This window comes from Gracilibacillus sp. Marseille-QA3620, from assembly GCF_054950035.1.
The window spans coordinates 2,514,728-2,572,398 of the sequence record NZ_CM143102.1; the positions used below are offsets into that span (position 1 = coordinate 2,514,728).

Annotated in this window: 59 protein-coding genes, 1 other RNA gene and 1 riboswitch (2 of these 61 running past the window's edge); of the genes, 6 read left to right on the top strand and 54 right to left on the bottom strand. The window is 43.6% G+C overall.

The window, feature by feature from the left end; genetic code table 11:
* From ACY8DX_RS12685 to ACY8DX_RS12715, 7 genes are all read right to left on the bottom strand, one after another.
* On the bottom strand, nt 1-197 hold the start of the coding sequence (locus ACY8DX_RS12685) for a sensor histidine kinase (RefSeq protein WP_462405323.1). It extends 943 nt beyond the left edge of the window; only the first 197 of its 1,140 coding nucleotides appear in the window; its start codon is at nt 195-197; its stop codon lies beyond the left edge, outside the window.
* A 66-nt stretch (nt 198-263) separates the two neighbouring features.
* Complete coding sequence (gene desA / locus ACY8DX_RS12690; RefSeq protein WP_049670613.1) at nt 264-1,283, bottom strand: Delta(5) desaturase DesA; 1,020 nt, start codon at nt 1,281-1,283, stop codon at nt 264-266.
* A gap of 738 nt (nt 1,284-2,021) precedes the next feature.
* Nucleotides 2,022-4,085 (bottom strand): beta-galactosidase, encoded by a 2,064-nt coding sequence (locus ACY8DX_RS12695; protein WP_462405324.1) that lies wholly within the window; start codon nt 4,083-4,085, stop codon nt 2,022-2,024.
* Between the two features lie 25 nt (nt 4,086-4,110).
* On the bottom strand, nt 4,111-4,950 hold the full coding sequence (locus tag ACY8DX_RS12700) for a galactooligosaccharide ABC transporter permease GanQ (RefSeq protein WP_462405325.1): 840 nt from the start codon (nt 4,948-4,950) through the stop codon (nt 4,111-4,113).
* A gap of 3 nt (nt 4,951-4,953) precedes the next feature.
* A complete protein-coding gene (locus ACY8DX_RS12705; RefSeq protein ID WP_462405326.1) occupies nt 4,954-6,252 on the bottom strand; it encodes an ABC transporter permease subunit in 1,299 nt (432 codons plus the stop codon).
* A gap of 74 nt (nt 6,253-6,326) precedes the next feature.
* A complete protein-coding gene (locus ACY8DX_RS12710; RefSeq protein ID WP_462405327.1) occupies nt 6,327-7,601 on the bottom strand; it encodes a galactooligosaccharide ABC transporter substrate-binding protein GanS in 1,275 nt (424 codons plus the stop codon).
* A gap of 162 nt (nt 7,602-7,763) precedes the next feature.
* Nucleotides 7,764-8,840 carry a LacI family DNA-binding transcriptional regulator gene (locus tag ACY8DX_RS12715; protein ID WP_462405328.1) on the bottom strand — a complete coding sequence of 359 codons (1,077 nt, stop codon included), beginning with the start codon at nt 8,838-8,840 and terminating at the stop codon, nt 7,764-7,766.
* A 152-nt stretch (nt 8,841-8,992) separates the two neighbouring features.
* Between ACY8DX_RS12715 and ACY8DX_RS12720 the strand changes: the two genes are divergently transcribed.
* Nucleotides 8,993-9,172 (top strand): DUF8096 family protein, encoded by a 180-nt coding sequence (locus ACY8DX_RS12720; RefSeq protein WP_049670612.1) that lies wholly within the window; start codon nt 8,993-8,995, stop codon nt 9,170-9,172.
* A gap of 132 nt (nt 9,173-9,304) precedes the next feature.
* Here ACY8DX_RS12720 and ACY8DX_RS12725 read toward each other — a convergent pair whose 3' ends face one another.
* The 8 genes from ACY8DX_RS12725 to ACY8DX_RS12760 all read right to left on the bottom strand — a co-directional run bounded on the left by ACY8DX_RS12725 (nt 9,305) and on the right by ACY8DX_RS12760 (nt 18,829).
* A complete protein-coding gene (locus tag ACY8DX_RS12725) occupies nt 9,305-10,666 on the bottom strand; it encodes an IS1182 family transposase (protein WP_462406939.1) in 1,362 nt (453 codons plus the stop codon).
* A gap of 326 nt (nt 10,667-10,992) precedes the next feature.
* Nucleotides 10,993-12,306: a nucleobase:cation symporter-2 family protein gene (locus ACY8DX_RS12730; RefSeq protein ID WP_049670611.1), complete on the bottom strand. Its 1,314-nt coding sequence runs from the start codon at nt 12,304-12,306 to the stop codon at nt 10,993-10,995.
* On the bottom strand, nt 12,296-12,892 hold the full coding sequence (locus ACY8DX_RS12735; RefSeq protein WP_049670610.1) for a xanthine phosphoribosyltransferase: 597 nt from the start codon (nt 12,890-12,892) through the stop codon (nt 12,296-12,298). The genes ACY8DX_RS12730 and ACY8DX_RS12735 overlap by 11 nt, the downstream gene beginning before the upstream one ends.
* A gap of 151 nt (nt 12,893-13,043) precedes the next feature.
* Nucleotides 13,044-13,161: riboswitch (purine riboswitch) on the bottom strand.
* Between the two features lie 85 nt (nt 13,162-13,246).
* Nucleotides 13,247-13,432 carry a hypothetical protein gene (locus ACY8DX_RS12740; protein ID WP_462405329.1) on the bottom strand — a complete coding sequence of 62 codons (186 nt, stop codon included), beginning with the start codon at nt 13,430-13,432 and terminating at the stop codon, nt 13,247-13,249.
* 29 nt (nt 13,433-13,461) lie between these two features.
* Nucleotides 13,462-14,916 (bottom strand): carboxypeptidase M32, encoded by a 1,455-nt coding sequence (locus ACY8DX_RS12745; protein ID WP_049672849.1) that lies wholly within the window; start codon nt 14,914-14,916, stop codon nt 13,462-13,464.
* 155 nt (nt 14,917-15,071) lie between these two features.
* Complete coding sequence (locus ACY8DX_RS12750) at nt 15,072-15,497, bottom strand: hypothetical protein (protein ID WP_462405330.1); 426 nt, start codon at nt 15,495-15,497, stop codon at nt 15,072-15,074.
* 432 nt (nt 15,498-15,929) lie between these two features.
* Complete coding sequence (locus ACY8DX_RS12755) at nt 15,930-17,084, bottom strand: THUMP domain-containing class I SAM-dependent RNA methyltransferase (RefSeq protein ID WP_439802307.1); 1,155 nt, start codon at nt 17,082-17,084, stop codon at nt 15,930-15,932.
* A gap of 98 nt (nt 17,085-17,182) precedes the next feature.
* Complete coding sequence (locus ACY8DX_RS12760) at nt 17,183-18,829, bottom strand: ABC transporter substrate-binding protein (RefSeq protein ID WP_462405331.1); 1,647 nt, start codon at nt 18,827-18,829, stop codon at nt 17,183-17,185.
* Nucleotides 18,830-18,932: 103 nt separating this feature from the next.
* Here ACY8DX_RS12760 and ACY8DX_RS12765 point away from each other — a divergent pair, with 103 nt between their 5' ends.
* The gene (locus ACY8DX_RS12765) at nt 18,933-20,186 is read left to right on the top strand and encodes an MDR family MFS transporter (RefSeq protein WP_462405332.1); all 1,254 of its coding nucleotides are present in this window, start codon (nt 18,933-18,935) and stop codon (nt 20,184-20,186) included.
* A gap of 110 nt (nt 20,187-20,296) precedes the next feature.
* Here the strand turns inward: ACY8DX_RS12765 and rnpB are convergent.
* The 7 genes from rnpB to ACY8DX_RS12800 all read right to left on the bottom strand — a co-directional run bounded on the left by rnpB (nt 20,297) and on the right by ACY8DX_RS12800 (nt 26,643).
* Nucleotides 20,297-20,674, bottom strand: an RNA gene (rnpB, locus tag ACY8DX_RS12770) — RNase P RNA component class B.
* A gap of 65 nt (nt 20,675-20,739) precedes the next feature.
* The gene (gene gpsB / locus ACY8DX_RS12775) at nt 20,740-21,051 is read right to left on the bottom strand and encodes a cell division regulator GpsB (RefSeq protein ID WP_049670604.1); all 312 of its coding nucleotides are present in this window, start codon (nt 21,049-21,051) and stop codon (nt 20,740-20,742) included.
* Nucleotides 21,052-21,123: 72 nt separating this feature from the next.
* On the bottom strand, nt 21,124-21,678 hold the full coding sequence (locus tag ACY8DX_RS12780; RefSeq protein ID WP_462405333.1) for an SLOG family protein: 555 nt from the start codon (nt 21,676-21,678) through the stop codon (nt 21,124-21,126).
* Nucleotides 21,679-21,750: 72 nt separating this feature from the next.
* Complete coding sequence (locus ACY8DX_RS12785; protein ID WP_197089917.1) at nt 21,751-22,122, bottom strand: CotD family spore coat protein; 372 nt, start codon at nt 22,120-22,122, stop codon at nt 21,751-21,753.
* A gap of 85 nt (nt 22,123-22,207) precedes the next feature.
* Nucleotides 22,208-23,482, bottom strand: a complete 1,275-nt coding sequence (locus tag ACY8DX_RS12790; protein ID WP_462405334.1) for a ribonuclease H-like domain-containing protein — start codon at nt 23,480-23,482, stop codon at nt 22,208-22,210.
* Nucleotides 23,472-25,739: a DEAD/DEAH box helicase gene (locus ACY8DX_RS12795; RefSeq protein WP_462406940.1), complete on the bottom strand. Its 2,268-nt coding sequence runs from the start codon at nt 25,737-25,739 to the stop codon at nt 23,472-23,474. Before ACY8DX_RS12795 ends, ACY8DX_RS12790 begins: the two co-directional genes overlap by 11 nt.
* A gap of 121 nt (nt 25,740-25,860) precedes the next feature.
* The gene (locus ACY8DX_RS12800; protein WP_462405335.1) at nt 25,861-26,643 is read right to left on the bottom strand and encodes an alpha/beta fold hydrolase; all 783 of its coding nucleotides are present in this window, start codon (nt 26,641-26,643) and stop codon (nt 25,861-25,863) included.
* 165 nt (nt 26,644-26,808) lie between these two features.
* On the opposite strand from ACY8DX_RS12800, the gene ACY8DX_RS12805 reads away from it, so the two are divergent.
* Complete coding sequence (locus ACY8DX_RS12805; protein WP_462405336.1) at nt 26,809-27,258, top strand: Hsp20/alpha crystallin family protein; 450 nt, start codon at nt 26,809-26,811, stop codon at nt 27,256-27,258.
* A 45-nt stretch (nt 27,259-27,303) separates the two neighbouring features.
* Here the strand turns inward: ACY8DX_RS12805 and ACY8DX_RS12810 are convergent, their stop codons facing one another.
* From ACY8DX_RS12810 to ACY8DX_RS12820, 3 genes are all read right to left on the bottom strand, one after another.
* A complete protein-coding gene (locus ACY8DX_RS12810) occupies nt 27,304-27,996 on the bottom strand; it encodes a YppG family protein (RefSeq protein WP_053103731.1) in 693 nt (230 codons plus the stop codon).
* 242 nt (nt 27,997-28,238) lie between these two features.
* A complete protein-coding gene (locus ACY8DX_RS12815) occupies nt 28,239-28,592 on the bottom strand; it encodes a YppE family protein (protein WP_462405337.1) in 354 nt (117 codons plus the stop codon).
* 53 nt (nt 28,593-28,645) lie between these two features.
* Nucleotides 28,646-28,924 carry a hypothetical protein gene (locus ACY8DX_RS12820; protein ID WP_462405338.1) on the bottom strand — a complete coding sequence of 93 codons (279 nt, stop codon included), beginning with the start codon at nt 28,922-28,924 and terminating at the stop codon, nt 28,646-28,648.
* Nucleotides 28,925-29,514: 590 nt separating this feature from the next.
* Here ACY8DX_RS12820 and recU point away from each other — a divergent pair.
* Together recU and ACY8DX_RS12830 are read left to right on the top strand one after the other, a co-directional pair.
* Entirely contained in the window at nt 29,515-30,138 is a 624-nt protein-coding gene (recU, locus tag ACY8DX_RS12825; protein ID WP_462405339.1) for a Holliday junction resolvase RecU, read from the top strand.
* Nucleotides 30,139-30,156: 18 nt separating this feature from the next.
* Complete coding sequence (locus ACY8DX_RS12830) at nt 30,157-32,931, top strand: transglycosylase domain-containing protein (RefSeq protein ID WP_462405340.1); 2,775 nt, start codon at nt 30,157-30,159, stop codon at nt 32,929-32,931.
* 97 nt (nt 32,932-33,028) lie between these two features.
* On the opposite strand, the gene ACY8DX_RS12835 is transcribed toward ACY8DX_RS12830, so the two are convergent.
* From ACY8DX_RS12835 to ACY8DX_RS12930, 20 genes are all read right to left on the bottom strand, one after another.
* Nucleotides 33,029-33,505 (bottom strand): YpoC family protein, encoded by a 477-nt coding sequence (locus tag ACY8DX_RS12835; protein WP_462405341.1) that lies wholly within the window; start codon nt 33,503-33,505, stop codon nt 33,029-33,031.
* Nucleotides 33,502-34,158: an endonuclease III gene (nth, locus tag ACY8DX_RS12840; RefSeq protein WP_049670595.1), complete on the bottom strand. Its 657-nt coding sequence runs from the start codon at nt 34,156-34,158 to the stop codon at nt 33,502-33,504. The genes ACY8DX_RS12835 and nth overlap by 4 nt, the downstream gene beginning before the upstream one ends.
* A gap of 63 nt (nt 34,159-34,221) precedes the next feature.
* Nucleotides 34,222-34,908: a DnaD domain-containing protein gene (locus ACY8DX_RS12845; RefSeq protein WP_049670594.1), complete on the bottom strand. Its 687-nt coding sequence runs from the start codon at nt 34,906-34,908 to the stop codon at nt 34,222-34,224.
* 99 nt (nt 34,909-35,007) lie between these two features.
* Nucleotides 35,008-36,300, bottom strand: a complete 1,293-nt coding sequence (gene asnS / locus ACY8DX_RS12850; protein ID WP_049670592.1) for an asparagine--tRNA ligase — start codon at nt 36,298-36,300, stop codon at nt 35,008-35,010.
* Between the two features lie 180 nt (nt 36,301-36,480).
* Nucleotides 36,481-37,671 (bottom strand): pyridoxal phosphate-dependent aminotransferase, encoded by a 1,191-nt coding sequence (locus tag ACY8DX_RS12855; protein WP_462405342.1) that lies wholly within the window; start codon nt 37,669-37,671, stop codon nt 36,481-36,483.
* An 18-nt stretch (nt 37,672-37,689) separates the two neighbouring features.
* Nucleotides 37,690-38,166 (bottom strand): cell wall elongation regulator TseB-like domain-containing protein, encoded by a 477-nt coding sequence (locus ACY8DX_RS12860; protein WP_462405343.1) that lies wholly within the window; start codon nt 38,164-38,166, stop codon nt 37,690-37,692.
* 39 nt (nt 38,167-38,205) lie between these two features.
* Nucleotides 38,206-38,376, bottom strand: a complete 171-nt coding sequence (locus tag ACY8DX_RS12865) for a YpmA family protein (RefSeq protein WP_082197068.1) — start codon at nt 38,374-38,376, stop codon at nt 38,206-38,208.
* A 114-nt stretch (nt 38,377-38,490) separates the two neighbouring features.
* A complete protein-coding gene (locus ACY8DX_RS12870) occupies nt 38,491-41,106 on the bottom strand; it encodes an exonuclease domain-containing protein (protein WP_049670589.1) in 2,616 nt (871 codons plus the stop codon).
* Between the two features lie 324 nt (nt 41,107-41,430).
* Entirely contained in the window at nt 41,431-42,009 is a 579-nt protein-coding gene (locus tag ACY8DX_RS12875; protein ID WP_462405344.1) for a GNAT family N-acetyltransferase, read from the bottom strand.
* Entirely contained in the window at nt 42,010-42,657 is a 648-nt protein-coding gene (locus tag ACY8DX_RS12880) for an alpha/beta hydrolase (RefSeq protein WP_049670587.1), read from the bottom strand.
* Between the two features lie 113 nt (nt 42,658-42,770).
* The gene (panD, locus tag ACY8DX_RS12885) at nt 42,771-43,154 is read right to left on the bottom strand and encodes an aspartate 1-decarboxylase (RefSeq protein WP_049670586.1); all 384 of its coding nucleotides are present in this window, start codon (nt 43,152-43,154) and stop codon (nt 42,771-42,773) included.
* Nucleotides 43,155-43,158: 4 nt separating this feature from the next.
* Nucleotides 43,159-44,016 (bottom strand): pantoate--beta-alanine ligase, encoded by an 858-nt coding sequence (panC, locus tag ACY8DX_RS12890; protein ID WP_049670585.1) that lies wholly within the window; start codon nt 44,014-44,016, stop codon nt 43,159-43,161.
* A gap of 3 nt (nt 44,017-44,019) precedes the next feature.
* Complete coding sequence (gene panB / locus ACY8DX_RS12895; protein WP_462405345.1) at nt 44,020-44,856, bottom strand: 3-methyl-2-oxobutanoate hydroxymethyltransferase; 837 nt, start codon at nt 44,854-44,856, stop codon at nt 44,020-44,022.
* Nucleotides 44,857-45,102: 246 nt separating this feature from the next.
* On the bottom strand, nt 45,103-46,101 hold the full coding sequence (locus tag ACY8DX_RS12900) for a biotin--[acetyl-CoA-carboxylase] ligase (protein WP_462405346.1): 999 nt from the start codon (nt 46,099-46,101) through the stop codon (nt 45,103-45,105).
* The gene (locus ACY8DX_RS12905) at nt 46,074-47,261 is read right to left on the bottom strand and encodes a CCA tRNA nucleotidyltransferase (RefSeq protein WP_049670582.1); all 1,188 of its coding nucleotides are present in this window, start codon (nt 47,259-47,261) and stop codon (nt 46,074-46,076) included. Before ACY8DX_RS12905 ends, ACY8DX_RS12900 begins: the two co-directional genes overlap by 28 nt.
* A complete protein-coding gene (bshA, locus tag ACY8DX_RS12910; RefSeq protein WP_049670581.1) occupies nt 47,258-48,400 on the bottom strand; it encodes an N-acetyl-alpha-D-glucosaminyl L-malate synthase BshA in 1,143 nt (380 codons plus the stop codon). The genes ACY8DX_RS12905 and bshA overlap by 4 nt, the downstream gene beginning before the upstream one ends.
* Nucleotides 48,397-49,104, bottom strand: coding sequence for a bacillithiol biosynthesis deacetylase BshB1 (bshB1, locus tag ACY8DX_RS12915; protein ID WP_462405347.1), 708 nt, complete (start codon nt 49,102-49,104; stop codon nt 48,397-48,399). Before bshB1 ends, bshA begins: the two co-directional genes overlap by 4 nt.
* A gap of 10 nt (nt 49,105-49,114) precedes the next feature.
* Nucleotides 49,115-49,519 carry a methylglyoxal synthase gene (gene mgsA / locus ACY8DX_RS12920; RefSeq protein WP_049670579.1) on the bottom strand — a complete coding sequence of 135 codons (405 nt, stop codon included), beginning with the start codon at nt 49,517-49,519 and terminating at the stop codon, nt 49,115-49,117.
* A gap of 15 nt (nt 49,520-49,534) precedes the next feature.
* Nucleotides 49,535-50,344, bottom strand: a complete 810-nt coding sequence (dapB, locus tag ACY8DX_RS12925) for a 4-hydroxy-tetrahydrodipicolinate reductase (RefSeq protein WP_462405348.1) — start codon at nt 50,342-50,344, stop codon at nt 49,535-49,537.
* On the bottom strand, nt 50,328-50,669 hold the full coding sequence (locus ACY8DX_RS12930) for a nucleotide pyrophosphohydrolase (protein ID WP_049670577.1): 342 nt from the start codon (nt 50,667-50,669) through the stop codon (nt 50,328-50,330). The genes dapB and ACY8DX_RS12930 overlap by 17 nt, the downstream gene beginning before the upstream one ends.
* Nucleotides 50,670-50,832: 163 nt before the next feature.
* Between ACY8DX_RS12930 and ACY8DX_RS12935 the strand changes: the two genes are divergently transcribed.
* A complete protein-coding gene (locus ACY8DX_RS12935; protein ID WP_049670576.1) occupies nt 50,833-51,705 on the top strand; it encodes a YitT family protein in 873 nt (290 codons plus the stop codon).
* A 38-nt stretch (nt 51,706-51,743) separates the two neighbouring features.
* Here ACY8DX_RS12935 and ACY8DX_RS12940 read toward each other — a convergent pair whose 3' ends face one another.
* The 9 genes from ACY8DX_RS12940 to ACY8DX_RS12980 all read right to left on the bottom strand — a co-directional run.
* Nucleotides 51,744-52,421: a zinc metallopeptidase gene (locus tag ACY8DX_RS12940; protein ID WP_049670575.1), complete on the bottom strand. Its 678-nt coding sequence runs from the start codon at nt 52,419-52,421 to the stop codon at nt 51,744-51,746.
* Nucleotides 52,422-52,508: 87 nt separating this feature from the next.
* A complete protein-coding gene (locus ACY8DX_RS12945; protein WP_439802302.1) occupies nt 52,509-53,306 on the bottom strand; it encodes a sporulation protein YpjB in 798 nt (265 codons plus the stop codon).
* A 69-nt stretch (nt 53,307-53,375) separates the two neighbouring features.
* A complete protein-coding gene (lhaT, locus tag ACY8DX_RS12950; RefSeq protein ID WP_049670573.1) occupies nt 53,376-53,978 on the bottom strand; it encodes a lipoprotein heptaprenylglyceryl N-acetyltransferase LhaT in 603 nt (200 codons plus the stop codon).
* Nucleotides 53,979-54,209: 231 nt separating this feature from the next.
* The gene (locus ACY8DX_RS12955) at nt 54,210-55,007 is read right to left on the bottom strand and encodes a menaquinol-cytochrome c reductase cytochrome b/c subunit (RefSeq protein ID WP_049670572.1); all 798 of its coding nucleotides are present in this window, start codon (nt 55,005-55,007) and stop codon (nt 54,210-54,212) included.
* A gap of 47 nt (nt 55,008-55,054) precedes the next feature.
* Complete coding sequence (gene qcrB / locus ACY8DX_RS12960; RefSeq protein WP_049670571.1) at nt 55,055-55,729, bottom strand: menaquinol-cytochrome c reductase cytochrome b subunit; 675 nt, start codon at nt 55,727-55,729, stop codon at nt 55,055-55,057.
* A 13-nt stretch (nt 55,730-55,742) separates the two neighbouring features.
* Entirely contained in the window at nt 55,743-56,246 is a 504-nt protein-coding gene (locus ACY8DX_RS12965) for a QcrA and Rieske domain-containing protein (RefSeq protein WP_049670570.1), read from the bottom strand.
* Nucleotides 56,247-56,397: 151 nt separating this feature from the next.
* The gene (locus ACY8DX_RS12970) at nt 56,398-56,853 is read right to left on the bottom strand and encodes a DUF2487 family protein (protein ID WP_462405349.1); all 456 of its coding nucleotides are present in this window, start codon (nt 56,851-56,853) and stop codon (nt 56,398-56,400) included.
* A gap of 122 nt (nt 56,854-56,975) precedes the next feature.
* Nucleotides 56,976-57,536, bottom strand: a complete 561-nt coding sequence (locus tag ACY8DX_RS12975) for a ReoY family proteolytic degradation factor (protein WP_049670568.1) — start codon at nt 57,534-57,536, stop codon at nt 56,976-56,978.
* A 27-nt stretch (nt 57,537-57,563) separates the two neighbouring features.
* Nucleotides 57,564-57,671, bottom strand: partial view of a tetratricopeptide repeat protein gene (locus ACY8DX_RS12980; RefSeq protein WP_049670567.1) — the end only. It continues 1,197 nt past the right edge of the window; 108 of the gene's 1,305 nt are visible here — the last part of the coding sequence; the start codon falls outside the window, past its right edge; the stop codon is at nt 57,564-57,566.

Here is a 57,671-nt window from a genome sequence, read left to right on the forward strand (position 1 = left end):
TACTTCATCCATCCAGTTGTTTTATAGGCAACCCTGAACAAGGAAAGAAAAAGCAGCGTTACGACAATACCCGTCATTTTATATTGATTCGATGCATCCGATTGCAAAATGAAATAGAACGGCAGTATGCAAAGAATGGCCCATACATATGGGGAAAGCCCGCTTGTTTTCAAGAAGGCAATATAATTTTTGATCATGTGAAAACCTCTTTTAAAGTGCGTCTCCCTTTTCCTTATCGTACCATTTCCATGCGGAAATGGCAGTTATATGACTTCACTTTTTAAAGAAATTTTAGCCTTTCCTTCACGGAAGGTGACGAACTTTTTCTTCTGTTCATCCCATAAGCGGAATCGGAGCGATTTCAAGCTTGTCATTAACGTAATGGTCGGTACATGCTGCAATGGCTTCGTATCCATATGAGCATCGGCGAGCTTGTAATTTGGGACCCTTGGGCTTAAATGATGCACATGGTGGTAGCCAATATTCCCTGTCATCCATTGAAGAAGCTTTGGAAGCTGGTAATAGGAGCTTCCTTCAACGGCCGCTTTCACGTATTCCCAATCCTCATTCTCTTCAAAATAGGAATCCTCAAAGGTATGCTGGACATAGAATAGCCAAATGCCTGCAACACCCGAGAGATAAAAAATGATTCCTTGGATCATCAAGAAGGCTTGCCAGCCTACTAAATAACACATTAACGCCCAAATAGCTGCAATGGCCGCATTCGTGAAATACGTATTCCTTCGTTCCTTCTTTCCGGCATTTTTGCGATTAAAGCGATTGCTGATTAAAAAGGCATAAATGGGTCCAATTCCAAACATGACTAGTGGATTCCGGTACAAGCGATATTGGATGCGAGTCCACTTGGACGCTTGATAATATTCCTCCACCGTCAGCATCCACATATCCCCGACTCCGCGCTTATCCAGGTTGCCGCTGCCGGCATGATGGACATTATGGCTGTGCTGCCATTGTTTAAATGGGAATAAGGTCATAATTCCGCTGATATTCCCAAGAATCACATTCGCTTTTCTGCTTTTAAAGAAGGAATTATGGCAACAATCGTGGAAGATAATAAAGATTCTCACCAAAAAACCTGCAGCCACCACGGCAGGCGGAATCATTAGCCATACCGAAACAGATAAACCTAGGTAAGCTATATACCATAAGAGGATAAAAGGTACGAACGTATTCACTATTTGTTTAACGCTCTTCTTCGTTTCCGACTTTTCATACGGATTCATCGATTTTCGCAGTCGAAGCTGCTCTTCTTTCATTTTCATATCGTCCCATCCCTTATTCTTTATTGATTGTTCTTTTCATACATTATAGAAAAAGGAACAGAGATTTGGCAGACATAGCTGTCATAGCGCCTATATGACATTTGTCATGTACAGGCCTGTTCTCAACACGTCAAACCCTTCTGTGGCGGGGATTATGCACAACTAAGCAATACACTTTTTTTCAAAAAAATTACACTTTTGGGCAAGCTTACGGAGGAAAAATTGAACCTTCAAAAATATGTGAATGGGGGATGATGAGTGGTTGAACCAACAAAGCAATTACATGAATTCACAAAAATTCGCGATGAACACATCACTGATTAGAACAAAGCATTGTCCCCAGGCACTTACTTCATTGGATTGAATATCTAATGAAGATTATGTTGTTTTCTTTTAGGAAGTAAATGACAAACCAATCATTCTTACCAAACAAGAAGTAATACCCGGAATGGAGCAATCAATCAGCCATTTTTCAGGAGCTAATAAGCGGTTTGATAACAGAGTTATTCGTCTTCAAAATAACGAAAAGGCCGTTGTATTATATGATCAGTTAATAAGAATGAGGAAGTAGCAGCAAGACTATTAATATTCGAAAACTGCTATTCATTAGTTTGGGACGGCTTTTTCACCATCATAAAAGATGATAACTTCTTATGAGGGATGGTAGGAGCATTCACACATCAATACATCAAAAAACTCCGCACAAAGGCGGAGCTATATGATTCAACTATTATTCTATCATTTCCTTAATACCGCACAGCCGTATTGCGGCAGCACGATTTCTCCTCTTATCGCTTCTCCTGTTTCTAAGTCTGTAAAGACAGCTTCCTTGTCTTTAAAGGTAATCTTCTGTTCTTCCTCTGTGAAGTTCATGACAAAGTAGAAGGTTTCAGATTCAGAGACACGAGCTTGGATGGAGACACCTGTTTCATGATTCGCCTCAAGCACTGGAGATAGGCCTAGCTCAACGGCTAATTTTCCATAGAAATCAGTGTGGAAGGCTCGTTCATTACGAGAAGCGATGAAATATGATTTACCTGCTCCAAACGAATTGACCGCTAAGGCAGGAGCTCCTGCATAGAAGTCATCCATATAGGATGCTTCTTCGACTGCCGTCTCTAACGTGATTTGGGCACAATAATCATGCGCCTTATATTGTCGTCCGTTAAAGCTCACATGATGGATTTCAGATGGATAGAGCGTATCCGTTTCTGTGATCGTTAACCCAAGTACATCCTTCAACGGACCTGGGAATCCTCCTAGGAACGTCAGATCATTCTCGTTGACCATACCGGTCATATAGGTTGTGACGAAATGACCCCCGTCTTTCACGTACTCCGTGATTTTCTCCGCGAAACCAGGCTGAATAAGATACATCATTGGCGCAATCACCAGTTTATAAGAGGATAAATCCATATCCGGCGTGCATACGTCAACTGGGATATTACGGTCCCAAAAGGCTCGATAATGCTGCTGGAGCGTTTGCGGATATTTCTTATCCTTATTATTGAACCCTTGCGCATCATTAAGGGCCCAGTTATTCTCCCAATCATAGATAATAGCTGCCTCTGCCGGGCGGTTCGTGCCAACAATCGGCTGCATGTGTTGAAGCATTTCACCGACACTTGCGACCTCCTTGAAGACACGATTATTCTCGCTTCCATCATGGTCAATGACCGCTCCATGAAGCTTTTCCGAGGAGCCTCTTGATTTACGCCACTGGAAATAGAGGACGGAATCCGCTCCATGAGAGATGAATTGCATAGATGATAGCCTATGCATACCCGGTCGCTTCGCCTTGTTGACCTCATGCCAATTGACTAAGCTTGGCGTGCATTCCATTATCAAGAACGGCTGCTGCTTAATGCTACGGTATAAATCATTGATAAAGCCGACTTTCATCGCCAGTTCATCTGTCGATTCCCAATCATTATGCCAGGCCGGATAACAATCAAAGCTGATGACATCAAGATGTTTGGAGAACTCCCCGTAATTTAAGCTTTGGAATGGAATTAAATCAAACGTATCCGCCATGTAATTGGTTGTAATCGGTACAGCCGGCGTTATTTCTCTTAACGGCCTGATTTCATTTTGATAGAAATTGATTGTCTGGTCCGTTACGAAACGGCGCCAATCAAGGTTCAAACCATGGACAGTATTCTCCCCATTCTTAGACGGAGATTCAATTTGTTCCCAGTCAGTGAAGGTATGGCTCCAGAACGGACCCCACCAGGCATCATTCAATGCCTTCAAATCACCGTTGTACTTCTCTTTCAGCCAGCCCCTGAATGCTGTCAGGCATTTATCACAATGGCATTCTCCACCATATTCATTGGAAATATGCCACATCAATAATCCTTTACGATCTTGGTAGCGCTCCGCAAGACGTTTATTGATTTGAGCGGTCTTATCCCTGTACACAGGCGAAGTGAAGCAATGATTATGACGACCTCCATGCAGCTGTTTCACCCGCTCCCCAGATACACGCAGTACTTCCGGATATTTTTGGGACATCCAAGCAGGTCTTGCACCGCTTGGAGTAGCAAGGATGATATTCCCGCCCATCGCTTCAATGCGGTCGAAAATGTCATCAAGCCATTCAAACCGGTAAACACCCTCCTCCGGCTCTAATGCGCTCCAGGCGAAAATTCCCAATGAGAATGTATTTGCTTTTGCCATCTTCATGAGTCGGAAATCTTCATGAATAATTTCGGGATAATCAAGCCACTGATCCGGATTATAGTCTCCCCCGTGAAGCATTTCCCTTGCTTGGGTGATATATGTTTTATTCGTAAGTTCCATCAGATTCCTCTCTCTTTCCTCATTATTAACCTTTCGTACCACCAGCAGTTAAACCAGATACGAATTGCTTTTGCAGCAAGATAAAGACGATTGCAACTGGAATGGAAATTAGAATGGCCCCTGCCGCAAATGTCGTGTAGCTTGCTCCCATTTTGTCGCTTACCAATTTATACAGACCAATTGGCAGGGTGTAGTATTCAGGCGAACGGAGAATCGTACTTGATAAGATAAAGTCTCCGAGAGGCCCCGTAAATCCATTAATCGCCACCACAGAAATCATTGGCCGGGAAAGCGGCATGATAATCTGCCAGAAAACACGTGTATGACTTGCCCCGTCAATGCGCGCACTCTCATCCAGGTCATAAGGAATACTATCCATATAGCCTTTCATCAAGTATGTATTCATCGGGATTAGCCCTCCTACATAAATGAAGATCAGGAACCAATGACTGTTGATTAGCCCAAGCAATTGAGCCAGAACGAAGATGGCAATCAGTGCCGAGAACTGCGGAATCATTTGTAGCAGCAAGAATAAAGTCAGACCGTTCTTTCTGCCCTTAAAGCGGAATCTTGAGAAGGCATACGCTGTATAGCTGACACTTAAGACCGAGATGATCATTGTGATAATGCTGATTTTCATGGAATTCATGAACCATTGCGTGTACATGATTCCGCTTGACGGGTCAAACAGCGCTCGATAATGGTCCAAGGTCGGGTTTTTCGGGATTATCGTCGTACTAATCAAGCTATTCCCCGGGTTAAAGCTTGCCCCAATTGTCCATAGCAGCGGATAAACAATGATGATTGTGACAAATATACACAAAATATAGGCCAGGATTAATGTTTTGTTCATTTTACGCTTCATCTTTTAGGCCTCCTCTTTAAACGAACTGCTTCGTCTAAACTGCCAAAGGGCAATCAGAATGACAAAGATGGATAGAAGTATGGTCAACGCCGCCGCTAAGGCATATTGGCTTGATTGCATCGTCAATTTATAAATCCATGAAACTAGAATATCCGTACCGCCGGCTGTGGAACCTGGCAAGGCCGGTCCACCGCCGTTGAATAGGTAGATGATATTAAAGTTATTGAAGTTAAATGTATATTGTGTAATGATGATCGGCGAAATAGAAAACAGCAATAATGGCAGAGTAATCTTCCTAAACTTCTGCATCGTTGTTGCCCCGTCAACGGTAGCCGCTTCATATAAATCTTCCGGTATCGATTGCAGGACACCTGTCGTGACAATAAAGATATATGGGAAACCAAGCCATCCCTGCATAAGGAGCAAGGCAACCTTAGACCACATGGCATCGGTCATCCATGGAATCGGCGATATGCCGAAGAATGAAAGAATCGTATTATTGATCGCACCAAAGCTGTCATTGAACAACCCAGCAAAGATTAAGATGGTAACGAACCCTGGCACAGCCCATGGAAGAATGAAAACCGTCCGGAAAAATCCTTTAAATTTCAATTTCTTCTGGTTAACGACAACCGCAAGCAATATCCCGATGAATACTTGCAGGGTAGATGCCACAATTGTCCAGACGATTGTCCAGCCCATAACATCAAAGAAGGTTGAGCGCCAAATATCCACGGTAAAGATTTGCTTGAACGTATCGAGACCTACCCAATCAAACAAATTTGCCGGTGGAGAATGGTAGAGATTATAGTTCGTGAAGGCAAGTGCAAAACTAAATAGTATCGGGAATATCACGGCAAAAATCAAGATGAAGAGGGACGGCCCGCTGACAAGATACGGATAACCCTGCTCAACTAAGTTACGGTAATGCCCTCTTAACGAATCAAGTGGCAGGTTTTCATCTCGTTTTTTGCCGTTTATGTAGGCATCTCGGATATTCCAGTAATAAATGGAGATCCCAAACAGTGCGACAATCACGGCAATGATTCCTTCCGCTAAAAGGAACACGGAATTATCTCTTGGAACCTCTGTTCCTAGGGTCAACAAGCCCCAAAATCCCATATTGAAGAGGTCTTTAAACGCAAGAAGGAAGGAAATAGTGATAACGAAGAAGAAGATTCCTTTTACTATTTGCTTATTATAAATTTGGCCTGCACCCGGAATAATGGAGAGGATTGCCGCTCTTTTTCGATGAATAGTCGAGACAGCTGCAGCCTCACCGCTATTTTGGTCATTTTTCATGCTAAACACTCCTTAATCGGTATGAAAGGAAATACAATCACCTTTCAATTGCATTCCCTTCATACCAACAGGTCTTATTGGTTTGCTGAATGGTTCGCTTCAATTTGCCCTTCGATTGTTTCAACTGCGTTATCTAAAGCTTTTTTCGGTTCAGCTTTTCCAGTTGCTACGGTTTGAAGAGCCGCATCAATTGGTGTCCAAACTTCAGCCATTTCCGCGATGTTCGGGGTTACTTCGGAATATTTTGATTGCTCAGCTACGGCTTTCGCCGCTTCATTTTCCACGATAGCCGGATCATCAGCCAAGGAAGCTACAGCTGGGATTTCTTGCGTTTTTTCATAACGGGTTTTAGAATTTTCTTCATTAGAGATAAACTTCACGAATTTTTCGGCCAGCTCAGGGCTGTCAGAATAAGAGGAAACATTGTAGCTCTTTACTCCAAGGAATGCACTCATATGCTCTCCATTAGCCAATGTCGGCAATTCAACAACACCGTAATTAATGCCGGCTGATTTGTATGGTTCTAAGTTCCATGGACCTGAAATAACCGCTGCTGCTTTTCCTTCTGTGAATAGGGAGTCAAGGACATTGATTCCTTGTTCACCAATAATACCGGATGGAAATAAGCCGTCAGCATAGAATTTTCGAATCTCTGTCACGGCTTTGACAGCGCCTTCATTATTAAGACCAAGATTAGTAGTTTCATAGTTTCCGTTTTCATCTTGAGCAAATATGTAGCCGCCATAAGGAACAATCAAGCTTTGTGCATAATAGATTTGATCCCATAGAGCGAGCAAACCGTAGTTGCCGCCTTTTGTCACTAATTTTGAATAGTCGTACCATTCATCAATGGCTGTTGGGAGTTCATCCTCTGAGATAAGGTCTTTATTATAGTAAAGAACCGTTGTTTCAACTGCTTTCGGCAATCCGTATACTTTTCCATCTACAAGTTGAGAGCTCATCGCTGATTCTGTGTAAAGCTCTTGCTCTTCCTTAGATAAATCTAATTCCTTCAATAATCCTTCTGTAACAGCTGTTCCAATTTGATCTCCCGGGATTGTGATAACATCCGCACCTGTGCCAGCGGCCCCATCCAAGCGCAATGCTTCTATTTGGTCAGCATAAGCCATCTCTTTAACGGTTACTTTGACATCGTACTCTTCTTCGAATTTCTTTACCGCATCTTCAATCCCCTGTGTTTTGCTAACATCTTCCCAAACGAGGAGCTCTTTCTTTTCTTCAGATGTACCCGAGCCCGAGCTTGAGTCTGAGTCAGGACCGCAGGCAGCAAGTGCAACGGATAGGCCCAGAATGGTCGCTGAAATACCCATGATCTTTTTAGTAAACATGTTTGTAACCCCCTATCAAAAATGGAAGCGAAAACGCTTTCTAAAACAAAAATAACACAGAGCATTTGTTTAGTAAACAAATATAGTTAAAAATTTAATTATTTTCAGAATACACACAAAATAAAAAATAGCCTGCAAGCATAATAACTTGCAGGCATATGATTAAATTCCATCTTGCAGCAATGTACTTTTTCGGAAGACAGGATGAGAGGACATTAATACCTTAAGCGGCATTTCCCTCCCACTCGCCATCTTTTCATTTAACATCTCAAACGCGATGTTCACCAGCTCTTCCCCGCAAATATGATAGGTTGTAAGCGGTGGCGAAACATAACTGGCAATCTGTATATTATTTATGCTGAAAACACTCACCCGGTTTGGCACTTTCACGTCCCGCTCATTCAATGCCTGGAGCGCGCCGATTGCAAGTGCATCCGTAGCAATGAAAAAGGCGGTAGGCAAATCATCGCCAAGCTGTTCAATCGCTTCGAGCATCCCATTATACCCTTCCTTAAGCGCGGCGTTCTTACGAATGAATATATAGGCCTCGTTTAACATTCCGTGCTCCTCCATCTCTTGACGGAAGGCTTTTTCCCTTGGGTCCTTTTTGAAGATGCCGCTGTCTTTATCCACATCGTACATCCCGAGCATCCCTATCTTGGTATGCCCTTCCTTAACAAAGAATTGGATGATTTTGCGCGTGAATTTCTCCACATCAGGCAGGACGGAATCAAAGACATCATCATTAGGCGACGTATCAATGAAAACTACGTTCGGCGTGAGCTTCTGCAGATGATCAAGCTCGCTTCTCGTGAATGCCCCGATCGCAATAGCCCCTTCTATATCAGCTGGCACGGCCTCTATCCCTTCCTCTGGCGTCACTCGGACAAGTTCAATCTGCCGCTTCTCCACCTGATTTTCCACAGCAAGACGCATCGTCTTGAAATACACATCCTCAAGCTCGGTAATTTCAGTTATCCAATATAAAAAGGCAATCTTCGTCATGAGCGGCTTTGACACCTTTTTCTTATAATTCATGTTTTTAGCCGTATGAATGATTCTATTCCTCGTTTCATCCGAAACTGATAACTTTGGATTATTGCTCAATACCCCTGATACGGTCGCAGGAGATACCCCCACTCTCTTTGCAATTTCGCGAATTGTTGCCAATTCCCCCACTCCCTTATGGCTTTTTTTGTATGTATACGTAAATAGTAGACAATTTTCACTGTATTTCAAACTGTTTTCCCCTATTATAGCATTAAAACAATCAGGATACACCCTTTATAGTAAACATGTTTACTAAATTTTATACCGATTACATTTTTCATAAGTGTAAGGTTTTTTTGATATAATAGATGGAGACCAAACAAGCATGAGGGTGATTGACAGTGGAAGAACAAGAACAACAGCAGCAATATGATCTCGATAAAATCTATACATATAAGGAGCTTCCGGATAAAATAGCCGGTCGATGCGATAATTGCGGAAATACGCATTTTAAAAGCTCCGTGAAGGATATGGTATTTCTTCGGGAATGCCGCAAGTGCGGGATGAAGAAGTCGATATAAGCACAAAAAGATGGTTCCTATGAGGAACCATCTCAGACTGTCGACAAAATGGACTGAGAATTCTTTTATTCTCAGTCCATTTTTTGATTTTTTGCTATTTCCCCCCAAGACAGACCTCTCCTGCTCTTTTTTTTAGGCCATTTTTGGCGTTTTCCACAGCCAATTGGCCATCTTCTTCAGGTTCATGGCAGCAAAAGTAAGCATCGCCTGCATGGACAATTTTTCAATTCCCCTAAGGGTTGTCCACCGCATTCCATGCTTTTCCTTTGCATCGGCAAAGACTCGTTCGATTGTCTCTTTGCGCCTTGCATAGATGATTTTATTCTCTTCTGTATGACGAAGGTGGTCAGCTTCCTCCATGTGTTCCTCCCATACATGGCGTTGAATCACCTTCTGATGATTTTTGCTTTGAGTGCAACGGGATAGAAATGGACAGTCCTTACAGTGCAGGGGATTGGATACATACTGACGGTAACCTTCTTTTGTTGTCGTACGATAAGGTAACTCTTGTCCTCTCGGACAAAGATAGCAGTCGTAATATTCATCGTAGATAAACTCGGTCTTTTTCAAGAAGCCATCTTTCGTTTTAGGCCTTGTATAAGGGAAAGCAGGGCGAATTTCCTTTTCCAGCAGGTATTGGGCAATGGCCGGGGTCTTATATCCAGCATCAGCGGCTACAGCGCTTGGTCTTCCGGTGTTCTCCATAACCTTTTCCATCAACGGTTCAAACATGGTACTGTCATGAATATTCCCTGGTGTCACGATGGTCCCCAGGACAAATCCATTGCGGTCGGAGGCTGCGTGAAACGAATAGGCAAACTGCTTGGTTCGCTCATCTTTGACATAGTACCCACTATCCGGATCGGTCGTACTCTCTTTGATTTCTTTCCTCTCTTCTTTTTCGAATTTATCTGGAGGAAACGGCTTCTTTCCATGTTCTTCGCGGTCACGATTGATTTCTAGATTCAATCGTTCCTGATAGGCTTTCGTTTCTTTGCGAACAACCTTTTTCTCAAACTTACGTTTGTTAGCGCTTGCCTTCACATGGGTAGAATCAATAAATACATGTTCTGGTTTGATGAGCTTTTTGTTCGCTGCCTGATGCAGAATTTCACAGAAAATCTGTTCAAATAAATCGGTGTCCTTAAAACGACGCTCGTAGTTTTTACCGAAGGTAGAAAAGTGAGGAACCTTATCATGAAAACCAAATCCCAGAAACCAGCGATACGCCAGGTTGGTTTCAATCTCTTCAATTGTTTTACGCATGGAACGAATACCGAACATGTACTGGATAAAGGTCATTTTAATGAGAACAACAGGATCAATACTGGGGCGACCTCGTTCAGCCGAATAAGCATCCTCGACTAATGAGTAAATGAAGGAGAAATCAATGGTGGCTTCGACTTTCCGAACCAAATGGTTCTCAGGTACGAGTTGATCTAATGTAATCATTTCTAATTGTTCGCGGTTTTTAGGGGTATATTTGGTTAACATGTCATCACCTTCGATAAGAATCGTTAACTCATTATACCAAAATGAGGAAAAATCTGTTTTGTATGTGCTAATTATTATGAAGCGCAGACATCTATTTTTGGCAGAATGGGCGAGACTCCTGTGGGAGAAGGAGGCAGGCTGATGACAGCTCTTGCCGAAGGCGAGCTGGCTCAGCGCTTCCCCCACGGAAAGCGAGTCCATTCTGCCGAAAATAGCTTTCACGTCCATATGGGATGCAAGAGTATAAAAAAACTGTAGACCAAACCCTTAATGGATTTTGTCTACAGTCTGAGATGGTTCCTATGAGGAACCATCTTTTTTACGTTTTACGAAGCCATTTCTTCTTTCCGTTGAATCATTTGGCCTTCCTTCGCTTTCTTGCCAAATACATTAAAGATGAGGTTAAGAGCGATTGCTGTCAGGCCGCCTGCGACAATCCCGTTCTCTGTAAGAATGCGTAAGCCTGAAGGCAGGTTTTGGAACATTTCAGGTACGACTGAAACACCAAGGCCAAGGCCGCATGCACAAGCGATAATCAAGAGATTCTCCTGGGAATGAAGATCAACCTTACTTAGCATTTTGATGCCCGCTGATAATACCATACCGAACATCGCCACCATCGCACCGCCAAGAACGGCACTTGGAATGACCGTTGTCAATGCAGCAATTTTCGGGCTGAAGCCAAGGATGACCAAGAACGCACCGGCTGTGTAAATGACATTTTTAGAGCGAACGCCGGACATTTGAATTAAACCAACGTTTTGGGAGTAGGTCGTATAAGGCAGCGAGTTGAAGATACCTCCTAGAACAATTGCCAGCCCTTCTGCTCTGTAGCCTTTTGCGAAATCCTTCTCCTCTAATTTCTCTTCACAAATATCTGAAAGAGCCAGATATACCCCTGTTGATTCAACAAGGCTGACCATTGCGACCAGAATCATCGTTAAGACGGGGATTAATTCAAAGGACGGCATCCCGAAATAGAATGGCTGTGGCGTTAATAATACGTCCGCATCGAGAATTGCTTGAATATCCACCTTGCCCATGAATGCCGCGGCAACGGAGCCTGCAATCAAACCAAGCAAAATAGAGATTGCTCTTATAAAACCAGTAGAAAATTTATATAAAATAACAATGAACAGCAATGTACCAAAAGCGAGCAATATGTTAGAAATTGAACCAAAATCACTTGCCCCTTGTCCCCCAGCCATATTATTCATGGCAGTAGGAATCAAGGTCATACCAATGATTGTGACAACAGATCCGGTTACCACCGGCGGGAAGAAAGCTAATAGTTTACTGAAATACTTACTAATTAAGATAACAAATAATCCAGATGCCAAAATTGCTCCGTAAATGGCTGGAATACCATAATCCCCGCCAATCGCAATCATAGGCCCTACTGCTGTAAATGTACAACCTAGAACAACCGGGAGGCCAATTCCAAAGAATCGATTCTTCCATACTTGCAGCAATGTGGCAATTCCGCACATTAAGATATCAATAGACACAAGGTGAGTGAGCTGTTCAGGTGTCAGTCCGATGCCGCCACCGACAATCAAAGGAACAATAACCGCACCTGCGTACATCGCGAGCACGTGCTGCAAGCCAAGTGACGCTGTTTGCCATTTATTAGCCTTCATGGATGAGTTCCTCCTCTTTCTTGAAGGTTACCATTCCACCTTCAAGCGATTCAATTCTAGCGAGCGATTCAACGCGATAGCCTTTCTTACGAAGATTTGCTCCTCCGTCCTGGAATTCCTTCTCAATGACGATGCCAATCCCGGCAATCTTCGCACCAGCCTGCTTAACAAGGTCAACAAGACCGAGAGCCGCCTGACCTTTTGCCAAAAAGTCATCAATAATAAGTACGGTATCTTCTTTATTCAGGAATTTACGCCCGATGCAAATTTGATTCTCTTCTTGCTTAGTGAAGGAATAGACGGATGCTGTATACAAATCATCCTGCAAGGTTAGTGACTTCTTCTTACGCGCGAACAGAACTGGAATCTGTAATTCAAGTCCTGCCATTACGGAAGGAGCAATACCGGAGGATTCAATCGTCACGATTTTTGTAATTCCCATTCCCTTAAATCGTTTAGCGAACTCTTTCCCAATCTCGCTCATTAATTGCGGATCCAATTGATGGTTTAAAAACGTATCCACCTTAAGGACGTCATCTGATAGCACTTGGCCTTCTGTCATGATTTTTTCTTTTAGTTTTTCCAAAGTCGTCTTCCTCCAATTTCCCTTTAGGCAATCGCATATCATCATATACAAAAAGGACCCATGAACTGCTGCGTACCTAAAAGTGGGTAACACAACAATTCACAGGTCCTATAAACATATGGGACTGTCAATCTATAGGCAAATCAAATCAATGCCAGCTGTTCCCACTCATAGTCAGATTATTTTGGCGCCCTATGCGCACTGGTAATCCGGTAGATACTTGCAGGCCATATCCCTGCGATTATATGAGTGCAATGTCGTTTTTTGAATATGAATTGAATTATAGCAATCTTTTACCGGAATGGGAAGTATTTTTCGCCAGATAATTCACAGGAAAAATCATGCAAATCCTTTTCACATAAATACGGTAATGACTAATATAGTAAGCAAAACAACTATCAATGCTGCCGCGTTCAGGATGATTGAACGAATCTGTGCACGCTCTGGCATATATCCAGCATAAGCTGCGTTAAGTAAATAATAGCCTGTCATGATCATGAACAGCATGACGAAAACCAGAAAATATCTTACTTCAAACAAACTCAACAGTCCTCCCATTGAACGTTTGTTTACAGTTCATAAATCGTTTCGTATTTTTGCTTAAGATACTCCACCAAATATTGAGGGTTTAAATCTTCGCCTGTCGCCAGCTGAATGATTTCCTTTGGCGTTTTTCTTTTCCCGAATTGGTGCACATGTTTTGTCAGCCAGCCCTTGATTGGTTCGAGATTTCCTTGTTCAAGAAGTTCGTCAAACTCCGGAATTTCCTTCAGCATAGCCGCCTTCAGCTGTGCAGCATACATATATCCAAGCGCATAGGATGGGAAGTAACCGAACATCCCCCCTGCCCAATGCACATCCTGGAGAATCCCTTCCCCGTCATGCTCAGGTCTGATACCTAAGTATTCCTCGTATTTATCATTCCAAAGCTTAGGAAGCTCTTCGACAGATACTTCGCCATTAAAGATCATTTTCTCAAGCTCATAGCGAATCATAATATGCAAGGCATAGGTAAGTTCGTCGGCTTCCACACGAATTAACGACGGTTTTGATTCATTAATCGCTTCATAGAATGTGTCTAAATCAATCTTGTCAAATTGCTCTGGTGAGGCTTGTGTCAATTGATTGTAATGACTTAACCAGAAATGTTTGTTGCGGCCGATAAAGTTTTCGAAGAAGAGGGACTGGGATTCATGGATACCCATCGATGTCCCTGTGCATAGAGGTGTACCCTCTAACGCTTTATCAATATTCTGTTCATACACAGCATGCCCGCATTCATGAATCGTTCCGAACACCGCTACCCGGAAATCGGATTCATCATACTTCGTTGTAATCCGGACATCATTCGCATTCAGAGCAGTCGCAAATGGATGCACAGTTGTGTCCAGCCTGCCAGCCTCAAGGTCATAGCCTAATTCTTTAATGGCTTTCATACAGAATTCACGTTGATTGTCCTTATCGAAATGCTTATAAATAAAGTCTGTGTTGAGCTTTTTCTTCGATTCAGCTATTCTCTTCACTAACGGGACAATTTCAGCCTTTAGGGCACCAAATACCTCATCAAGCACCTCGACCGTCATGCCCGGCTCATACATATCAAGCAGGGCATCATATGGCCGCTCCTCTTTGCCCCAATAGCGAATGAAAGTCTTGTTTGTTTCGATCAATTGCTCTAAATATGGACGGAAAAGTTGATAATCTGCCTTGTCCTTTGCTTCCTCCCAGATACTTTCCGCCTTTGACTGCAGCTGAACGTATTCCTTGTACTCATCAGCTGGGATTTTGCTCATGCGACCAAACTCAAGACGGCATTCCTTCACAATATCCTTAATCATTTCCTCCTCACCGTCATAATCGGCAAGCTCCTTTAAGTATTTCTCCATCTTTTCTCCAGTCGCCATTTCAAAATGAACCTTCGATAGGATGGAAATTACCTGGCTCCTTTTATCAATGGTTTTTTTCGGTGCACCAGTCCGCAGGTCCCAGCCAATTAATGCAGAAGCCTCACGATAGGCATCCATTGTTTGTATGTATTCCAGAAACTCTTTTTCTATTTGTGTACTCAATGCTCTCTCCTCCTCACAAAACTATACAGATAATTCTATCACAACATGGCGACAGCACTCCCTGCAAAATAATGTCCTTACATCATTCGCTATTGCAGACGAATTTCCCTCTAATCCTTTGGAGGAATATTTAGTTTCAATGATTTCATCTCCTCCTCTGCGGTAAATGAATAGGTGATTAAAGGGTCTTCTGGCTCCCCTGCACCTGCCGGCTCTTCTTTTAGTCCCTTATACATTCCTTCTATGGAATCATAATCTGTGCGGTAAATCTTCAGTGTATAAGCAGCTCCAATTGTCACATCCATTTCAAATTGGCCCTTTTTTACGATGATGGACATAGCTTGCGGCAATGAAGCTACATGTCCATTTTGAATTCCGTTGGTCAAAATCTCCACCAAGTAGCTTTCTAAAGTACTGCTCTTTTCCTGAATAGAGACCGTTAACCTTTCAGTTGAAAGGGATGGAGAATTGTTTTTTGGTATACAGGCTGCCAGCATAAGGGGCAGGATGAACAGAAAAGCAAGGCTCTTTTCCAAGAAACGGATCCTCCTTTTGTCTATATAATGGGCGTCTAGCTAATTTAGATTGATTGTTTTATTATTGACTCGTTTTTCTACCATAAGTTCGAAAAAATTTCGTATTCTCGTTAATTCTTCCTCCAGCCAGTTCATTTTTGTTCTAACGGCATATATCAAGCCCTCATTTTTACTGCATTCTTTAGGATTTCTTGTTTTATAGGCGATTTCCTGCTATTTATGGGCGAAAGATTTCCGGTATGGGCTATATTCCCGGGTTATGGGCGGACAAACAAATCTGCGTATGGGCGATATCCCTCGAGTTTAGGCGAAATAACAAGCCTTTGGGCGATTGTTCCTTGTGTATGTGTATGGGTGAAAATCATTTAAAGAGCGATATCCCCTTTCTACAAACAAAAAAACGCTGAGCAAAGGCTCAGCGTTTCATTAACATTATTCAGTTTCAGTTACTGTCTTGCGAGGCGGTCTCTTGCCCCAGTATTGATAATAATCCGTACGGATGAAGCCGTTAAAGAGCTTGCGCTTCTTCGTTGCCGGCTTTCCGTAGAATTGCTCGAAGTTCTCATCAGAGGTCATCATATAAACAGACCATGTGTCATACGGTCTGAGGACCTCGCCCATTTCCTTATACATGCGTTCAACAGACGGACGGTCGCTTAATCGCTCACCGTACGGCGGGTTACCAATAATGACGCCATATTCCTTTGTTGTCGTGAAGTCCTTTACCTGCATTTGCTTGAACTCAATAAGGTCAGCAAAGCCGGCCTCGAGGGCGTTGTCCTTCGCAATTTGAACCATACGGTGGTCAATGTCATAGCCGGAGATATCAAGCGGCTGGTCATAGTTCGCTAGTTCATCCGCTTCATCACGGACCTTATCCCATATGCTTGAATCGATCATCGGCCATGTTTCAGACACGAATTCACGGTTAAATCCAGGTGCGATATTCTGGCCAATCATGGCCGCTTCAATCGCGATGGTACCTGAGCCGCAGAATGGATCAACAAGCGGGCGATCTGGTGTCCAGTTCGTGAGTTTTACTAGTGCTGCAGCCAAGGTCTCTTTCAGAGGCGCCTCCCCTTGTCCGGTCCGGTAGCCCCTCTTATGAAGTGCCTGCGGTCCAGTCGTATCAATCGTAAGCGTAGCACGGTCTTTCAATAGTCCAACCTCAATTCGGTACAATGGCCCATTTTCATCAAGCCAGCCGTCCTTTTTATACGCTTTTTTCATGCGTTCAACAATCGCTTTCTTTACGATAGCCTGGCAATCTGATACGCTGAATAATTTGGACTTAACCGATTTCCCAAGGACAGGGAATTCAGCTGTTTCATCTAAATAATTCTCCCATGGGAGCTTCTTTGTTTTCTCAAATAGCTCATCGAATGTGTACGCCTTGAACTCGCCAACAAGGATCTTCACCCTGTCAGCTGTCCGGAGCCACATATTCGCTCTCGCAATGGCGGTTTCATCCCCTTCAAAGAGGACCCGTCCATTTTCTACTGTGCATTCATATCCTAAGTCGCGCACTTCCTGCGCAACTAACGCTTCAAGCCCCATAGCGGCCGTCGCGATTAATGTCATTTTCATAATTTCACCCTATTCATTTACTATCCGTTTGCGCCTTTAATGATACAACTACCCCCCGCCTATTGCAAACCTTATCGAGGAAAAAAGAAATCGATCTTTTAGAAGCTTGGCTTCATCCACAGCTTGGAGAAATCAGCATGCCCGAAATATCTGGTCTCTACATCCATGAGGTCATCCGTAAACAGAAAGCTTCTCTTAGAATAATAAAGAGGAACAGCTCGTGATGTTTCTATCAAAAAGCGTTCCATCTCGATATGCAGGGGCATCCACTCCGATACAGCTGTCATTGCATACCGTTTTAGCCACGCTTCCATATCAACACAGTCATCAAGAACGGATTGAAGAGGAGAGGTGCCGCCAAACAGGAACTGAAAGAAGGAGAACTTCTGGTCCATCTCAAACACCTCTCCATGGAAGAAGATATCGCAGCCATAGTCATTGATGCCATTATCGAGTGTGTCTGCAAACGGTACCTGTACCAATTCAACAGGACATCCAGCTCTCACAAGAATTTCTCTAAAGCGTTCGGCAGTCTGCCTGCTATATTCACTCATTTGAATCACCAGCGGTTTACGAAGGACTGGACAGTTTATTTCTCCCAGCTCATATGGCTGACTGATTCCTGCAAGAAACCCTTGTTCATTCGGAATCAATCTTGCATCAATCTCTCGAAGCTGCTGCCTGAGCTTTGTCACTTGAAAATGAAGAAAGTGTCTCACATCATCCCGGGCAATGTCCGAATCCCGATAACTATTCATGATAATCAGCCCAAATCCAAAATCGCTGTCTACTTTATACGTCTCATAATTCTCCGATTGCGCGGACGACCGGTAGAGATTCTCAAAATCCCTCGGCACCTGTACATATTCAATTTCATCTAAAAAGGCACGTTCCTTATAATATTCCTGAAACGCATGCAGCAACGTCTTTGTGTCATCATTTCTGACAATAGAGAAGCTGCCTGTTCCGTATAGACTCCCTCCAGCTTCTTTATAAATGCTCGCGGCCATGATTCCAAGGAGATGAAGAGCGTAGTGGCATGGATAGCGAAATTCAAGGTCTATCACATAGGGACTTCTTGCCTTGATTGCTGAGACAGGCGCCCACATCCTTTCATAAAATGGATGCTGACTCATCTTCCTAAGACAGTCACATACATCCTCCGCTGACATGGGGGAACCGTCATGGAACTTTACACCTTTCCGCAGATAGAGACGCAGCCTGGCATCATTCAGCTCCCAGCTATGCGCCAGAGCAGGATGTACGCTGCTGTGTTCATCAACTGATACAAGCCGATCATAGACATTAGCAACCAGATTGGCACTATGGACATCCCGCGCTTTTAGCGGATGGGTCGTTATGAAGGGTCTCTTTCTCGGGATAATCAAACGGTCTTCTCCATCCTTCTCATAGCCGAGCCGGCTTTGAAAGTCACTCACAAGCCGAAGCTTACAATCTCTCGACCAATCCAATAAAAGGTGACGGGCACATTCCTCTATCTTACCGTCCTTCATCACCTCATGTACCCGTTTCTCATAAACCGCTTCCACATCCTTAAGCCATGTAATCTCAGAGTACCTCCCGCGACCTGTTCCTCCTTTATAGTGCAGCCATCCTTCCTCATGCCATTTGTGTAAATAGCGTGTGGTTTGTTTCGTACTTAAGGAAAGCAAATCAGCCAGCTCACTGATTTTGACCTTCCCTGTGCGGGTATGCTGCCAAAGCGTAAGTAGTTTCGGTTCCACACACATCCCCCCTCTCATAAAACTGGACATTATTTCTAAAATTGTCTATTTTCTTAACAATTCGTCTAGTTTAATATAAGGCGTACGAAGGGAGGAATACAAGATGAATTTCAAAACATTGCCGCAAAACATTAAGGTTCGGTTGATTACATCCTTCTTTAACCGGGCCGCATCAAGTGCCGTCATGCCTTTTATGGCCCTTTATTTCGCTCAGGAGCTCAATAAGATTTGGGCAGGACTCTTCTTGATTTTCACCGTGATGATTACCTTTGCGGCTAATTTGATGGGCGGCTATATTTCTGACCGATTTAAACGGAAAAAGGTGCTGCTTATCACTTCATCCTTAAGCACTCTTATGTTCCTCGGCATGACAGTCAGTCTTATGCCTAAGGATGATTGGGTCATTCTCTTCGCTGCTGCCTATATTGGATTCTTGATCACAAGCAGTCTTGGCCGTCCATGTATGCAAGCGATTATTATGGATTCTACCACCCCTGAGAACCGACGGGCCGTCTACGCCATCGATTACTGGCAAGTTAATCTTTCCATGGCTATCGGTGCCGCAATGGGCGGGCTCTTCTACTTGCATTATCAAAAGGAATTATTTATGGTCTTATCCTTCATTTCGTTCATGATTGTCATCGCTTATCATTTTTGGCTCATTGACAATCATACGCATGTTCAAAGCAAGAGCGGAAAGAATCTATTCTTGGACATCATTGATAATTATCAGGTTGCTTTAGCAGACCGACAGTATGTGAAGCTGGTCCTCGGCTTCACACTTATTCTCTCGGCAGAATTCTCACTGAACAGTTATATCGGCGTCCGGCTTGCTGAAAACTTTAATCCTGTGAACATCTTCGGGTTTACGGCACAGGGGGTCCACATGCTCAGCATGTTAAACATCCTTAATATGGTTTCCGTCGTTCTCTTGACCTTCTTTGTGACAAAGATGGCGAGCCGGTTTTCGAATAAATCTGTCTTAATTACTGGTCTGATTATTTATGGTACCGGTTATGCAGTGATCACAGCTGCTGATACCTGGTATGTACTGTTGCTATTCGGTTTTGTGGCTACCATTGGTGAACTATTGTATTCGCCTGTCTATACGACCGAGCAAGCGAATATGATTCCTGCAGACAAGCGTGGCTCTTATTCCGCCTTTGCCGGAGCAGCTTATAATGGTGCTGAACTCATGGCACGGTTCTCTATCATACTTGGAGCCTATCTAATTCCAAGCATGATGTCCGTCTATGTGGGATTGATTGTCACAGCGGGCACACTCCTCCTCTACCTCGCCTTGTACAGCAAAAAGGCTTTGGTTAAAGAGACAGGAGCTGTAAAGACAAGTTATTAAATCAACATAAAAGAAGCCGCCGACTTTCATTGCGAAAGTCGGCGGCTTCTTTATTCTTTCATAAGCCCTTAGGCTCTTCAATGTTCATTCATTATGCTTCCTAGATAACGTCCTGTAAGCCATGTTCTGTTCCTTCGTACTGCAATCGATTGGAAGAATCTCGTACTCCGGCGGCAATCATCTATCTTCAGATATAATCTGCCCTTTCCCATCGTTCATTTCCTTAGGAAAGGCGCCCCTACCAAATTTGGGTTTCTCGCTCGCGGGGTTTACCTCGTTCCACCCTTCCTGTTTCCAGAAAGACTCCGTCACTGTGGCACTTTTATAGGTACCGGCACCATATCACAAAGACTTAGGTGCTTTCCCGGCCGTCAGCCTGAAACAGGCTGCCCTAGCTTATTGGGCTAGGCACGAACACTACAGGCATCTCAGCCTGTGCGAGCATGGACTTTCCTCTACAATTTGCATTGCAGCGATTACCCAGACGTTATCGCATAAAAGTTATTATAGCTTCAAAAACCACACATTGCAACCAAAATTGCATTGGAAGTTATTACTCGTACAGTTTGCTTCCAAAAACATGCTTTTCCAGATTGGATAGGCGTTTTAAAATATCAAAATTGGTTGTACCCGCAGGTGTTTGCTGCACCGGTTGAACAGTCTTTTTAGGCTGATCCTCCAATTGCTTCTTCAGTTTCATGTTTTCTTGCAAAAGAAGCTCATATTCCTGGTGCATGACTTCGTAATCCTTGATGATCAAATCGAGATACTGATCTACCTCTTCTTGCTTGTAGCCTCTGACCCCTGTCTTGAATTCTTTCTCCAGGATATCTTTTGCTGTCAACTTGGTTTTATCTGAGAGCATTTTCTTCACCTCAAATTCCTACGACTAATACTTTTATTTTTTCAAAAAAAGTGCTGTTTGTCAATTTACCTTTTAATAATCTTGCCATTGCTCTTCTTCAATCAAGCTTTCAAGGTCCCAAAAGGTGATTTGGAAAATCGGATAATCTTTTTTATCCTGCTTTTTTTTGGCCTCCATCCAGCTGTATTTCGGGCTTCCATCCTTTTCCTCTTCATAGAGGATGAGCATCTGATCACTCTTGTCAATCAGGAATTGATTACGAAGCTTCAGCTGCCAAGGCCCCTCATACGGCTTCTTAGAAATAGCCTCTACATAATCCGCCTGAAGCAATACCTCTTCATATTGTTCCTTTACGCCCTCTTTCCAATTCTCCTCCTGATTCAAAAAAGGAAGCAGCACACCAAGCTTAAGCTCAGGATATTCCTCCTGCAAATCGAACACCACATTGGCGGCCCAAAGTTCCACGCCTGGCTGCCCCGTGATTAAGACCCATTCCAAGTCTTGATCCAGCATGTCCAGCAAACGAGCTTTAATGGCTTTCTTTATGTATGGAATCCCTTGGTGTCTTTGGTCGTATATCCCAAGTTCATAGGCTTTATATCCGGTTACAAATACTACTTTACCCATTTTTTCACTTCCCGATGCTTATCCTAAATGATTTCATTAAAGAAAGGAAGAGGCATTAGCCCCTTTCCTTTTTTAGCAGCCAAACCCATGGCCGTGGTGGCCATGACCATGGTGGGATGGACCACCGTGCATTGGTCCTCCAAACATAGGACCGCCGTGCATTGACGGACCGCACCCTGGTGCTGGCGGGCATGGAGCACCGCATTGGATTTCTTGGTTAAATACAGGGTCCGCACATTGATAAGAATGCGGGTACATATGTTCATGTTGAAAGACGTGATTATTCACTTCCAATGTTTGCACAGGGTGGACATGCGGCACGATAACGGTATAACAATTTTCCTTCACGAATTGAATAGGTTCATGGCAAACAGGCGGGCAAACTTGTGTTTGATTGCAACCCGGCACCGAAATGGGACCGCAGAAATTATGATGACCATACATAGACTTATTCTCTCCTCTCATCATCCTGTTGTACTTACATTAATAAGGTATGAGGGACATGTATGCTTTGCACCGAGACATTCACCTATTTTCCTATTCTCTCTAGCATTTGAAGGCATTTACGTTCAAGGCGTTCGATTCGTTTTTGAAGTTCTCCTGCCTTCAAGGCGGCTTTTTGAATTTGATTTCTCACAACAGTATCCAGCGCTGCCTGTGCATGACTGAGGGCCGTATCATAATCTTTCACCCTATGCTCATAGTATTTGGCAAGCTCTAAATAGGACAGTGCCTTTGTCTCTGACCTATTGGACATAGCCGCTTCCTCCCACAGCTCAGCCGCCGCACGGAGGTTGCCGCTCCGCTTATGTTCATTCGCCAAATGAAATTTCACGGTCAGTACATCCTCCTCTGCCGATTCAGTGATGCCTCTTTCGAATGACTGAATGGCACGGTTTCTCTCCTTCAGCACAGAGAACCATCTTGCTAATTCAAAGGAATCCTCATGCTCGGCAAACTCCTGATTCAATAACAAGGCAGATAAATGGATATACAGCGAAATGAGGGAAAGGACATCCTGCTCATTATGCTTCATGATCTTAAAGATAGCTTCCGGGTCATGCCGATCTACGTAGTCAAAATAAATCATAGGAGCCAAATAGCCCGGTATGTCATCCTCCCGCTTAAAGCCAAGTACCTCTTCCTCAACTACAGCAAGCTTAACGCGATTAAGCTTATACTTCCAAAGTCTGCGTGCCGCATGATAAAGGTCAAAATGACCGAACCCAGGGAGCTTAGGCAGCTGCCCTCTAAGCATCGTATGCTGGGAGACAACCTGAGGCCAATCAAATGATTTTCCGTTATAGGTGACAAGCTTTTCATATTGAACGTTATCCAAAAATGTTTTATAGAACGGAAGCTCATATCCAGGGCGCGGAAGAAAATGCTGACGCACCTTGACCATTCCATCCTCAATGAATGCATAACCAAGAAGAAAGATCGAGGTACCCGCTCCCGTGCCAAGACCGGTCGTTTCTGTATCAAAGAAAAATAGTTGATCAGCCTGAATCCCCTTAGCTGATAAGGGGTGAGACAAATCTGATTCATTCCAAATACGGACGATGTCCAAAAGCATATCAAATGTATACTTGCCATGGCGGTGAGTTAACGGGTAGCTCACCTCTCGAATAAGGCAATACTCCTCTTCCATAAATACAGCCCTTGCTCCATACTCCTGCCATTCATCATAATGAGGAATTTCAGTCTGCTTTAGAGCCGGCTCTCTGATTTGCTTTGCCTTCACATCGCCATTCCCCGTATTTAGATGAGCTTTCATTCGATTGAGTTTATGTTTAATGGACATGCTTTATGTCCTCTTTTCCATAGCGGCCTGCGAAAATCGCCAGGATCTTAAGTGCATCCTGCTTCATTGACTCGCCGCCTCCCTCTGTGCCGACACAGCTTGGACAGCCGGAATCACAAGGACAGGCCGCTATCGCATCAATTGTCGCTTCAATGATGGCTGCGCTATGTTCGAACATATATTTACTTAGACCGATACCGCCTGGATAATGGTCATAGACAAAAATAGTCGGCAAATCATTATGAGTGGCCTTCACCTGCGGATACACATGGATATCCCCAGGGTCGCACATGACATACACCGGAATAATTCCTCTTAAAGCATGGGAGGCACCCATCAAGCCTTCTTCAAGCCGCTCCTCCTTCCAATCTGACAGACCCATATTCAAGGAAAGCATGCAGGCATTCGTATGGATTTCTTCTTCAGGAAGGTGAATAGGACCTGAACCAATATTCTCATGTGTATCAAACTTGATTTTCTTAAATATCGTCGCCATCGCCCTGACGGATACATCTCCAAATGTCACAGATGTTTGCTCACTTGTCTTACGCTCATCGATTTCTAATACATCGACCTGTACAGCCAGATTTGCATCGGTATAGTAATCAACCTTTACTTCTCGTACATAGGCCTTTTTCTCTTCCCAATCCAAAAATTCCACCTGATATTGGATTCCTTGATGGAGGTAGATTGCTTCATCATGCAGGAGTGTCATGGCGCTGAAACGATCGGTTTCGCCAATTACACGCGGCTTCGGGCTGGTACGGTCAATAATGACCACATTTTCCTGTGAGGCTGAACGAAGGCTGATCTCATGAGCCGGGAATGCATCATTCATCCAATGCCACATATTCTTGTTCTTATGCAGCACATGCTCCTCCGCTAAATAGTCCAGAATCTCTGTGATTTCGGCAGCACCGAATCGTTCCCCTTCCTTGAAAGGAATCTCAAAGGCAGCACATTTCAAGTGGTCAACGAGAATGACAAGATTATCCGGGTTGATTCTCGCTGTTTCCGGATTGCGATTAAAGAAATAATCAGGGTGCTGTATCACAAACTGATCAATCGGACTTGATGAGGCGACCATAATAATCAGCGCCTCCCCATGCCGTCTGCCCGCACGTCCTGCCTGCTGCCAGGCACTGGCGATGGAGCCGGGGTAACCTGTCATGATACAGGCCTGAAGCTGCCCGATATCCACGCCTAGCTCAAGGGCATTCGTGCTGACAACGCCGTAAATGGTGCCTTCCCTCAATCCCTTCTCGATCTCTCTGCGCTGGGTCGGTAAATACCCGCCTCGATAACCGCTGATGGCTTTAGGGCCTAGTTCCTTTGATACAAGCTCCTGAAGATAGGTCAGAAGGATTTCAACCCGAACCCGGCTTCTGGCAAACACGATCGTCTGTATCTTATTCCGAAGCAAGTCACTGGCAATCTTCCGAACCTCAAGGACAGCACTTCTTCGAATATTAAGAGGCTTATTGACAATCGGCGGGTTATAAAAGACGAAATGTTTCTTCCCTGCAGGAGCGCCATTCTTATCAACCAGCACCATCTCTGTTTCCGTCAGCGCCTCTGCTAATTCCTTCGGATTAGCAATCGTCGCTGATGTACAAATAAAGAGCGGGTCGCTGCCATAGAAACGGCATATACGCTTCAGCCTTCGTATGACATTCGCCATATGGCTGCCAAAGACGCCCTTGTACGTATGCAGTTCATCAATCACCACATATTTCAGATTCTCAAATAAGGAAACCCATTTCGTGTGGTGAGGCAATATTCCGGAATGGAGCATGTCTGGATTTGTGATCACAATATGCCCCGCCTTACGAATCTTCTGCCGAATGCTTGTAGGTGTATCACCGTCATACGTATAGCTGTTAATCTTCAATTCTGCTGCATCGATTAATTCCTCCAGCTCTGACTTTTGATCATAGCTCAGTGCCTTTGTCGGAAATAAATATAAGGCTCTCGTATCCGAGTTCTCAAGAATGGTTTGGATGACGGGCAGATTATAGCAAAGGGTCTTGCCGGATGCAGTCGGGGTAACGGCGACTATATTCCTTCCACCTCGAATAGAACGGTATGCTTCGCTTTGGTGGCTATATAATGAAGAAATCCCTCTTGCTTCAAGGGCTGTTCGCAATTGCTCGTGAAGATCATTTGGAAAAGGCGCATAAACTGCCTCCTTTTCATTAATCGTATGCCAGAAGCTGATCTGGTCTTTGTATTGTTCATCTGTCAGCAGGTCGTTCATGATATCCGCTAAACTTTTCTTCCTGAACACGATCACACCTCATTTCTGTCCTCATTGTAACCGAATGAACGTTCTCTTGTGAAGAAAAAAGCCGCATCTTTTCCTTGATGCGGCAATTGATTTATTTCTTTGAATTTTCGTCCACGAAAGAAGCAATGGCACGACTTACCTCATCGGGTGTCTCAAAGATTCCCATATGACCTGCCTCTTCAATTAATGCTTTCGTCACATGACTTCCATTTGCCGTAAAGGTCTTTTCAGGGGAAATCACTTCATCCTGTCCCCCGGCTACAAGCAGAACGGGAAGACGGTCACTCTCCAAAACATGGGTTAAATCCTCTCGATTCCTCATCGCCATCAAAGCCCCGATGACACCTTTTGGATTGGTTTCAATTCCAATCTCAAATAGCTTTTTTATGACATCCTTTTCAGTCTCTCTCGTTCGTTCAGAGACAAGCTTTGGAACGAGCTCTTTCACGAATAAGTCCACTCCTTGCTGCGAGACCTTTGATACACCTGCAGAGCGGTTTTTCTTTGCTTCCTCGCTGTCAGGATATGCGGTGGAATGTATGAGCCCATAGCCGCCAAGAATCTCTGGGTGATGTTTGGCTAAATCAAGCGTGATATACCCGCCCATTGAATGGCCGAATAGAAAAATATTCTGCAGGCCTTTTTCCTCAATAAAGGCAAAAACATCCTCAGCCATGTCATGGATGCTATATCCTGGTTCCACAGCCTTCGTTTCTCCATGCCCTCTCATATCCAGTACCACCACATGATGACTTGGCGACAGACGTGCCTCCACCTCTTTCCAGTAATCCTTGTTTCCGCAAAATCCATGAATCAGCAGGATGGTCTCCCCCACTCCTGACTCTCTATATGCAAGCTTCACTCGTTCAGCCATATTCATTAACTCCCTTCAAATATTCATCCATTCCTTATAGTGTACATGACAATCACGAAAGATTTAAATCCATATTTCTTTTCTCCCACGTAAACTTCCACTAACCCAAGAACAGGGAGATGCATATCATATGGGTAGAATTCGAATCAAGAGGAGGAAATAGACATGGCTCATAACAATCGGAACGAGTTATTGGAACCTTTCCACCAATTCATTTCCCAAATGGATAATCTATTGTCAGAGAAAACCGGCAATGGATTATTGCAATCGATGGATGGCTTTTTCCAAAACCAAAAGCTGTTCTCAAGTTTCCCAATGGAATGGGAAGAAACGGACACCCACTATATCATCCACGCCCATATAGCAGGGGTGGATAAACAATTTATTGAAATTGACATTTCCGGCAGCCGGCTGACTATCTCTTATGAAACAGAGGAGCGCCGGCCAGCAAACCATGAAAAAGGGACACCTTCCTCAGTGGAAAGACGAAAAAAAGCGAGGAGCTTCAGCTTCACTGAGCCAATTGATGAAGAAAACATTCAGGCTACCCACGAAAATGGACTCTTGACCGTATCTGTCCCAAAATCGAAAAAAAAGCGCATATCTATTCGTTAAAAAAGATCAAAATAAAACTGCCGACAACAAATGTTCGGCAGTTTTTCATGTTCCTACTTTAAAAATGGATCCAACTCCCTTTACGAGATTAGAAACTTGGTTCATTGTATTCAGCATCTGTCCGGTTGTGTCCATCATTTTATTAAAATCAATGCTGCCTTCCTGGTTCTTAAACTGATTCAATACAGAGGAAATATTATTTCCTTGGTTCTTTTGCAGAAAGCTTGGCTTTGGATAAGGATGTGTAATATTCATCACTGGCTGTATTGGATAAAAGTCCTCATCCTGCTGGTAAAGTGGATTTTGAAACGGGTTAGGCTGCTGTTTCGGATATGGATTCATCTCTGGTGCCATTGGATAAGGCGGATAACCATTAGGCATCTGATTCTGGTAAGCGCCCTGCATCAGGGGGGCAGAATTCGGCATTCCCCCCTGTGCGGGAGGCATTTGATAAGGTTCCAGATTGTACGGTGTCATTAACGGACCAGTATACCCCTGATTTGTCAGCGTCGTATCTATAGGACCGGACACCTGATATACCGTGCTCTGTTCAAGATATCCAGGCCAGCTTTGTGCGGGGCCTTGATAAAAAGGCTGTGTCTGAGGAAAGCCCCCTCCTTGGTGCCAATTGACCCCGTTGGCCTGATACTCATAGCCAGGCATACCGGGAGACCAATTCATCATAGAATTCGGTTCTGCACCCTGTCTGCGTTTTTTCTTCAGAAGGTCTTTAAGCATGCCATCCTCCTCCGTTCTGCTTATTTATTATTACTATATGAGGAAAACGGGCATGAGTGCATTTCTCATTACTCTAAATAAAAACCTGATTCCATTTTTAGGAATCAGGTTTTTATTCGCTAATCCATTTTTATTTTAGGACCACTTACATTCCTCGCACATAAGCGGCTGACTTTGTTTCCCGTAGAAAAACCCGCCGCTAAGTGCGTATTGTTTATACATCCAAGCCTCATAGGCGTCTTTTAAGAAAGCAGCTGCTTTACCTGTTCAAGAACATAGGCTGAAGCGTTGCAGTGTTTAATAAACCGCGATTTGCTTGATTGAGGGATGTGGCAGTGCACAGACACCTGCAATAAATTATTATGTGTATTTTGAATTTGGAGGGGGCTAATATGCTTAGGCTTTTCCGCCTTTTGCCATTCTTTAGCCAAAGCCTCCCATCTGTCAGCCAATTCTTTCACTTCATCTGCATAGGGCTTAATGACCTGGTAGAAATCAAATGTCTTTTCTTCTTCCCTAGCCTGTCGATAAATTTCTTCTGCCTCAGCCACTTTTGAAAGCAGCAGCTCGGTTAATTGTGCTAATTCCTTCGTCATGCCAGCCATCCTTATTTTTTATTGCTGATTTAATCCAGTCTCTCTTCAAACTATCAGAAATCCGGGACAGTTGCCACTTTTATGCCGCCATGATGGCGATTAACGCCTTCCTTCTCAAGCTGGCGTCCATATTTCAAGTGCTGGTCTATTTTTGTATCCACAACATCCATTCTTGCCTCTAATTCTCTTGAACGATTCTTTATGAATAAATGAAATTCAGAGAGTGTCTCTTCATATTTTTTCTCCGTCTTGCTGATCATCTTTTCTTCCAGGGCCGCAATTTCCTCTTCCAATTCCTTTAGGACGGATACAAGCTTTTCTTTGGAACTCATGACTAGCACCCCTTTCATCTTTCTTCTTAACTCTAAGGTTTCGCCCTCTTATTTTAATTCCCTGCACTGCCGACAAAACTAGAAGCATATCGGCAAAGAAACAAGGATAAGTCAATACATGCCCCTCCTTCGACAGCATGCATAAAAAACGTGATGAGGTGAGAACCTAAATGTCAGGAGGTGCAGGACATGAAAAACAAAAACACATCAAAGGCACAAGATGAGAAAAAGAAAAGCATTCCCAAAAACAATACGGGCAATCCGAAACTTGACGGACCAGATCGTCCATCAACATAATTGAAAAAGAGCCTTTTAGGAGAAGAACCAGTACAGCAGGTGTACTGGTTCTTCTCCTTTTTATGTTCATTCCTTATGAGCTGTACGCTCCCTTTGACGAATTAGAAATATTATAATAAACTTCTCTTTACCAAGTTAACACCAATCCCAATATTAGACAGTCATAAGCAAATATCGATAAAAACGGTAGAATAAAGTAGAATTGTGATAAATATTGTCAGCCGAAAGACATGATGTTTTTTACAATTCTCGCAACATTTTTGTTATGATTAGGTAGGACTTGGAGGGATACTATGGCTATAAGATATCCTAATGGAAAAAAATACATCCCAGCTGAAAATGCTCAAAATCAAGTGAAAAAGCCTGCCCAGAAGAAACTGGACTACTCAAACAGAGGTATGACGCTGGAAGAAGATTTAAATGAGACAAACCAGTACTATATTGAGAATAATATCGCGATTGTCCATAAGAAGCCTACCCCAGTACAAATTGTCAACGTCTCTTATCCAAAAAGGAGTGCCGCTGTCATTAAGGAGGCCTATTTCAAGCAAGCCTCCACTACGGACTATAACGGTGTGTACAAAGGACGATATATCGATTTTGAGGCAAAGGAAACCAAGCTTCAAACTTCATTCCCATTGAAGAACTTCCATGAGCACCAAATCGTTCATATGCAGAATGTACTTAACCATGGCGGGATAGCATTCATCATCATCCGCTTTAGTCAAACAGAGGAAATATACTATCTGCCTGCTGAAACATTAATCGACTATTGGAAACAAATGCTTGCAGGCGGAAGGAAGTCAATCCCTAAGAAAGATATCGAACGTTTTGGTGATTTGATTCCAATAGGCTATGCACCAAGGATCGATTATATTAAGATTATGAATAGGAAGTTTGAATGGGATTTATCCTGAAAGGAAGGGTAATCATTAATGTCAGATCAATATAAAACAAGAGAAGAAAAAAGAAAGCACGCACAAAGGAACAAGAAACAGAAAAAACAATCTAAAGGACTCATTAAGCGAATCGCGGTCATTCTGTTAATGCTTTGCATCGTGGCAGCAATTTCGGTTGGCGGTGTGTTCGCTTATTATATTTCCACAGCTCCGAAAATCGATGAAGAATCCCTCATTGATCCAATCTCCTCCAAAATCTACGATAAAAACGGAGATCTATATACGGAGATTGGCTCTGAAACAAGGGATTATGTAGAATACGATGATATCCCGGATTTAATGGAAGATGCCATAATTGCCATTGAAGACGTCCGATTCTATAAGCACCACGGGATTGATATAATTCGTGTCGGAGGGGCCATTGTAGCCAATATAACGGGCGGATTCGGTTCACAGGGTGGAAGTACGATCACCCAGCAGGTTGTCAAAAACTCTTTCCTTCAATCTGAAAAAACGATTAAGCGTAAAGTACAGGAAATGTACCTTGCTTACCAATTGGAACAGGAGTACAGTAAGGAACAAATCTTTGAAATGTATGTCAACAAAGTATATATGTCCTCAGGTATCCACGGCTTCTCTACAGCCTCTAAGCTCTATTTCGGCAAGGATTTAAATGAGCTTACATTGGCTGAGGCAGCAACTCTTGCTGGAATGCCGCAAAGCCCGAATAACTACAATCCATTTGATTATCCGGAAAAAGCGGAGAAACGCAGAAACATCGTTCTCCAAGCGATGGAAAATGCCGGCTTCATCACAGCTGACGAACGGAAGGCCGCTCAAGCAGAAAGCCTCCAAGACAGTCTTGTTGCTGATGGCGACCGTGACGAAACAGGAACGAAATACAATGCCATAGTGGACCAAGTTATTGAAGAGGTAGAAAAGCTTGGTGATTACAATATTTACACAGACGGCTTATCTGTCTATACATCCATTGACCCGAAAGCACAGGAGTTAATGGAGAAAATCCTTGATTCAGATGATTATATCGCCTACCCTGATGACAAGTTCCAAGTCGGCTCTGTTTTCATGGATACAAAAACAGGCGAGATTTATGCGATTGGGGGCGGGCGTAACCAAGAAGTAGCCCGTGGCTTCAATTATGCGACCGACCTGAAAACAAGGCAGCCTGGTTCTACCATCAAACCGCTGATTGATTATGGTCCAGCCTTTGAATATCTTCAATGGTCAACCTACCATCCGCTGATTGATGAGGAATACCAGTATTCAAGCGGACAGACTGTTGGCACAGCCTACAGCTCCTATAAGGGTCAAGTTTCCTTGCGCGAGGCACTCTATATGTCCCTAAACGTACCAGCTGTTAAGACCCTCCAAGAAGTCGGTGAGAAGAAAGCAGGCGAGTTTGTAAACAAGCTAGGCATTGATTTTGGTCCAATTTACGAGTCTTCTGCCATCGGCGGTGTTGAAAAAGGAGCTTCCCCTCTTCAAATGGCAGGTGCCTATGCGGCATTTGGCAATGAAGGGGTTTATACAGAGCCTCATGTCATCAAGAAAATTGTGCTGCGAGATAACGATACAGTCATCGAGACCGCACCAGAATCAGAGGCAGTCATGAAGGATTATACAGCCTTTATGGTGACCGATATCCTTAAGGATGTTATGACGAAAGGTACGGGGACACTAGCAAATATCTCTGGACTCCCAGTAGCAGGAAAGACGGGTACAACTAACTACTCTGCAGAGGACCGGGCAAAATACAATATCGACAAATCGAAATCACCTGACTCATGGTTTGTCGGATATACAACGAACTTTACGATGTCTGTATGGACAGGATATGATAAACAGTTTGAAAACACCTTGGGCAAGGATGAAACAAAAATTGCACAGAAAATATTTAAGGCAATGATGCAAGAAATGTCCTCAGGCGTAGATACTGAAGACTTCAAACAACCTAGCTCCGTTGTAGAGCTGGCTATTGAGAAAGGCTCAAACCCAGCAGCTATTGCAGGAGCACATACACCAGACAGTCAAAAGGTCTATGAATACTTCGTTAAAGGACATGAGCCATCTAAGACATCTACAAAATACGAAAAGCTGGCTGCTCCAAGCGGCTTGACCGCATCGTATGATGAGACGGCTAACAAGATTAATGTCAGCTGGAATTATGATGCTTCTGCTGATGCTGAATTTGATGTAAAAGTAGCTGTTAATGGCGGTTCAGCCAATACTTTAACGACCACTTCTGATACGTCATTCAGCATGAATTCACCGGAAGTGGGCAACACCTATGTATTCTCTGTCACCGCCAAGGTAGATGGTCAGGAAAGCGACCCTGCCTCCGTATCTGTTTCGATTGAGGAGGTCATTGAAGAAGAGCCGGAAGAGGAAGAAGAACCGGCTGCCCCTGAAACAGACGAAGAGAAAAAGCCAGAAGAAAACGAAGATAAGAAGCCTGATTCGAACGAAGATGGCTCAGATCAAGGAAATGACGAGAATAAAGATGAGGAGTCTGGCAACACCGATTCCGGTGATTCAAACGAGGACACAGGAAATCCAAATGATGAATCTGACTCCGGTAATGATTCCGGAAATGGTAATGGTAACGGAAATGGTAATGGTAACGGAAATGGTAATGGAAATGACAACGGAGGCGGCAATGATTCAGGCTCAGGCGATGATGATAATGGAGCAACACCCAGAAGCCAAAATGATGAATCAGCAAGCCTTATACAATCGATGATCCCGGCCTTTATCCGAGATGCGATTGATTTCCGTCTTAGAATTGCCTAACACATAAAGAGAGCACCCGGACTAAATCTGGGTGCTCTCTTTCATACATCTAACACAAAAAAGGACAGGCTGGTTCAATTAGCCTGTCCTTTTTTGCTCATAGTATCTTTAGTGCAATCAATTTTGCGACCATTTTCTTTTGTTCTTCCATTAAGCTTTTCAGCTGCATAAAGGCCGGATAGGTATTAGGTCTATGAAGGATATAGCTGATCCGTTCATCCACATTGACTGGTTTATGAGCCATGGCTTGCATTTCCTCGTTAAGTTCATCAAGGTTAACAGGTTTTTTATTCGACCAGAAAAGAATCGACAAGAATAGCACAATCCCTCTTTGCATATAAGGCTTGATTTCTTTCGTTTGACGATTTGCCAACAGCCCTTCAGCCGCTTCTGAAACAGCTTCCCATTCACTCCATATATCGTTTTGAATAACGGCAATATGCTGCCATGGTTTATATTCGCCCTCAAGCTCATCATACGGGAATCCGCTTTCCATTAGACTCAGATCCCATTCTTTCAGGGATTCAGCCTTTATATGGCCATACGTAAATTGTAACACTTCATATTTTCTCATTTCTTCCCAGCTGCTTTCATTCGTTTTTTCCCTTCCCTGCAAAGAAGGAGCAGTGGACAAACCTCACATTTTGGCGATTGCGCCTTACAATGGTATCGGCCAAAGAATATCATGCGGTGATGGGTGATGGACCACTCATCCTTTGGAATTCTTCTCATAAGTGTCTTTTCCACTTCAAGTACAGAATCCTTCCACCTGCAGATTCCAAGGCGCTTGCTTACCCTCTCGACATGCGTGTCCACGGCAATAGCCGGTACATCATAAGCAACCGATACAACAACATTCGCTGTCTTCCTACCTACTCCCGGAAGCTCTGTCAGCAGATCGCGGTCATTAGGAACAACCCCGTTGTATTTCTCTAAAATAATTTGAGACAGCTTTTGGATGTTCTTTGCTTTATTACGATACAATCCAATGGAACGAATATCATTTTCCAGCTCGCTAAGGGGAACAGCCAGAAAGTCCTCAGGCTTCTTATACTTTTGGAACAGGTTCTTCGTCACTTTATTCACCAATGCATCCGTACATTGTGCGGATAGGACAACCGCGACAACCAATTCGAATGGATTGGAATGATTTAATTCACAATGTGCATCAGGAAATAGCTTTCCCATTTCATCTAGACAATAACGAATTTGCGTATTATTCAGCATACCTTCTCCCTCTTTCCCATGAAAAAAACCGGAGATTATCCCTTCCGGTCTGATAAATATATACTATTCCAACCAATTATATAATGGCAAGTCTTTCGCCGTCGGGACTGCTTTGACAGACGGCTTCTTCTGATAGCTTCTGAATCTTTCTCCGTGATCCTTAGCCTGTTCTAATGTTTTGACCCCGTGCTTCTTCCAATCAAACAAAATTCGGTCGATATAGCGGAAATTAAGCTTGCCTGATATGACTGCCTCTTTCAGGGCAGCTCGGACCAGCTCTGGTTCATGCTTATCCTCATCAAGCCACATCGATAACGTTTCCCCTTCAAACGGAGATAACGGGCGCCCAAATTCTTTTTCAAAGATTGCATACAGGGATTCACTCTTCTGTACCTTTTCTTCAAAATCTGCCTGCTTCGCTTCTTTTAAAAAGTGATAAGCAAGCTTCTCATTTAACGGCTTGATAGAATAGCTTTCAAAGCCGGGTTTCACATCCTCAGTAATCTCCAAAAATCCATTCTGTACAAGCTTTCTCAAAAGCACCGTACAGTCCATCTCCGTTAAATTCATGACTGCGGAGATTTCGGCAGGCGTCGGAAATGCCTTGCCGTTCAAATTGAAATTATGCACCTGTAAGAGGAGCATTACTTCTTGTTCTGTCAATCCCATCTCCTTGTAATGGCTCAGCAAGTAGGAAGGAATAATAACAGTCGGCTGGTTCATCCATTCGGATAGATTTTTCATAGTCATAATTCGACACCTCTGTCTTAGTATATCATGTAGGTCCGTTTGGAAGTACAAAAAAAGAAAGCCTGGCAATAAAAGTATTGCCAAGCTTATTTCACTTTATTAAGGATATAGACGGTTTAGCAAGCGTGGGAATGGAATTGTCTCCCTTACATGCTCGACGCCGCTGATCCAGGCAACGGTTCTTTCAAGACCAAGCCCGAATCCGGAATGCGGTACTGAACCGTATTGTCTTAATTCATAATACCATTGGTACGCTTCCATGCTTAAGTTATGCTCATCAAGACGCTGCTTCAATAGATCCATATCATGAATCCGTTCAGAGCCGCCGATGATTTCACCATACCCTTCCGGAGCAATCAAGTCAGCGCAAAGCACAACATCATCACGGTCTGGAGCCGGCTGCATGTAGAATGGCTTAATGCCTGTTGGATAATGTGTGATGAACACCGGCTTGTCAAAGCTTTCCGCAATCGCAGTTTCATGCGGAGCACCAAAATCATCGCCCCACTGGATATCATCAAATCCTTTCTCATGAAGGAATTTAATGGCGTCATCGTAGCTGATACGCGGGAATGGTGCTTTGATATTCTCTAATTTAGATGTATCTCTGCCCAATGTTTTAAGTTCAATCTCACAGTTCTTAAGAACAGATTGAACGATATAGGAAACATATTGTTCCTGCACTTCTAAATTCTCGTTAAATTCGACAAAAGCCATCTCTGGTTCAATCATCCAGAATTCAATCAAGTGGCGTCTTGTCTTAGATTTCTCAGCACGGAAAGTTGGTCCGAATGAGAATACTTTTCCAAGCGCCATTGCTGCTGCTTCCATGTACAGCTGACCACTTTGAGAGAGATAAGCATCTTCATCAAAGTATTTCGTCGCAAACAGCTCAGAAGTCCCTTCAGGAGCACTTCCTGTCAAGATAGGCGGGTCAACCTTTACAAAGCCTTCTTGATTAAAGAATTCATAAGTCGCACGAATGATTTCGTTACGGATTTTCATAACCGCATGCTGACGCTTAGAACGGAGCCACAGATGACGATGGTCCATCAAGAATTCCGTTCCATGCTGTTTCGGTGTGATCGGATAATCTACCGCTTCAGCAATTACCTCAAGGCCTGTAACCAATAATTCATAGCCGAATGGGGAACGCTCGTCAACTTGCACAATACCCTTCACCCATACAGAAGTTTCTTGGGTCACTTTCTTTGCTAATGTGAATAATTCCTCATCTACCTCTGCTTTTACCACGACACCTTGAATAAAGCCTGTCCCATCGCGGAGCTGCAAGAAGGCAATTTTGCCGGAAGAGCGTTTATTGGCGATCCAAGCGCCGATTGTCACTTCTTCATTTACATATTTATGAACTTCATTTATAGTACATTTCACGTTTTTTCCCTCCAAAGCTTAAACCAAACCAGGTTATGTACTCATCCATTATACAAGTACAAAAATAGACAAGCAAATACAAAATTTATTTATTGTCACAGCGAATAGGCACTGGCCAATAAAAAAGGCAGAAACACACCGATTGGCGCGGTTTCCAGCCTTCTTGAAAAGCATGTTTGATTAAGATTGTTGCATCCGTTCTTCCACATACTTCTTCATGCGCTTCACAGCCTCTGAAAGAGCTGCCTCAGATGTTGCATAGCTTAGGCGAATATTCTTTGGTGCACCGAAGCCGGAGCCCGGTACAACAGCCACCAAGGCATTCTCCAAAAGCCCTGCCGCAAAGTCATCCACATCATTGTATCCCGCAAGCTGAGCTGTCTTTGATACATTCGGGAATAAGTAAAACGCCCCTTTCGGCTTGATGCACGTTAAGCCGGGGATTTCCAAGAGACGGTCATAGATAGCGTCTAAACGTTTCTCGAAGGCGTTTCTCATTTCCTGAACGGCCTCCTGAGGTCCATTATAGGCTTCAATGGCCGCATATTGCGCTGTTGTTGTCGGGTTGGATGTGCTATGGCTCGCAAGGTTGGTCATAGCCTTAATAATTGCCTCGTCCCCAGCGGCATAGCCGATTCTCCACCCCGTCATCGAGTGTGATTTAGAGACGCCATTTATGATGATTGTCTGTTTCTTCAATTCCGGAGATAGCTGAGCAATAGAGACATGCTTGCTGCCATGATAAACAAGCTTTTCATAGATTTCATCAGACACGATTAAGATATCGTTCTCAAGACATACATCCCCGATTGCTTGCAGCTCCTCAGGCGAATAAATCATTCCGGTTGGATTGCTTGGAGAATTGAGAATGATTGCCTTCGTCCGATCACTCACGCTTGCTTTAATTTGCTCCGGAGTAATCTTAAACTCGTTCTCTTCCTTGCCCTCAATGTAAACAGGGATTCCATCAGCCAATTTCACCTGTTCTGGATAACTCACCCAATACGGTGTTGGAATCAGCACCTCATCCCCTTCATCTAGAATGGCTTGGAATAATGTATATAAAGCGTGCTTAGCACCTGATCCGATAAAAATCTCATTTGCCTTGTAGGCAAGCCCTTGGTCTCGTTTTAATTTGTCGGCAACGGCATTCCTAAGACTTGGCAGCCCTGCAGAAGGAGTGTATTTCGTCTGTCCCTCATCCATTGATTTCTTTGCCGCCTCTAATATGTTTACGGGCGTATTGAAATCCGGTTCCCCTGCACCCAGCCCGATGACGTCAAGACCTTGTGCCTTTAACTCCTTCGCTTTAGCCGTAATGGCGAGTGTTGATGATGGTGTCAATGCTGCTACTCTTTTTGCTAATTTCATCTCCGGTTCATCTCCATCCTACAAATTATCATAATTTCGTATTAAATCACCTGTTTTGAAGTTCAGGTAGTAATACCCGTAAAGGTCATCGTTATTTTTGTATATGACTTCCCATAAGGCTGTGCCATTTTCCATTCCAAGATTGGCCGCCATAATCTTCTTGACCTTCTTTTTATTCTTCACAAGACTGATGGCTTCCTTTTCAGAAAGACCTTCAGATAAGGCTAAGACCTTGCTCTCTTCCTTCTTGTTATCCGGAATCCAAACACCAACCTTTTTCCCTTCATCATTTACGCCGGTGACGACAGACCATGTCTCATTTCCGTTATATAAATAAAAATCAGCCGTTTCGGTCAAATTCGCCGTTTCCGTTGCTGTCTTAACGGCTTTCTCTTTCGCATTCTGTTTATCATGGTCGCCGGCATAGATAGCCTGCACCAGCAAACCGATACCAATCAAGAGCAAAATAATTATGCTCCATATAACTTTTTTCATGTTAGCATCCTTTCAAATAATCTCTTGCGCATGCTGTATTTACGTCCGATAGATGGAGAATACAGCCGTATTATGATCCTTAGGGTCTAACGATAGACCAAACATTAGGTTTTCTTGTTTGAGGGTACGATTTAGTGAATCTACAATCTTATACAAATCATTTGTATAACCAATCTTCACTGTTGATAAAACCTCTACCTTACTATCCACTAAAATTCCTCCCAAATGGTTACGTTCCATACAATCATATCTAGTTCACATTATACCAAAATAAAATAGGGAGAGCCTTAATAAATTCTGTATTTTTCGATAAAAATAAAGGTCTCATAGATAGGCCTCTTTATCAAAGGCCGATACAGATAAATAGGATAAGGAGTCAGCGAAGAATTGACGATTTGCCGCCAAAAGCGGATCCTCATACAGAACCCATCCGGCCCCCTGACCCGCAGGTATCTTTGCCGTTAAATGGCGTCTGATATTAAAGCTCATATCCAAGAGCATTTCCATTCCTTCCTGTATCCCCTTATCAGCATCCTCGCGTAAAAAGAGCTGCCTAGAGACAGCCGGTGCCTCCATCATCACCTTTATTGATTGTCCATCATAAAGATGACGTATTGTTTCCCACACCGGATAGGTGACAAACAACAAGGACCGCCCTGCTCCCATATGGCCTCTCAGCAATTTAGCCCCAGAGCCCGAGGTAATCCCTTGAACAAGTGCCTGGTATCCATTCTCCTCAATGGTTTCCTTTAACCCGAGATACATTTTTTTAAGACTGGAAGGCGTATTAAAGAAGAAAATCATGTTTCTCTCTCTGCTGTGGATCAATTCCTTTAAGAAGTCCTGCGCACAATCAAAAAACGAACCAAGCTCCCGTTCATTCTTCATGCACGTATCTTGAATGATGACCAGCTTTATGGCTCTATCGGGAGCCAAAATCAAGGTTTTATACACAGGCTCTTCACACCCCACCTTGGCAGCGAAATAGTGGAATGAGTCACGAATAGCAAGCACGTCTGATGCAAAGAGAATCGTCTTCTTCTCAAGAATATTTTCCTTCATCCACTTGGCAATCGTTCTTGGCTTGCTTTTGACAGAAAGGGAATTACGGCTGCCCCTCTTATTCCATTCAATCCAGGTTTCATTCATTCCTGATTGTTTTAGGAACATTTGTCCAAGTCCCAGATAAATTCTTTCAAGCTGTTCATGCATTTTCATCAGGTCATCCATGATATTCAACTGGCTTCTCTTCAATTTCTCAACCGGAACTTCATTCAGTTCCTTAACCCAGCCTACAAAAAGGTCCATAAGGATGATGAACGATTGACGCAAATCATTTGCCGCTTCATAAATAGATAAAACATTTTTTCTTTTACGCGGTAATTTGACCGCTGTCATCTGACCTTCTTTTAGAGCACTCTTTAATTCACCATAGGTAATCAGTTCTTCTGCAAATCGTTCAATTTGATTGGACAGCTGCCATAACCCTTTCTCAAGCTGTCTTCGGTCAATCGGAACCTCTGTTTTTTCCTCAACAAGCAAGACAGCTTGGTGAAGGAGATGACGGTTATCAAGACTTCCAACCTTATTGACGATATTGCGCATATCCATATAACTAATATCCACTCCCAGCTTATCCGCCAGGACAGCCGGAAAAGAATCTGCCTCTTCAATCAGTACATGAATTGGCTTATTTAAATAACCTCCATGAAGCAGGTTCTCTGCAAAATCAGCATGGGTGGTCAGAATCACATTAGCCCTTGCAGCCGCCTCAAGCCGTCTGCCATAGAAATCCCGCTCTGTCCATGGTTTCAATAATCTCGGATGAAGCCTGCGGTGATGGGCCACTTCTTTGGCATACTCCCTGCCAGCACTTGAAAGATTAAGCTCATTGATATCCCCTGTAACCGTTTCGGTCAGCCAAACAAGGATTTGCATCTTTGTCATTGCCACCTCATAGTTGTGATCGCGCTGCCTTAACGATTGTTCGAATTTCGGCAGACTGAGGTAATTGGTCTCCTGCTTTAATTTTTCAACAGATAAAGGCATATAGGCTGTTAGCTCTTCTTCTGTCAGTTCACCATATGTCGTGAGAAGGACTTGCTCTCCTTCTTTCTCAGCAAAATCATGACAGGCTGCCAGATGGTCCGAAAACGCACGTGTCCCGTCCTCCAAGAAGGCGGTACCGCCGGACTTGAACACATCTTGTATGAAGCCGCAGATGTTAGAGTCCACTTGAGGAATAGCGGAAACGTTGGTCTCTTGCCTTGGAAGGACCAATGCCAATCCTCTGTATATTTCTAAATCTGGTCTCCAAGGCTCGCAAACCTGTGCCTGCTCCTGCAAAACCTCAAGCAGCACTTCCTTTAATTCACTCTTCAATGAATAGGACAGCCGATACAGAGATTTAAGCGTCTGTCTCGGCAGCCTCTTTAACGCCTTATAAAAATCGAGGAACAGCAGGGCTGTGGCATAGGCATCACTGTCTGCTTGATGCGGGCAGTCATGTATATGGCCGTATGCCTTGCTCAAATCCTCCAGTTTGAAGCTATCAGTCCTCGGCGAAATAACCTTGGCCATCTCTACGGTATCTACCGTGTATCCCAGAAACATTTCATAGCCTACCCGCTCGAGCTCTGCTTGAAGGAACGTCAAATCAAAGAGCACATTATGAGCAACAAAAACAGCCTCTTCTAATATTCCTACTATGTATGGGGCAATTTCCTTAAAGGTAGGTGCAGATTTTACATCTTCATCCTTGATGCCTGTAAATTCCTGAATGAAAGAAGGAATCGTCCTCTCTGGATTAACGTACGATGAGTATTGATACGTGATTTCCCCATTTTCGATAACAATAGCAGCGATTTGGATAATTCGATCACCGGCTTTCGAGTTATTGCCCGTTGTTTCCAAATCGACCACTACATATTTATTTTCCATGTTTGACACCTGCTTAAATCATATCAATCGGCACCGTTCATAGCCGGAGCCGTCACAGGCCGCTGTTCACGGCCATTTGTTCATTTTTCTGCAAGGCTGAATGCCAGCCTCTCTGTTAGAATTCATGATACTCCATTTATAGCAGATTGAAAACTAATTATCAAAGACATAAGAAGGAATGGAGTAATCATTTGCGGCTCTAGCCAGCTGCTGACTCTTCTATTTATCATCTTACCTGTTTAGCCCTATTCTGCCAGATTCCAAGTGCCTAAGAATGAAAAAAAGAAGCATAGCCACCGCTGTGCCATGCTTTCTTTTGCTGCTTCACTTTTCCGCTCCTTCGCTACAGCTAACGTATTCCATCAGCCAGCAGTCTTGGTAGACCCCTTCATGCAGCTCATGGCACGAAAGCAGCTTCACCTTCTTAAATCCGCATTTTTCATAGCATCTGATGGCCCGCTCATTCCTTGCTTGCGGGTCCATGATGATTCTTTTAGCCCTTTTCTCTTTTAACAAATAAGAGGCCATAGATTTAATAAGGGAGGCACCAATGCCCCTATTCCAATATTCAACCTCTCCAATGAATTGGTCGAGTCCATATGTAGTTTCTTTGTCAAAGCCGTATTCTAAAAGTTCCACAGTATCAACCGGATAGAACTGAAAATAGCCGATTGGCTGATTCCTATATTCCACGATGCATTTTGTCTCTTCATCCTTCGCATCCATGAAAGTGATTTTTGCCTTGTCATAATCAAAGCGATTATCTCTTCCTTCGTAGAATTCCAGTACCTTATCGTCTGAAAGCCATTTTGCCAGCAGCACGAGGTCCTGCTCCACCAAGGCCCTGACAGATATGCTGCCATCCTGATAGAACAACTTCGTCTCACTCCCATCATTCCTCATTTAGATAAACGTCTTTATGTCCTTCATAATACTCTTTAAAAGATCAATCGAATTAAGGATATGTCCTTCTTGCTCAAGGCCATGATGCATATTTGGATACAATCTTGCCGCTGCAAGCGGATTACGGCCAATGCGTTCCAATCCTTCCGGAGTATAATTCGGGTCCTTATCTCCAATGATACATAGGCTGGGATACGCAGCGTCTGCGAGAGCATTCAGCACCCCTTCCTCTTTCAAGAGTGGAGTTACCCAAATGGCCTTCATTTCTTCAGCATATTCATTCCTAAGGATTGAATCCATACAAAGCGTCCCAATTGATTTGCCAAGTATGATGATTTGTCTGTATGGTTTATCCATCAAGACATGGTCAAGGACCATGTTTACATCATAGTGAATCGCCTCCGTCAGCTCCTCCCATGAGAAATCTTGATAGAAGTCATCACGATAAGGGTAATTAATCTCCAATACATCCATGGCCTCTTCCAGAAACATGGAGGACGAATAATGAAATAGGGGCGCTTTTGTTGTATATCCAGCTCCAGGCAAAAGGACCGCCAGCCGTTCTGCTCTGTCAGTCAATCCAGCCATTGTGAACGGGATATCCATTTGTTTATAGCCTTTCACAACGTGTGAGTGATAATGGGTCATCGTTCTTCCTCCTTTTCCAGCTATTTTAGCATAAATATTCAGATAATTAACCGACAAAAAACACACTGCCATTAATAGAGCGGAGCGGCAGTGTGTTATCCTATCTAACAATCTTATAGAATGGTTGCTTCAGGCTCAAGGCCGATCATTTGTGTAATGGTATTGTTCTCATCCAGCACAGCGACTCTTGGCTGATGAGTACGAGCCTTTTCCTCTGGCACTAAACCGTAGGAAATGATAATGACTTTATCCCCCTCGTGAACAAGTCGTGCTGCAGCGCCATTTAAGCAAATTACGCCGCTGCCTCTTTTACCTGGAATGATGTAGGTTTCGAATCTCGCGCCATTATTATTATTGACGATTTGTACCTTTTCGTTTGGCAGCATATCAACTGCTTCGAGCAATTCCTCATCAATCGTGATGCTTCCTACATAATTTAAATTAGCCTCCGTTACGGTTGCTCTGTGAAGCTTCCCTTTCATCATGGTACGATACATGACGTTACCCCCTTGGTTGTTCGTTTTTTATGATGACATTATCAATCAGGCGCACCTTGCTGTATTGGACAGCTGCTGCGACAATGATTGTCTCTCTTACATCTGTGATTGATTTGAGCTCTGGATACGATAGAGCCTCTAAGTAATCAATCGAGCCCGTAATATGTCCTTGCAGATAGCCTATCCCCTCTGCTAGCGCAGCTGCAGGTGTGGATCCGTTTTCAATGGCCTCTCTGATCAAGCGTAAGCTTTTCGAAATGTACACGGCCTCCGTACGTTCTTCCGGTGTCAGATTCACATTCCTAGAGCTTAAAGCAAGACCGTCTTCTTCTCGCTTAATATCGACACCAACAAGCTCAATCGGGAAGTTAAAGTCTCGAATCAACCCTTCAACTACCGCAACCTGCTGGGCATCCTTCAAGCCAAAATAAGCACGAGTTGGAGCAACAATATTAAAGAGCTTAGTCAGCACGGTTGCTACGCCGTCAAAATGGCCAGGACGAGATTTGCCGCATAGGCAGTCTGTCCGTTCATGCACCTTAACCGTAACAGTTGGACGCTCACCATACATTTCAGCAACTGTCGGATAGAACAAGTAATCCACTCCGGCCTCGCGGGCCAGTGCTTCATCATGTTCAATATCGCGCGGATATTGGTCAAAATCCTCGCCAGGTCCAAATTGAAGCGGATTGACGAAGATACTGATGACGACAACCTCATTCTCTTTGCGTGCTGCATGAATAAGCGATAAATGCCCCTCGTGCAGATAGCCCATTGTTGGGACGAACCCCACTGTTTTCCCCTCTGTTTTTTCCTCTGTTAACATGGTGCGCAATTCATCAATCCGATTTACGATTTTCATTATTTACTTTTCTCCCCCATACAATGCAAGCAGCTCTTCTTCCTTCATCGTAAAAGAATGGCTTTCTGAAGGGAAAGCGCCGGACTTCACTTCTTGTATATGTTTGGATAGGGCATCCCCTATCGTTGTATTTAAATCAGCATAAGACTGAACAAACTTCGGCACACGTCCAACTCCATAAAGAAGGACATCATGATAAACAAGCACCTGTCCGTCCGTTTGATTTCCAGCCCCGATTCCAATTGTCGGAATCATAAGCTTATTCGTCATTTCTCCACCGACCTGGTATGGAACGCATTCAAGCACAAGCGCTATTGCCCCGGCTTCCTGGCATTTAATCGAATCACTCATTAATTGCAAGGCTGCTTCCTTTGTTTTCCCTTGGACCTTATATCCTCCGAGCACACCTACCGATTGCGGAGTTAATCCTAAATGGGCAACGACCGGTATACCAGCATCTGTCAAAGCCTTGATCTTAAGCAGGACATCACCTGCCCCTTCAATCTTGACCGCATCCGCTCCAGCCTCCTGAAGAAGCCTTGCCGCGTTCTTCAATGTTTCATCGATGGACACATGATAGCTCATGAAAGGCATATCAGCGACGATGAACGTGTTAGGTGCTCCCCGGCGTACAGCCTTTGTGTGATGAATCATATCCTCCATTGTTACTGGAACAGTAGAATCATAGCCAAGAACAACCATACCCAATGAATCTCCAACAAGAATCATGTCAACACCAGCTTGTTCAGCTAGTTTGGCAGATGGATAATCATAGGCTGTCAGCATGGAGATTTTCTCTCCCTTTTCTTTCATCTTCCAAAAATCAACAGCAAATTTCATTTTTTTCCTCCTTAACATTCCGAGGAGAGAAAAACAGCCGAATCCGCATAAAAAAATCCTTCTTTACAGAAGGATTGAATCCGCAAAATGGCTTTTATCCCTCTGTCCCGGTCCTATTTCTAAGATACAGGCAGAATATCAACTTTCCACTTACAACACATACAAGGTGCAGGTCGTTTCCGCTACTGCCCTCATATGCATTATAACGGGAAGGGATGAAATTTACCATTTTATTCTGTTTTGAATTTACATATGGTGAATGGTAATATCACCGGAATAGACAAGACGCTGCACACCCGTCTGTTCATCTTTCACCATCAAAATACCATCTTCATTGATTCCTGATGCAAGCCCTGTGAATGATGACTGGGCTGTTGCAACTGTTACTCGCTGACCAATTGTGACGGAGTATGTTTCCCACAGCTCTTTAATTGGGAGGAACCCTTTCTCAAGAAAGAGCAGATAAAGCTGCTCAAAACGGCTGAGAAATCTTTGCAAAAAGAGTGCTCGATCTAGCATTTCTCCCTTCTCAATGGCAAGAGAGGTGGCAAGGCTTTGAATATCCTCATTGAAATCTTGACGCTCCTGATTAACATTAATGCCGATTCCAATGATGACCGAATGGATTTGGTCTGCTTCAGCGTGCATCTCAGTCAGAATACCAGCGATTTTCCTCCCGTTCACTAGCACGTCATTCGGCCACTTAATTCCAGCATTCACACCAGTCTCTCTTATTGCAAGTACAGCTGCCACAGCCGTCAGCAGGGTCAGACGCGGAGCATGGTATGGGGGAATGTCGGGTTTTACAATCAAACTCATCCAAATCCCGCCTTGGTGAGGGGAATACCATGTCCTCCGTAATCTCCCCTTTCCTTCTGTTTGCTCCTCACTAATCACAATCGTTCCATTATCTGCTCCCTTAGCAGCTAGGTCGCTTGCGATTGTTTGCGTGGTTGGAACCGTTTCATAGGCGTGGATGGACCTTCCAATGAACTCCGTTTCAAGTCCCATAAGGATTTCTGTTTCGGTTAACCGGTTCTTGCGAGGCAGGATACGATAGCCCTTTTTCTTTATAGCTTCAATTTCATAGCCTTCTTTGCGTAAGGCATCAATATGCTTCCAGACAGCCGTACGGGAACAACCGGCAATATCGGCTAAATACTGTCCCGATATATAGTCATCTCCTGCATTTGTCAGTGCATGAATCAATTGTTTCTTTATCGTTTGTTCCCCTGTATGAGCCATTGTTTCACAAACTCCTTCTCATTGACAATCTCTCCATCAAGCATGGCTTGAATGATTTCTCTCATCATGTCCTTCATCCATGGGCCGCCCCTTTTACCTGTCCATTTAATTAGGTCTGTACCAGAAAACGAAAGCGGCGTCTCTTTTTGAATAGGCATTTGATTGTATAGATCATCGATGTGGTCATGCTCGGCAGGCTGGCTGGAATAGACAGACCATACCCGTTCAACACTATGGGCTGTCTCGATGCCCGCCTCATATAATTGATAACGGGTATAGAAGGCTTTCTCCCTTTGTTTACAGCCTTCAATCAAGACTTTAATTCCTTTAATGACTGCATTCGGAAGCTTCCACTCTCTATACATGCTCTCCCTCTTTGAACAGAATAAGGCCATTACTGCCAGCCATTCCTCAAAGGTTTGACAGGCCTCCACATCGAGGGAAAGGAATGAATCCATCTTTTCAGCCAAGAGGTCAAGCTCTGGATAATAATGAAGGATTTGAGAAGCCGCTGCAGCTCTGAGTGCCTCCTTGGGCCTTTTACCTGCCAACAGCTTTTGGAATTCCGCTGTTTTTCTCTCCTGAGCAATATGGCTGAGTAAATGTGAGTTCTCCCGCAGTGCTTGATATGTCTTCTCCTCAATCTGAAAACCAAGCTGACTCATAAAACGGACAGCCCGAACCATACGCAGGGCATCCTCTGAAAAGCGTTCGTCCGGCTCCCCGACAGTGCGAATCGTTTTCTGTTCGATATCTTCATGCCCCTTAAATGGGTCATACAATGTGCCATCCTTATCCATGGCAATTGCATTCATCGTGAAGTCCCTTCTTTTCAGATCCTCCTCAAGCGAGGTGACAAACTCCACTTGGTCAGGGCGGCGGAAATCCTTATATGTACTCTCCGTTCGAAATGTCGTGACTTCATATGGCACACCCTCGTGAAAGACGAGAACCGTGCCATGCGCAATCCCAACATCAACTGTATGGCCAAATACCTCTTTCACTTCCTGCGGCATGGCAGATGTAGCAATGTCAACATCATGAATGTCTTTACCCATAATGGAATCTCGTACCGAACCACCGACAAAATAGGCCAAATATCCTTTTTCCTGCAATTGACAAAGAACCGGAGCTGCTTGTACAAATTCCTTCTTCATCATCCTTGCCCCTCTTCTGATAGAATGGATGCATACAAGTCTTCATATTGGTCAACGATTCGGTTCGTTTCAAAATGCTCGCGGACGATTCGAATCGCTTGTTCTCCCATATCCAATCTTTTCTTATCATTACTCAATAATTTATACAGTCTTTGCGCTGCAAGCGCTGTATCGCCCTTCTCGACAATATACCCGTTCACACCGTCCTGAATCACCTCTGGAATGCCCCCTATATTGGTCCCGAGACATGGAACCCCATGTACCATTGCCTCAAGCAAGACTAAGCCAAAGCTTTCCTTTTCTGACATTAGGACACAGGCATCGCTTATCGCATACAGCTCGTGGAGATTTTCCTGTTTCCCTAACAGGATGACTTGATCACGTATACCAAGCTGGCTGATTTGTCGATTGACTGCTCCCATTTCAGGACCGTCACCGACTAGGATGAGCTTACATGGCATACGCTTTGCTACTTCAGCAAATGAATGCAGAATATCCGGAATCCGTTTCACCTTACGGAAATTGGATACATGGATGACGACCTTTTCTTCTTCCTTAATATTCAGCTCAGCCTTCAAGTCCATCTCGGAATTGTCCTTGAGTGCTGGATAATCAATGAAATTATAAATGGTTTTGATTTCTTTCTCAGGCTGTATTAAATCATAGGTCTCCTGCACAAGTGCGTTCGATACAGCTGTTACGGCATCTGATTTTTCAATGGCAAACTTAATCATGTCCTGCATCGAGGAATCATATCCAAGTACCGTAATATCTGTTCCATGCAAGGTTGTGACCACTTTCAGCCGCTCGCTCGTCATCTGTTTTGCCAATATGCCACAGACCGCATGCGGCATCGCATAATGGGCATGAATGAGATCGAGGCCTTCATTTTTCACTACCTCCGCAATTTTGCTCGCCAAGGACAATGTATATGGAGGGTATTGAAATACTGCATATTGATTGACCTCTACCTGGTGGAAGTAAATATTGGAATACCGTTTATTAAGACGAAACGGCATGCTTGAAGTAATGAAATGAATTTCATGGCCGCGCTTTGCCAGCGTGATGCCAAGCTCTGTGGCCAATATGCCGGATCCGCCGACAGTCGGGTAGCAAACAATCCCTATTTTCAATTTCTTCATTTTGACGCTCCAAATAAATCCGCATCAAGAATGAGCGGTTTTGTTGTTTTGAACCCTTCAGCAAAAAGAACGCCGGCATCACGTCCATACGCTCTCTCACGTCCTTCAATTGCTTCTAAATATCCTTCTGTCAATGGCGTAATAACACCGTCACGAGAGCGTTCGAATTGGGAACGATAGCATTTCAGCGCTTCAATCTTCTTGTCAAAGCTGCTGCTGATGTCCACGCAAAAGTCAGGCTTATGGAAGCTGTTAATCATATATTCATATACAGCTGTTGGTTTATGAGATTCCTGCCCGTCTTGGTCAGTATATTTCCGGATTCCTGCTGAAAAGACTGCCTCGAAGACTAATTGACTTACCCGCCCATGATCGGGATGACGATCGATATGATAAGGAGCAAAGATTAGTGCCGGCTGATAACGACGTATGACTGCCGCTACCTTCGCGATATTATCCGGCGTTATGAAGAGATTCCTGTCTCCCATATTCAGATTGATTCGCTCCTTCACGCCGAGTACTTCAGCAGCTGCCTGTGCTTCCTTCTTTCGATTTTCCGGCGTGCCATTCGAAGATAGCTCTGCTTCTGTTAAATCGCAGATAACCGCCGTTTTTCCTTGCTGTGTATATTTCGCTAATGTGCCGCCCATTCCAAGTTCTACATCATCGGAATGAGCGCCAAAACATAATAGATCTATTTTCATTCTAGGTGATTTACTCCTTTTCCCTTACAATCGTTCTCCATTTAAGATCTCCTCGGTCAATTCCATGAATGATGAGCTCAGCCGTCCCCATATTTGTCGCAAGCGGAATGGAATAAACATCCGCTAAACGGAGCAGGGCTGAAACATCCGGTTCATGAGGCTGCGCGGTTAATGGATCGCGGAAGAAAATGATGGCATCAATATCATTCTGAGCCACCATCGCTCCAATTTGCTGGTCTCCGCCATGCGGTCCGGATTGATAACGATGAACCGGCAGTCCTGTTGCCTCCATGATTTTCAGACCTGTCGTGCCGGTAGCAAAGAGCTGCTGCTTACTTAAGATATGCTTGTACGCAATCGCAAATTGAATCATGTCGTCCTTTTTCTTATCATGTGCAATTAGAGCGATCTTCATCGTTTATACCTCCATTTAATCGAGAATATTTTCCAACCCATACACAAGCTGATCTAATTTCATAACCGTTTCAACAGATACCCTAACACCAGACATAAATGATTTACGGTCATAGGAATCATGACGAAGCGTCAATGTTTGCCCTTCTCCTCCAAACATGACTTCTTGATGGGCAATCAAGCCCGGTAAACGTACGCTGTGAATTCGCATGCCGTCGAAATCTGCCCCTCGCGCTCCAGAAATCGTTTCTTTTTCATTCGGGTGTCCTTGCTTCTTGGCAGAACGTTCTTCAGAAATCAATTGAGCCGTTTTGATTGCTGTACCAGAAGGCGCATCAAGCTTCTGATCATGATGCATCTCAATTATTTCGACATCTTGGAAGTATTTTGCGGCATTTTGTGCAAATTTCATCATCAAAATAGCCCCGATAGCGAAGTTTGGCGCAATAATACAGCCGATTCCCTTTTCCTTTGTCAATGTACGCAGCTCTTCAAGATCCTCGTCTGAAAAGCCGGTTGTCCCAACCACAGGACGGATACCATGTGATAGGGCTGATAATGTATGTATTCTACCAACCTCTGGGGTTGTTAAATCTATTAACACGTCTGCTTGAAGGGTTGAGAAGCATTGTTCATGATCATCATAAACAGGGACATCCTCGCCAACACCGGCAAACCCTTCAAGTTCATTTAAGTGCTTTCCGCCATTTTTACGGTCAAGCACAGCAATTAATTGGAAATGGTCTGTCTCTTGTACCATTTGGACAGCCGCCCTGCCCATCTTTCCTCTTGGTCCGGCAATAATTACTTTAATCATTTTGTTCATCCTTTCTTGTCCAGCGATCACGGTCTCTCGTCCGGAATTTATCCATTACAAGATCATGAGCATGTGCAAGGTCTACGCCAAGTGAGTTGGCCATGCAGATCAGCACGAATAAAACATCGCCCATCTCCTCTTCAATCGCCTTCTCTTCTTCCGTTGACTTCTTCGGTTTTTCTCCGTAATGGTGGTTGATTTCACGAGCAAGCTCCCCCAGCTCCTCTGTAAGTCTTGCTGTCATCGCAAGAGGGCTGAAATACCCTTCCTTAAACTGCCCGATATAGCGGTCCACCTCTTGCTGCATTTCTTCCATTGTTTTTTTTGTTTCCATTCGTTACACATCCATTTCTTTGCTCACTTCTTCTATGTTAGCTCATTTAACTATTCCCGAGCAATCCACACATATGATAAAATTCATTAGGGCATAATTGACATAATCTTATCTCAATTGTACACCATAATTAATAACGGATAGCAAGGAAGTGGGGTTACATATGATTTTCAACCTAAAACTCAAGAATATTTTGTTTATCTTGATCGGTTCAGCCATCATGGCCTTTGGTGTCGTGCATTTTAACATGCAAAATCAGTTAGCTGAGGGCGGTTTCACTGGTATTACCCTCCTCATTTATAATTTGACCGGATTAAGCCCGTCCATTTCCAACATTTTGCTTAATCTGCCCCTTTTCTTCATTGGCTATCGATTATTAGGAAGAAAAACGTTCATCTATACAATCATTGGAACGGTTGGACTATCTATTTTTATCGCGATATTCGAAAAATATCAGCTCCATATCCCACTAAAAGACGACCTTATGCTTGCAGCCCTGTTCGCAGGCGTCTTCATCGGGGTCGGACTCGGAATTATCTTCCGCTATGGCGGGACTACCGGGGGAGTTGATATTATTGCACGGCTTGTCTTTAAGTACAAAGGCTACAGCATGGGAAAAACCATGTTCATCTTTGATTTCTGTGTCATTACCCTATCACTGGCAACGTACCTTGATTATAAGGAAGCCATGTACACACTCGTTCTTGTGTTTATTGGGAGCCGCGTTATTGATTTCATTCAGGAAGGTGCATATGCAGCCAGAGGAGCCTTTATTATCAGTGAATCCAATAAAGAGATTGCTCAAAAAATCAACGAAGAAATGGACCGCGGCGTCACACTTCTAAAAGGATACGGTTCCTTTTCTAAGCTTGAAAAAGATGTCATCTACTGCGTCGTCGGTAAGAATGAAATTGTCCGCCTCAAGAATCTGATAACGTCTGTTGACCCGCACGCCTTCGTATCAGTCTCAGTCGTTCATGATGTTCTCGGCGAAGGCTTTACCTTAGATGAGAACAAAAACCCGCTCGAGCATTAACAGCACAAAAAAGAGGGAAGATGAACTTCCCTCTTTTTTTAATCGTCATTATTCATACCGGTTAACATTAACACAAAACGAAGCAATTCCAGAAGAGCTACAGCTGCAGCCGCAACATATGTTAATGCTGCCGCGTCAAGAACCTTCTTCGTTTCTCGTTCTTCCCCTGCATCAATAACGCCAAGTGCAACTACTTGCTGCATGGCACGATTAGAAGCATTAAACTCTACTGGCAAGGTCACAAATTGGAACAGGACTGCCGCTGCCATGAATAGCACACCGAGCAAAGCAAGATTATAGATACTGAAGATCATCCCTGCAATAATCAAAATCCAAGAGAAATTCGATCCGATATTTGCAACAGGAACTAATTTATGACGAATACGCATAAATGTGTAATCCTCTTTGTCCTGAATGGCATGACCAACCTCATGGGCTGCTACCGCAGTACCAGCAAGAGAATGTCCATGGTAAATGTCAGAGGATAATCTGACAACCTTTGCTGTCGGATCATAATGGTCACTTAATACACCATGTGTTTCTTCAATTTTGACATTATACAATCCATTTTCGTCCAATATTTTTCGTGCCACCTCTGCCCCGGTATATCCATTGGAAGCCGGAACCTTTGAGTATTTAGAATAGGCACTCTTGACTTTCATTTGAGCGAAAAGCGGTATAAGCAAGATCAAGATAAAGTAAATTAGAAACGCCATCAATATCCTCCATTTTTAATGTGATTAATATTATTGTAATAATGAAACCATTTATCTGTCAATGGATAGATACTTTTCAAAATTTTATCAAATATCGCGATTCTTCTTCTTCGTAAAGGTAATCTCCTCACGCGCCTTGTACTTGCGGAAGCCCACATAAGATAATGTCATTAAGATAATACTGCCTGTCGAGATGATTACCCACCAGAGTGACGGGTCTGTATCATCCTTCTCTGCCTCGTCAAATATATCCCTCAGCTGCCCCTCCAAAGAAGCCATATCTTTCTGTTCACTGCTATCAGAGAATACTTGCGGACGGTATTGGTCTATGAATTTCAAATGAGCATCCACTTGCTGAAATTTTTCTGGAGTAACATCGATTTTCAAAGATGGATACAGAATATTATATATATTTAACAAACGATTCAATTCCTCCTGAAAGACAACGGAATCCTGATTTTTCACAGCTTCACGCGTATCCTTTACAGCTTCAAGAATCTGTCCTCTCATCTTTGTCCATAAGGGACTCTTATCATGACTAACAGCATCAAAGGCTAATCTGAATTTTGTCATCTCGTTTACGGCTTCCTGATTCGACTTCTCTGTATCCTGAACGGCATTCATCGCATCCTCAAGGGCAATGGTCACAATATTGATCTCATCCATTGAATATTGATTACCCTGTGAAGCCATATCCAAAAATCTCTCTGAGAACACATTGAGCAATTCCTCGGCTTCCTGCCTCCGGTCAACCTTCACAAACTGCAGGGATTGGTCAGCAATCGTTTCAATGGCTTTATCTTCTGCAGGACTGGCGGCGATTGCCTGAATGGATAGCGATGCGACAATAATAACGGATCCAATGACCCCCTTTAGCAACTTCATAAAAAATGTCCCTCCTCACCATACTAATATGTATGTGAAAAGGGACAAGGCAAGAACCTTAAATATTGCTTATCGTGAGGGAAGCGTATAAATTGCCCTTCCTTTCCGAACAGTCGTATAATACCCCACTCCAATTGATAAAATGCTAAGCCAAAAAGTGAAATAGCCGATTTCATCCATATATAGATGGAGCACACTGTACGTCGGCATCATTCCAAATACATAATCGATGATTTCATTATGGACAAGGATAATGGCCGCCGTCACTAAATGCCATGGCTTCACCCGAAAATATGGAGCAAACAACAGCCCCTCCAAAGCCATAGCACCATGAGATAGAATAAGCATGAGGGCGATCAAGGAAAATGAACCATCCACTGCAAAGGAGAATAGGTTCATCACAACAGCCCATATCCCATATTTAAATAAGGACACAACCGCAAGCGCCTCGAACAAGCCAAAATTTCTCCCCATCATGATTCCTGCAAGTGCAATGACAAAGAACAGGCTTGCAGTCGGACTATCTGGAACAAACAAAAGGAATTGAAGCGGCGTTGCTTCCAACTGCCCTTTATACCAATAGTACCCATAAATGGTTCCTAAAATATTGATGATTAGAATCGTCCATAGGACGAGTCGGTTCGAAAGAAATGCATATAGCCAATTTCTCATAATAAATTGAAATCCTCCAAATTAATATGCTGTCATTCTTTCATGATAGCGTTTAGGCTCTAATACTGGCAACCTCCAATTATCTATATAGGCAAGACATCATCAGCAGCAGGGCAGCCTAAATACTTCGCAAATCCACTGTGAACGGCAAAGGGCTTCAGAATAGCAGCTATTCTGAAGCCCTCTTATCAACTATCAAAAATGCCCCCGATCGGACGAAATCAGATAGGATTATTCTGTCTCTGTGCTTGTTTGCTCGCCACCGCCTGCATTGGCACCTTTAATAAACTCAGCAAGTGTTTTCAATTCTTCTTCTGTACCCTTGAAGACACCAGGCATTTTCCCGCTCTCTGTACCATTTACCGCAATCTCAGAGATTTGGTCAACCTCCAATTCAGTACCAAGAAGCTTTGGTCCTGCTCCTCCTTGAAGAGAGTCACCATGACAGCTGATACATCCTTGATCCTGATAAATCTTATACCCATCAGAATCTTTATCGATAGCTGAATCATCAATGATTTGTCCTTGCAATTTAGCCGCTGCCCAGTCATGTGTAGAAACGGTCTCCCACGTCAAATAGAAAACTCCAGCAAACGCTAAAAGCATAAAGCCTACCGCAAACTTACGCTTTGCAGGGCGTCTTTCCGGTCCCCTGTCCAAGAATGGAGCAAGTAATAATGCACCAAAAGCTAAACCTGGAATGACAAGAGCACCAATCAAGTTATACGGCCCAGATGCATACGAATATTTAAGCAGCTGGTATAAAAACATGAAATACCAGTCAGGCAGCGGAGCATAGCCCGTATCTGTCGGGTCTGCTATCCTCTCAAGCGGGGATGGATGCGCTACCGTCAAACATAAGAAACCGATTAAGAAAACGGCGCCAACCATCCATTCCTTTAACAGGAAGTTCGGCCAGAAAGCTTCTGTCTTTCCTGGATACTCAGAATAATCCTTAGGAATATTCGGCTTTCTGTCAGCACTAATTCTTGAGTCACCTACAAATCTCATACCTTTACCACGATGCATATGGATATCCCCTCCTTCTTTACAATTCTTGTTCTAAAGACCAAATCTTATAGCGGTCCGGAAATTCCTTGCTTACGAATCATCAGGAAGTGAGCTGCAATCAGCCCAATCAAGGCTGCAGGCAAGAAGAATACGTGAATCGCAAAGAAACGGGTCAGCGTTTGGGCTCCGATGATTGTCGGGTCACCAGCTAACAGCGTCATCAAATATGGTCCGATAAATGGAACAGAGTCGATGATTGTTAATGTAACCTTGGTTGCAAATAGCGCTTTCATATCCCAAGGAAGAAGGTAACCAGTCAATCCTAAAGCAAGCATGATAAAGAAAATAAGTACTCCCACGATCCAGTTTAATTCACGCGGCTTTTTATAAGCACCCTGGAAGAACACGCGCATTGTATGTAAGAACATCATGACGATTACCACACTAGCTCCCCAGTGATGCATCCCCCTGACAATTTGTCCAAAAGCCACTTCATTCTGCAGGAAATAAACAGAATTCCATGCATTCTCGATATCCGGAACATAATACATCGTCAAGAACATGCCAGATAGAATCTGAATGACAACGATAAAGAACGTCAATCCCCCAAAACAATAAACAAATGCCGAGAAGTGATGGGCAGGGTTTACATGCTCTGGGACCTCATGATCAGCGATGTCTCGCCACAATGGCGTTATATCCAGCCGCTCATCAATCCAATCATACATTTTATTCAGCATTGGTCACGCCTCCCTACACCTCATTTGTTTTTGTGTTGCCCAAATACAATACTCCATCTTTTTCCTGCATATCATACACATCAAGCGGACCGATCGGCGGTGTATTCGGAATATTCTTACCGTTCTTCTCGTAACGGCCGCCATGACAAGGGCAATAGAACTCATTCTTATGCTTCTCATCACCCTCCCAGTTGACTGTACAGCCTAAGTGTTTACATACTGGAGATAAAGCGACAATGTCGCCCCCTTCATCCTTGTAAACCCACGCTGTTCTCGTCTCCTCTGCTTCATACCAGCCATCCTGGACTTTCAGCTTGTAATCGACGCGAGTCGGTGTTTCTGTTACCTCGCTGATCTTCAAGCCCGTATTGATAAAGTCACCTGAGGCATTAGCCTTTAAGGCAGGATCGACCGCAAACCGCAGCATCGGCATAACCATTGCCGCACCCATGAATCCCCCGACACCCATGAGTGTGTAATTCAAGAATTGGCGTCTTGAAACTTTTTGGCTGCTCATTAAATTTCTCCCCCCTTATATGGAAAGTCTGACAAAATTACAGAATTGTACAAACTTTATAAAACTAGGACATTACAATAATATCCTAATATTTTTGATAGGTCAACAAACTCCCAGTTTAGGAAATACATGGTTTATTATGTAAGTATTTTCAATCCGTCTTCCAAGCATCCTGCAGGAGCTCTTTGATTTGGTCTGTATGATCATCCAGCACTTGCTTGATAGCCTCCCTTGGCATTTTATCCGTCTGAATGGAAGGAAACCATAGAATTTGCTCTTGATCACTGACTGTAATCCATTTGTTATCCGTTGTGAGGAATCGTATATAGGTGAACCCGGCTTCACTGTAAAAGGTTCTCCAATGATTCAATAGTGCTTTCTTTGACTCTTGTCCGCTTTCCTTTGAATACGGTACTGAATGGGCCAGAAATATTCTTCCCTTTAACTCTCTCTCCAGTTCATAGGTCAATAGACTTAAGTACTCATAAGAAGCAACCGCCTGACTGACCCCCTTCTCAAATGTAATCGCATTCAATGGAATGATGACTGTATCGATGTATTCCCTTGAACGCTCGAACATCTCCATATCAGCCGTTTGATATTTCATGCAATCCCCCCTTATGTCCATTTCATTGTAAACTAAAATAAGTAAAAATTATACAAAAACGCATAAAAAAAGCCAATCAGCTTAGCTCCGGCTATGCTGACTGGCTTTTTTCCTGATTGGCTCTATGTCAGGGATTTCTTCTTTCTACGCAGCCGTTTCAATTGACTGCTTAGCAGCGTGAATTGAGCATGATCTCTCTCATCAATCGCCGTATCAATTAATCGCAGCAATCGTTCCTCCTCAAAACGGTTCAAGCTCTCTTCAAGAATACTTTCAGCAATATGCTGGTCTTGCTCATTGCCAGGTAGATTCTTTGGCAAATAAGGATTCTCCTCCAAAACAGCTGCATAATGATACGAGGAATAAGCTGTTCGAAAATTCAGCTGTATGTAGATATCCTCATCCCGGTTTAACCGGATATCATGAAAGGATTTCTCGGCATCAGTGGTCATAATATTGCTCTTATAAAATCGAAACGGCACATCATCTACACAATGGGTAGACATCACCATTCCTTTCGGGCAATATTTGGCCCCTTCCACAAAATGGACATTTCTCATCAGCTGGTCATGACTCATCAAATAGTTTAATATCCACACACATTCACGACGCTTTAGTTGATAATTATTCAAAAACCAACGGATGAATTCTTTTTTCTCATCGACAGATACAGGGGTTTTCATGGTGGAGCCCTCCTCTGCACATTAAATTTAGATTCTTTCTAATATATCCAAGTACTCATCATTGCTCGGGTCTTCTTTCAGCAGTTTCTCAAAGATAGCTTTAGCCTCTTGGAACTTACTGTCTTCAAGCAGGAA

What these genes read in the sequence shown, in the direction of transcription:
- ACY8DX_RS12830 (WP_462405340.1), top strand. Translation starts at nt 30,157, where the DNA reads ATGTCAGATCAATATAAAACAAGAGAAGAAAAAAGAAAGCACGCACAA.
- ACY8DX_RS12710 (WP_462405327.1), bottom strand. Translation starts at nt 7,601, where the DNA reads ATGTTTACTAAAAAGATCATGGGTATTTCAGCGACCATTCTGGGCCTA.
- ACY8DX_RS12935 (WP_049670576.1), top strand. Translation starts at nt 50,833, where the DNA reads ATGATTTTCAACCTAAAACTCAAGAATATTTTGTTTATCTTGATCGGT.
- ACY8DX_RS12725 (WP_462406939.1), bottom strand. Translation starts at nt 10,666, where the DNA reads ATGTTAACCAAATATACCCCTAAAAACCGCGAACAATTAGAAATGATT.
- desA (WP_049670613.1), bottom strand. Translation starts at nt 1,283, where the DNA reads ATGAAAATGAAAGAAGAGCAGCTTCGACTGCGAAAATCGATGAATCCG.
- ACY8DX_RS12780 (WP_462405333.1), bottom strand. Translation starts at nt 21,678, where the DNA reads ATGGGTAAAGTAGTATTTGTAACCGGATATAAAGCCTATGAACTTGGG.
- panD (WP_049670586.1), bottom strand. Translation starts at nt 43,154, where the DNA reads ATGTATCGTACCATGATGAAAGGGAAGCTTCACAGAGCAACCGTAACG.
- ACY8DX_RS12810 (WP_053103731.1), bottom strand. Translation starts at nt 27,996, where the DNA reads ATGCTTAAAGACCTTCTGAAGAAAAAACGCAGACAGGGTGCAGAACCG.
- ACY8DX_RS12945 (WP_439802302.1), bottom strand. Translation starts at nt 53,306, where the DNA reads ATGAAGTTGCTAAAGGGGGTCATTGGATCCGTTATTATTGTCGCATCG.
- nth (WP_049670595.1), bottom strand. Translation starts at nt 34,158, where the DNA reads ATGCTGAATAATACGCAAATTCGTTATTGTCTAGATGAAATGGGAAAG.
- ACY8DX_RS12955 (WP_049670572.1), bottom strand. Translation starts at nt 55,007, where the DNA reads ATGCATCGTGGTAAAGGTATGAGATTTGTAGGTGACTCAAGAATTAGT.
- ACY8DX_RS12845 (WP_049670594.1), bottom strand. Translation starts at nt 34,908, where the DNA reads ATGACTATGAAAAATCTATCCGAATGGATGAACCAGCCGACTGTTATT.
- ACY8DX_RS12815 (WP_462405337.1), bottom strand. Translation starts at nt 28,592, where the DNA reads ATGACGAAGGAATTAGCACAATTAACCGAGCTGCTGCTTTCAAAAGTG.
- ACY8DX_RS12800 (WP_462405335.1), bottom strand. Translation starts at nt 26,643, where the DNA reads ATGGCTGAACGAGTGAAGCTTGCATATAGAGAGTCAGGAGTGGGGGAG.
- dapB (WP_462405348.1), bottom strand. Translation starts at nt 50,344, where the DNA reads ATGAACAAAATGATTAAAGTAATTATTGCCGGACCAAGAGGAAAGATG.
- ACY8DX_RS12730 (WP_049670611.1), bottom strand. Translation starts at nt 12,306, where the DNA reads ATGAAGGCTAATAAATGGCAAACAGCGTCACTTGGCTTGCAGCACGTG.
- panC (WP_049670585.1), bottom strand. Translation starts at nt 44,016, where the DNA reads ATGAAAATCGTAAATCGGATTGATGAATTGCGCACCATGTTAACAGAG.
- bshA (WP_049670581.1), bottom strand. Translation starts at nt 48,400, where the DNA reads ATGAAGAAATTGAAAATAGGGATTGTTTGCTACCCGACTGTCGGCGGA.
- ACY8DX_RS12930 (WP_049670577.1), bottom strand. Translation starts at nt 50,669, where the DNA reads ATGGAAACAAAAAAAACAATGGAAGAAATGCAGCAAGAGGTGGACCGC.
- ACY8DX_RS12820 (WP_462405338.1), bottom strand. Translation starts at nt 28,924, where the DNA reads ATGAGTTCCAAAGAAAAGCTTGTATCCGTCCTAAAGGAATTGGAAGAG.
- panB (WP_462405345.1), bottom strand. Translation starts at nt 44,856, where the DNA reads ATGAAATTTGCTGTTGATTTTTGGAAGATGAAAGAAAAGGGAGAGAAA.
- ACY8DX_RS12855 (WP_462405342.1), bottom strand. Translation starts at nt 37,671, where the DNA reads ATGAAATTAGCAAAAAGAGTAGCAGCATTGACACCATCATCAACACTC.
- ACY8DX_RS12880 (WP_049670587.1), bottom strand. Translation starts at nt 42,657, where the DNA reads ATGACCCATTATCACTCACACGTTGTGAAAGGCTATAAACAAATGGAT.
- ACY8DX_RS12875 (WP_462405344.1), bottom strand. Translation starts at nt 42,009, where the DNA reads ATGAGGAATGATGGGAGTGAGACGAAGTTGTTCTATCAGGATGGCAGC.
- ACY8DX_RS12905 (WP_049670582.1), bottom strand. Translation starts at nt 47,261, where the DNA reads ATGATGAAGAAGGAATTTGTACAAGCAGCTCCGGTTCTTTGTCAATTG.
- ACY8DX_RS12700 (WP_462405325.1), bottom strand. Translation starts at nt 4,950, where the DNA reads ATGAAGCGTAAAATGAACAAAACATTAATCCTGGCCTATATTTTGTGT.
- ACY8DX_RS12940 (WP_049670575.1), bottom strand. Translation starts at nt 52,421, where the DNA reads ATGGCGTTTCTAATTTACTTTATCTTGATCTTGCTTATACCGCTTTTC.
- ACY8DX_RS12785 (WP_197089917.1), bottom strand. Translation starts at nt 22,122, where the DNA reads ATGTATGGTCATCATAATTTCTGCGGTCCCATTTCGGTGCCGGGTTGC.
- ACY8DX_RS12695 (WP_462405324.1), bottom strand. Translation starts at nt 4,085, where the DNA reads ATGGAACTTACGAATAAAACATATATCACCCAAGCAAGGGAAATGCTT.
- ACY8DX_RS12705 (WP_462405326.1), bottom strand. Translation starts at nt 6,252, where the DNA reads ATGAAAAATGACCAAAATAGCGGTGAGGCTGCAGCTGTCTCGACTATT.
- ACY8DX_RS12745 (WP_049672849.1), bottom strand. Translation starts at nt 14,916, where the DNA reads ATGGATGCCTATCGTGAGGCTTCTGCATTAATTGGCTGGGACCTGCGG.
- bshB1 (WP_462405347.1), bottom strand. Translation starts at nt 49,104, where the DNA reads ATGAAAATAGATCTATTATGTTTTGGCGCTCATTCCGATGATGTAGAA.
- ACY8DX_RS12860 (WP_462405343.1), bottom strand. Translation starts at nt 38,166, where the DNA reads ATGAAAAAAGTTATATGGAGCATAATTATTTTGCTCTTGATTGGTATC.
- qcrB (WP_049670571.1), bottom strand. Translation starts at nt 55,729, where the DNA reads ATGCTGAATAAAATGTATGATTGGATTGATGAGCGGCTGGATATAACG.
- gpsB (WP_049670604.1), bottom strand. Translation starts at nt 21,051, where the DNA reads ATGCTCTCAGATAAAACCAAGTTGACAGCAAAAGATATCCTGGAGAAA.
- ACY8DX_RS12835 (WP_462405341.1), bottom strand. Translation starts at nt 33,505, where the DNA reads ATGAGAAAATATGAAGTGTTACAATTTACGTATGGCCATATAAAGGCT.
- ACY8DX_RS12870 (WP_049670589.1), bottom strand. Translation starts at nt 41,106, where the DNA reads ATGGAAAATAAATATGTAGTGGTCGATTTGGAAACAACGGGCAATAAC.
- ACY8DX_RS12975 (WP_049670568.1), bottom strand. Translation starts at nt 57,536, where the DNA reads ATGAAAACCCCTGTATCTGTCGATGAGAAAAAAGAATTCATCCGTTGG.
- ACY8DX_RS12970 (WP_462405349.1), bottom strand. Translation starts at nt 56,853, where the DNA reads ATGAAATATCAAACGGCTGATATGGAGATGTTCGAGCGTTCAAGGGAA.
- ACY8DX_RS12795 (WP_462406940.1), bottom strand. Translation starts at nt 25,739, where the DNA reads ATGAACGACCTGCTGACAGATGAACAATACAAAGACCAGATCAGCTTC.
- lhaT (WP_049670573.1), bottom strand. Translation starts at nt 53,978, where the DNA reads ATGAGAAATTGGCTATATGCATTTCTTTCGAACCGACTCGTCCTATGG.
- mgsA (WP_049670579.1), bottom strand. Translation starts at nt 49,519, where the DNA reads ATGAAGATCGCTCTAATTGCACATGATAAGAAAAAGGACGACATGATT.
- ACY8DX_RS12805 (WP_462405336.1), top strand. Translation starts at nt 26,809, where the DNA reads ATGGCTCATAACAATCGGAACGAGTTATTGGAACCTTTCCACCAATTC.
- recU (WP_462405339.1), top strand. Translation starts at nt 29,515, where the DNA reads ATGGCTATAAGATATCCTAATGGAAAAAAATACATCCCAGCTGAAAAT.
- ACY8DX_RS12900 (WP_462405346.1), bottom strand. Translation starts at nt 46,101, where the DNA reads ATGGCTCATACAGGGGAACAAACGATAAAGAAACAATTGATTCATGCA.
- ACY8DX_RS12755 (WP_439802307.1), bottom strand. Translation starts at nt 17,084, where the DNA reads ATGAAAATGACATTAATCGCGACGGCCGCTATGGGGCTTGAAGCGTTA.
- ACY8DX_RS12965 (WP_049670570.1), bottom strand. Translation starts at nt 56,246, where the DNA reads ATGAGCAGCCAAAAAGTTTCAAGACGCCAATTCTTGAATTACACACTC.
- ACY8DX_RS12765 (WP_462405332.1), top strand. Translation starts at nt 18,933, where the DNA reads ATGAATTTCAAAACATTGCCGCAAAACATTAAGGTTCGGTTGATTACA.
- ACY8DX_RS12790 (WP_462405334.1), bottom strand. Translation starts at nt 23,482, where the DNA reads ATGTCCATTAAACATAAACTCAATCGAATGAAAGCTCATCTAAATACG.